Origin of the sequence: Arthrobacter sp., from assembly GCF_031179985.1 — a bacterium.
Taxonomy (GTDB): Bacteria; Actinomycetota; Actinomycetes; order Actinomycetales; family Micrococcaceae; genus Arthrobacter.
On the sequence record NZ_JAPSHJ010000009.1, the window covers coordinates 57,672 to 114,648 of the forward strand.

At 62.2% G+C, this 56,977-nt stretch carries 55 protein-coding genes and 1 tRNA gene (2 of these 56 only partly in view); 41 read left to right on the forward strand and 15 right to left on the reverse strand.

The annotated features are described in order from the left end of the window. The 3 genes from hrpA to RIN13_RS06470 form a co-directional block, all read right to left on the reverse strand. Positions 1 to 978, reverse strand: the 5' end (the start) of a protein-coding gene (gene hrpA, locus RIN13_RS06460) for an ATP-dependent RNA helicase HrpA (protein WP_309106514.1). 3,093 nt of this gene lie to the left of the window's left edge; 978 of the gene's 4,071 nt are visible here — the first part of the coding sequence; the start codon lies at positions 976 to 978; its stop codon lies off the left edge, out of view. 13 nt (positions 979 to 991) lie between these two features. Further along, complete coding sequence (locus tag RIN13_RS06465; protein WP_309106515.1) at positions 992 to 1,993, reverse strand: YafY family protein; 1,002 nt, start codon at positions 1,991 to 1,993, stop codon at positions 992 to 994. Between the two features lie 221 nt (positions 1,994 to 2,214). Beyond that, positions 2,215 to 2,382, reverse strand: a complete 168-nt coding sequence (locus tag RIN13_RS06470) for a hypothetical protein (protein WP_247042798.1) — start codon at positions 2,380 to 2,382, stop codon at positions 2,215 to 2,217. Between the two features lie 92 nt (positions 2,383 to 2,474). On the opposite strand from RIN13_RS06470, the gene RIN13_RS06475 reads away from it, so the two are divergent. After that, positions 2,475 to 3,443: a helix-turn-helix domain-containing protein gene (locus tag RIN13_RS06475; RefSeq protein WP_309106516.1), complete on the forward strand. Its 969-nt coding sequence runs from the start codon at positions 2,475 to 2,477 to the stop codon at positions 3,441 to 3,443. Positions 3,444 to 3,449: 6 nt separating this feature from the next. Here RIN13_RS06475 and RIN13_RS06480 read toward each other — a convergent pair whose 3' ends face one another. The 6 genes from RIN13_RS06480 to RIN13_RS06505 all read right to left on the reverse strand — a co-directional run bounded on the left by RIN13_RS06480 (position 3,450) and on the right by RIN13_RS06505 (position 8,164). After that, positions 3,450 to 3,755 carry a protealysin inhibitor emfourin gene (locus RIN13_RS06480; RefSeq protein ID WP_309106517.1) on the reverse strand — a complete coding sequence of 102 codons (306 nt, stop codon included), beginning with the start codon at positions 3,753 to 3,755 and terminating at the stop codon, positions 3,450 to 3,452. An 83-nt stretch (positions 3,756 to 3,838) separates the two neighbouring features. Beyond that, complete coding sequence (locus tag RIN13_RS06485; protein WP_309106518.1) at positions 3,839 to 4,882, reverse strand: M4 family metallopeptidase; 1,044 nt, start codon at positions 4,880 to 4,882, stop codon at positions 3,839 to 3,841. Between the two features lie 135 nt (positions 4,883 to 5,017). Beyond that, positions 5,018 to 5,090 (reverse strand) — tRNA-Arg (locus tag RIN13_RS06490). Between the two features lie 96 nt (positions 5,091 to 5,186). After that, entirely contained in the window at positions 5,187 to 6,785 is a 1,599-nt protein-coding gene (locus RIN13_RS06495; RefSeq protein ID WP_309106519.1) for an oxidoreductase, read from the reverse strand. After that, entirely contained in the window at positions 6,782 to 7,654 is an 873-nt protein-coding gene (locus RIN13_RS06500) for an FAD:protein FMN transferase (protein WP_309106520.1), read from the reverse strand. The genes RIN13_RS06495 and RIN13_RS06500 overlap by 4 nt, the downstream gene beginning before the upstream one ends. A 42-nt stretch (positions 7,655 to 7,696) precedes the next feature. Beyond that, positions 7,697 to 8,164 carry an FMN-binding protein gene (locus RIN13_RS06505; RefSeq protein ID WP_309106521.1) on the reverse strand — a complete coding sequence of 156 codons (468 nt, stop codon included), beginning with the start codon at positions 8,162 to 8,164 and terminating at the stop codon, positions 7,697 to 7,699. Positions 8,165 to 8,385: 221 nt separating this feature from the next. Between RIN13_RS06505 and argS the strand changes: the two genes are divergently transcribed. The 10 genes from argS to RIN13_RS06555 all read left to right on the forward strand — a co-directional run bounded on the left by argS (position 8,386) and on the right by RIN13_RS06555 (position 21,370). Continuing rightward, positions 8,386 to 10,035, forward strand: coding sequence for an arginine--tRNA ligase (gene argS / locus RIN13_RS06510; RefSeq protein WP_309106522.1), 1,650 nt, complete (start codon positions 8,386 to 8,388; stop codon positions 10,033 to 10,035). Positions 10,036 to 10,040: 5 nt separating this feature from the next. Then, positions 10,041 to 11,573, forward strand: a complete 1,533-nt coding sequence (gene lysA / locus RIN13_RS06515; protein WP_309106523.1) for a diaminopimelate decarboxylase — start codon at positions 10,041 to 10,043, stop codon at positions 11,571 to 11,573. Next, positions 11,566 to 12,882, forward strand: coding sequence for a homoserine dehydrogenase (locus RIN13_RS06520; protein ID WP_309106524.1), 1,317 nt, complete (start codon positions 11,566 to 11,568; stop codon positions 12,880 to 12,882). The genes lysA and RIN13_RS06520 overlap by 8 nt, the downstream gene beginning before the upstream one ends. Next, on the forward strand, positions 12,883 to 13,989 hold the full coding sequence (gene thrC, locus RIN13_RS06525) for a threonine synthase (protein ID WP_309106525.1): 1,107 nt from the start codon (positions 12,883 to 12,885) through the stop codon (positions 13,987 to 13,989). Between the two features lie 11 nt (positions 13,990 to 14,000). Continuing rightward, entirely contained in the window at positions 14,001 to 14,966 is a 966-nt protein-coding gene (gene thrB, locus RIN13_RS06530) for a homoserine kinase (RefSeq protein WP_309106526.1), read from the forward strand. 338 nt (positions 14,967 to 15,304) lie between these two features. Next, positions 15,305 to 17,497, forward strand: a complete 2,193-nt coding sequence (rho, locus tag RIN13_RS06535; RefSeq protein WP_309106527.1) for a transcription termination factor Rho — start codon at positions 15,305 to 15,307, stop codon at positions 17,495 to 17,497. Between the two features lie 191 nt (positions 17,498 to 17,688). Next, positions 17,689 to 18,762, forward strand: a complete 1,074-nt coding sequence (prfA, locus tag RIN13_RS06540) for a peptide chain release factor 1 (protein WP_309106528.1) — start codon at positions 17,689 to 17,691, stop codon at positions 18,760 to 18,762. Between the two features lie 34 nt (positions 18,763 to 18,796). Then, positions 18,797 to 19,660 (forward strand): peptide chain release factor N(5)-glutamine methyltransferase, encoded by an 864-nt coding sequence (gene prmC, locus RIN13_RS06545; RefSeq protein ID WP_309106529.1) that lies wholly within the window; start codon positions 18,797 to 18,799, stop codon positions 19,658 to 19,660. Between the two features lie 4 nt (positions 19,661 to 19,664). Then, the gene (locus RIN13_RS06550; protein WP_309106530.1) at positions 19,665 to 20,603 is read left to right on the forward strand and encodes an L-threonylcarbamoyladenylate synthase; all 939 of its coding nucleotides are present in this window, start codon (positions 19,665 to 19,667) and stop codon (positions 20,601 to 20,603) included. Beyond that, positions 20,600 to 21,370, forward strand: a complete 771-nt coding sequence (locus RIN13_RS06555) for a WecB/TagA/CpsF family glycosyltransferase (RefSeq protein ID WP_309106531.1) — start codon at positions 20,600 to 20,602, stop codon at positions 21,368 to 21,370. The genes RIN13_RS06550 and RIN13_RS06555 overlap by 4 nt, the downstream gene beginning before the upstream one ends. A 17-nt stretch (positions 21,371 to 21,387) precedes the next feature. On the opposite strand, the gene RIN13_RS06560 is transcribed toward RIN13_RS06555, so the two are convergent. Next, positions 21,388 to 22,284, reverse strand: coding sequence for a glycosyltransferase (locus RIN13_RS06560; RefSeq protein WP_309106532.1), 897 nt, complete (start codon positions 22,282 to 22,284; stop codon positions 21,388 to 21,390). Between the two features lie 292 nt (positions 22,285 to 22,576). On the opposite strand from RIN13_RS06560, the gene RIN13_RS06565 reads away from it, so the two are divergent. The 14 genes from RIN13_RS06565 to RIN13_RS06630 all read left to right on the forward strand — a co-directional run bounded on the left by RIN13_RS06565 (position 22,577) and on the right by RIN13_RS06630 (position 36,038). Further along, positions 22,577 to 23,692: an MraY family glycosyltransferase gene (locus RIN13_RS06565; protein WP_309106533.1), complete on the forward strand. Its 1,116-nt coding sequence runs from the start codon at positions 22,577 to 22,579 to the stop codon at positions 23,690 to 23,692. A gap of 98 nt (positions 23,693 to 23,790) precedes the next feature. Continuing rightward, entirely contained in the window at positions 23,791 to 24,276 is a 486-nt protein-coding gene (locus tag RIN13_RS06570) for a hypothetical protein (RefSeq protein WP_309106534.1), read from the forward strand. Further along, positions 24,269 to 24,607, forward strand: a complete 339-nt coding sequence (locus RIN13_RS06575) for a hypothetical protein (RefSeq protein WP_309106535.1) — start codon at positions 24,269 to 24,271, stop codon at positions 24,605 to 24,607. The genes RIN13_RS06570 and RIN13_RS06575 overlap by 8 nt, the downstream gene beginning before the upstream one ends. Positions 24,608 to 24,688: 81 nt before the next feature. Then, positions 24,689 to 25,489 carry a F0F1 ATP synthase subunit A gene (atpB, locus tag RIN13_RS06580; RefSeq protein WP_309106536.1) on the forward strand — a complete coding sequence of 267 codons (801 nt, stop codon included), beginning with the start codon at positions 24,689 to 24,691 and terminating at the stop codon, positions 25,487 to 25,489. 79 nt (positions 25,490 to 25,568) lie between these two features. Next, positions 25,569 to 25,787, forward strand: a complete 219-nt coding sequence (atpE, locus tag RIN13_RS06585; RefSeq protein ID WP_011692451.1) for an ATP synthase F0 subunit C — start codon at positions 25,569 to 25,571, stop codon at positions 25,785 to 25,787. Positions 25,788 to 25,839: 52 nt separating this feature from the next. Next, complete coding sequence (locus tag RIN13_RS06590; RefSeq protein WP_309106537.1) at positions 25,840 to 26,397, forward strand: F0F1 ATP synthase subunit B; 558 nt, start codon at positions 25,840 to 25,842, stop codon at positions 26,395 to 26,397. Then, on the forward strand, positions 26,397 to 27,224 hold the full coding sequence (locus tag RIN13_RS06595) for a F0F1 ATP synthase subunit delta (RefSeq protein ID WP_309106538.1): 828 nt from the start codon (positions 26,397 to 26,399) through the stop codon (positions 27,222 to 27,224). Before RIN13_RS06590 ends, RIN13_RS06595 begins: the two co-directional genes overlap by 1 nt. 86 nt (positions 27,225 to 27,310) lie before the next feature. Further along, positions 27,311 to 28,948: a F0F1 ATP synthase subunit alpha gene (gene atpA / locus RIN13_RS06600; protein WP_309106577.1), complete on the forward strand. Its 1,638-nt coding sequence runs from the start codon at positions 27,311 to 27,313 to the stop codon at positions 28,946 to 28,948. Between the two features lie 76 nt (positions 28,949 to 29,024). Continuing rightward, complete coding sequence (locus RIN13_RS06605) at positions 29,025 to 29,918, forward strand: F0F1 ATP synthase subunit gamma (RefSeq protein WP_309106539.1); 894 nt, start codon at positions 29,025 to 29,027, stop codon at positions 29,916 to 29,918. A gap of 78 nt (positions 29,919 to 29,996) precedes the next feature. Continuing rightward, positions 29,997 to 31,451, forward strand: coding sequence for a F0F1 ATP synthase subunit beta (gene atpD, locus RIN13_RS06610; protein ID WP_309106540.1), 1,455 nt, complete (start codon positions 29,997 to 29,999; stop codon positions 31,449 to 31,451). Position 31,452: 1 nt separating this feature from the next. Further along, positions 31,453 to 31,737: a F0F1 ATP synthase subunit epsilon gene (locus RIN13_RS06615; RefSeq protein ID WP_309106541.1), complete on the forward strand. Its 285-nt coding sequence runs from the start codon at positions 31,453 to 31,455 to the stop codon at positions 31,735 to 31,737. Positions 31,738 to 31,747: 10 nt separating this feature from the next. Next, entirely contained in the window at positions 31,748 to 32,179 is a 432-nt protein-coding gene (locus RIN13_RS06620) for a DUF2550 domain-containing protein (RefSeq protein ID WP_247042891.1), read from the forward strand. Between the two features lie 5 nt (positions 32,180 to 32,184). Next, positions 32,185 to 33,483, forward strand: coding sequence for an alpha/beta hydrolase-fold protein (locus tag RIN13_RS06625; protein WP_309106542.1), 1,299 nt, complete (start codon positions 32,185 to 32,187; stop codon positions 33,481 to 33,483). Beyond that, positions 33,480 to 36,038, forward strand: a complete 2,559-nt coding sequence (locus RIN13_RS06630; protein WP_309106543.1) for a DUF2156 domain-containing protein — start codon at positions 33,480 to 33,482, stop codon at positions 36,036 to 36,038. The genes RIN13_RS06625 and RIN13_RS06630 overlap by 4 nt, the downstream gene beginning before the upstream one ends. Positions 36,039 to 36,219: 181 nt before the next feature. On the opposite strand, the gene RIN13_RS06635 is transcribed toward RIN13_RS06630, so the two are convergent. Both RIN13_RS06635 and nucS read right to left on the reverse strand, forming a co-directional pair. Next, positions 36,220 to 36,423, reverse strand: a complete 204-nt coding sequence (locus tag RIN13_RS06635; RefSeq protein WP_011692441.1) for a cold-shock protein — start codon at positions 36,421 to 36,423, stop codon at positions 36,220 to 36,222. 786 nt (positions 36,424 to 37,209) lie between these two features. Further along, a complete protein-coding gene (gene nucS, locus RIN13_RS06640) occupies positions 37,210 to 37,905 on the reverse strand; it encodes an endonuclease NucS (protein WP_309106578.1) in 696 nt (231 codons plus the stop codon). 154 nt (positions 37,906 to 38,059) lie between these two features. Between nucS and RIN13_RS06645 the strand changes: the two genes are divergently transcribed. Together RIN13_RS06645 and RIN13_RS06650 are read left to right on the forward strand one after the other, a co-directional pair. Further along, a complete protein-coding gene (locus tag RIN13_RS06645; RefSeq protein WP_309106544.1) occupies positions 38,060 to 38,422 on the forward strand; it encodes an ATP/GTP-binding protein in 363 nt (120 codons plus the stop codon). A 53-nt stretch (positions 38,423 to 38,475) separates the two neighbouring features. After that, positions 38,476 to 39,273 (forward strand): alpha/beta hydrolase, encoded by a 798-nt coding sequence (locus RIN13_RS06650; RefSeq protein ID WP_309106545.1) that lies wholly within the window; start codon positions 38,476 to 38,478, stop codon positions 39,271 to 39,273. 43 nt (positions 39,274 to 39,316) lie between these two features. Here the strand turns inward: RIN13_RS06650 and RIN13_RS06655 are convergent, their stop codons facing one another. Next, on the reverse strand, positions 39,317 to 40,609 hold the full coding sequence (locus tag RIN13_RS06655) for an AI-2E family transporter (RefSeq protein WP_375164733.1): 1,293 nt from the start codon (positions 40,607 to 40,609) through the stop codon (positions 39,317 to 39,319). 203 nt (positions 40,610 to 40,812) lie between these two features. Here RIN13_RS06655 and RIN13_RS06660 point away from each other — a divergent pair, with 203 nt between their 5' ends. From RIN13_RS06660 to RIN13_RS06695, 8 genes are all read left to right on the forward strand, one after another. Then, positions 40,813 to 42,609, forward strand: coding sequence for a hypothetical protein (locus RIN13_RS06660; RefSeq protein ID WP_309106546.1), 1,797 nt, complete (start codon positions 40,813 to 40,815; stop codon positions 42,607 to 42,609). Positions 42,610 to 42,657: 48 nt separating this feature from the next. Further along, the gene (locus tag RIN13_RS06665; protein ID WP_309106547.1) at positions 42,658 to 43,662 is read left to right on the forward strand and encodes a tetratricopeptide repeat protein; all 1,005 of its coding nucleotides are present in this window, start codon (positions 42,658 to 42,660) and stop codon (positions 43,660 to 43,662) included. Further along, positions 43,662 to 44,762, forward strand: coding sequence for an NADH:flavin oxidoreductase/NADH oxidase (locus RIN13_RS06670; RefSeq protein WP_309106548.1), 1,101 nt, complete (start codon positions 43,662 to 43,664; stop codon positions 44,760 to 44,762). Before RIN13_RS06665 ends, RIN13_RS06670 begins: the two co-directional genes overlap by 1 nt. A gap of 72 nt (positions 44,763 to 44,834) precedes the next feature. Beyond that, on the forward strand, positions 44,835 to 45,629 hold the full coding sequence (locus RIN13_RS06675) for an ABC transporter ATP-binding protein (RefSeq protein ID WP_309106549.1): 795 nt from the start codon (positions 44,835 to 44,837) through the stop codon (positions 45,627 to 45,629). Beyond that, positions 45,611 to 47,182 (forward strand): transporter, encoded by a 1,572-nt coding sequence (locus RIN13_RS06680; RefSeq protein ID WP_309106550.1) that lies wholly within the window; start codon positions 45,611 to 45,613, stop codon positions 47,180 to 47,182. Before RIN13_RS06675 ends, RIN13_RS06680 begins: the two co-directional genes overlap by 19 nt. 24 nt (positions 47,183 to 47,206) lie before the next feature. After that, a complete protein-coding gene (nagB, locus tag RIN13_RS06685; protein ID WP_309106551.1) occupies positions 47,207 to 47,989 on the forward strand; it encodes a glucosamine-6-phosphate deaminase in 783 nt (260 codons plus the stop codon). A gap of 94 nt (positions 47,990 to 48,083) precedes the next feature. After that, positions 48,084 to 48,413 (forward strand): DUF3039 domain-containing protein, encoded by a 330-nt coding sequence (locus tag RIN13_RS06690; protein WP_247042931.1) that lies wholly within the window; start codon positions 48,084 to 48,086, stop codon positions 48,411 to 48,413. Positions 48,414 to 48,746: 333 nt separating this feature from the next. Continuing rightward, positions 48,747 to 50,525: a DEAD/DEAH box helicase gene (locus tag RIN13_RS06695; RefSeq protein WP_309106552.1), complete on the forward strand. Its 1,779-nt coding sequence runs from the start codon at positions 48,747 to 48,749 to the stop codon at positions 50,523 to 50,525. A 3-nt stretch (positions 50,526 to 50,528) separates the two neighbouring features. Here the strand turns inward: RIN13_RS06695 and RIN13_RS06700 are convergent, their stop codons facing one another. Further along, a complete protein-coding gene (locus tag RIN13_RS06700; RefSeq protein ID WP_309106553.1) occupies positions 50,529 to 51,167 on the reverse strand; it encodes an isochorismatase family protein in 639 nt (212 codons plus the stop codon). Further along, the gene (locus tag RIN13_RS06705) at positions 51,168 to 52,496 is read right to left on the reverse strand and encodes a nicotinate phosphoribosyltransferase (RefSeq protein ID WP_309106554.1); all 1,329 of its coding nucleotides are present in this window, start codon (positions 52,494 to 52,496) and stop codon (positions 51,168 to 51,170) included. It lies immediately after the preceding gene. A gap of 110 nt (positions 52,497 to 52,606) precedes the next feature. On the opposite strand from RIN13_RS06705, the gene clpS reads away from it, so the two are divergent. From clpS to rdgB, 6 genes are all read left to right on the forward strand, one after another. Next, complete coding sequence (gene clpS, locus RIN13_RS06710) at positions 52,607 to 52,975, forward strand: ATP-dependent Clp protease adapter ClpS (RefSeq protein WP_309106555.1); 369 nt, start codon at positions 52,607 to 52,609, stop codon at positions 52,973 to 52,975. Next, positions 52,968 to 53,546, forward strand: coding sequence for a DUF2017 domain-containing protein (locus RIN13_RS06715; RefSeq protein WP_309106556.1), 579 nt, complete (start codon positions 52,968 to 52,970; stop codon positions 53,544 to 53,546). Before clpS ends, RIN13_RS06715 begins: the two co-directional genes overlap by 8 nt. A 143-nt stretch (positions 53,547 to 53,689) precedes the next feature. Continuing rightward, positions 53,690 to 54,718, forward strand: coding sequence for a glutamate racemase (gene murI / locus RIN13_RS06720; RefSeq protein WP_375164734.1), 1,029 nt, complete (start codon positions 53,690 to 53,692; stop codon positions 54,716 to 54,718). Further along, positions 54,715 to 55,512 carry an MBL fold metallo-hydrolase gene (locus RIN13_RS06725; protein ID WP_309106558.1) on the forward strand — a complete coding sequence of 266 codons (798 nt, stop codon included), beginning with the start codon at positions 54,715 to 54,717 and terminating at the stop codon, positions 55,510 to 55,512. Before murI ends, RIN13_RS06725 begins: the two co-directional genes overlap by 4 nt. Positions 55,513 to 55,595: 83 nt before the next feature. Continuing rightward, complete coding sequence (gene rph, locus RIN13_RS06730) at positions 55,596 to 56,354, forward strand: ribonuclease PH (RefSeq protein ID WP_281507014.1); 759 nt, start codon at positions 55,596 to 55,598, stop codon at positions 56,352 to 56,354. Between the two features lie 5 nt (positions 56,355 to 56,359). Continuing rightward, positions 56,360 to 56,977: the 5' portion of an RdgB/HAM1 family non-canonical purine NTP pyrophosphatase gene (gene rdgB / locus RIN13_RS06735; protein WP_375164736.1), read on the forward strand. Its footprint extends 60 nt past the window's final position; 618 of the gene's 678 nt are visible here — the first part of the coding sequence; it begins with the start codon at positions 56,360 to 56,362; its stop codon lies off the right edge, out of view.

Here is a 56,977-nt window from a genome sequence, read left to right on the forward strand (position 1 = left end):
GATGCGTGCCGTCCCGGTATCTATGACGTATTTGATCCCGGGTACCGTCAGGGAAGTCTCGGCGACGTTGGTGGCGAGGACTATCCGCCGTTTGCTGCCGGGATGGAAAACCTTGTGCTGTTCCTGCAGGCTCAGCCTTGCGAACAGCGGGAGAACCTCAGTCCCTGCCAGCCGCCGGTTCCCCTGGATCCTGGCGTTGAGGGCTTCGGCTGCGTCACGAATCTCGCGCTCGCCGGAGAAGAAGATCAGGATGTCGCCGGGCGCCTCTGCAGCCAGCTCATCGACAGCATCGCACACGGCATCCAGGGGATCACGGTCTTCCTCGAGTGCGTCATCCGAGGTGTCTTCTTCCGATTCCCGCCCTGCAGGTTGGGACAAGGGCCGGTAGCGGATTTCGACCGGGAAGGTCCGTCCGGATACCTCGATAATGGGGGAGGGCGCCTGCTCTGTGCCAAAGTGCTTCGCAAAGCGCTCAGGATCAATGGTGGCTGAAGTGATGATGATCTTCAGGTCAGGCCGTTGCGGAAGGATCCTCTTGAGGTAGCCCAGGATGAAGTCGATGTTGAGGCTGCGCTCGTGGGCCTCGTCGATGATGATGGCGTTGTACTTGCGCAACAGTTTGTCCCGCTGGATTTCAGCGAGCAGGATGCCATCGGTCATAAGCTTGACCTTCGTGGACCTGCTCACCTCGCCTGTGAAGCGGACCTGGAAGCCTACCTCCTGGCCTATTTCTACGCCCAGCTCCTCGGCGATGCGCTCAGCAACGGTGCGGGCAGCCAGCCGGCGCGGCTGGGTATGGCCGATCAGTCCGTTCTCCCCGAGTCCCAGCTCAAGGCACATCTTGGGAATCTGCGTGGTTTTTCCGGAGCCCGTTTCGCCGGCGATGATGGTTACCTGATTCGCGGCGATGGCCGCCATCAGATCCTCGCGGCGCTCGGATACCGGCAGCTCGGCGGGGTAGGAGATATGAAAAGTCATGGCTGGAAACAGTCTACTGCTGAGCAGGGAACCGCTCGTTTTCCTCAGACGCCGGAAGTCCGCCAGCTGCCGCCTGGATAAGCCGCTCGGCGACTGCGCGTGCATGGTCCCGGAATTCCGCAGGGGAGAGGATCTCGAAGTCCATGCCCAGGGACGCCAAATGGGCGGCAGGAGTCTCCAGCCTGTCCCAGCCCGCGCGGAGAATGGTCCTGTCCTCTCCTTCTGCGCTCAGGCTTGCCGTGTGCGGGCCCACGAGGGCGGCTACTTCATGGACCGGAGCATGGAGCCGGACCACCACGTCATATTTGTAGGGCGACCGGGTGATGGATTCCTGGACATAGGCGGCAATGTCCTTCGCGGGCAATTGCCGGGGAACAAACCGCTTGCGCTCAGTGGGCATGGAGGAAATCCTGTCGGCGCGGAATGTACGCCAGTCCTCCCTTTCTGTATCCCATGCCACGAAGTACCAGCGGCGCCCGGTGTCCACCAGCCGGTAGGGCTCCACAAGACGGCGGCCGGTGCCGCCGTCGGCCTTTGTGTAGTCAAAGCTCAGTTCGCGGTGGTCCGTGATGGCTGCCGAGATCGCAGTCAGCTGCATGGGATCGACAGGCGCCGCATCGCTGGGAAGGGTGGTGACGGTGTTTTTCAGGGCAGCGAACCGGCGTCGCAGCCGCGAGGGAAGAACCTGCTCGAGCTTGGCCAAGGCACGAACGGACGACTCGCCTATCCCGGCCACCGGGCCGGCAGCGACGGCACCGAGCCCCAGGGCGACAGCCAGAGCCTCGTCGTCGTCCAGCAGGAGGGGAGGCAGTTCGGCGCCGGGACCGAGTTGATATCCGCCCGCGATTCCCGGTGATGCGTGGATCGGATAGCCGAGGGTCCGGAGTTTGCCGATATCGCGCCGGATGGTCCTCTCCGTCACCTGCATCCGCTCGGCCAGGGCGGGTCCAGTCCACTCCCGGCGGATCTGAAGCAGCGAAAGCAGTTGGAGGAGGCGGGCAGAGGTCTGGATCATGACCCCAAATGTACTTCATGTGTAAAACAGTCGAGGACCGAATCCGTCCTCAAGCGGTCATAGGATCCGGTTACTGAGGTGGTCAGCAAACTTCGTGATCCGCAGGGAAACCACATGCTGAGGGCTGGCACTGCGCCTGACCGGTGTTTCCTGGCCTGATTCACGTGGCTGGAATCTTTTGGCCGGGGAGGTCTGGAGCAGGACAGTGGCAGCCCTGTCGGTCAGAAATTGCGGAGTGTGTAGTTGGTGCTTGGCAGGTCCATGGCTTTCCAGTCAGGGTGGGACTGCTCGCGGGGAGTGTGGCCCCTGCCGTCACCCAAAATGCTGGTCAGGGTGGCGGGAAGTACGACGAGGAGAAGGACGATGAGTACAACAGCGATGATTTCCATGACTCAATCCTTCTCCTGGCATGCATCACGGAACAGTGGCAGAAATGCCCAAAAAGCTATAATTCCTGCCAACCTTCTGCCATACTGATGTCATGCTTAAATCGGTGGCGGTAATCGTTGTCCCTCACTTCTCGCTCTTCGAGTTCGGCACGGCCTACGAGGTTTTTGGAATCGACAGATCGGCGCGTGAAGGGGGAGTGCCGGCCTTTGATTTCCGTGTCTGCGCCCCCGAACCCGGAGACATCCCGCTCAAGGGCGGCCTGTCAATGAACGTCACTCTGGGGCTGGAGGCCACGGCCGACGCCGATCTGGTGATTATGACTCCCTACGGCCGGGATGAAGATGTGCACGAAGACGTGCTGGAAGCCTTGCGCGCAGCGCATGCCCGGGGAGCCTGGGTCATGTCCATCTGTTCCGGAGCCTTCGCACTGGCCAGGGCGGGGCTCCTGGATGGTCGCCGCTGCACCACCCACTGGCACTATTCCAACGAGCTTGCCGCCAGATACCCGGACGTGATCGTTGATGAGAATGTGCTGTACGTCCAGGACGGGAACCTTGTGACGAGTGCCGGTACTGCCGCCGGAATCGATGCCAGCCTGCACCTTGTCCGCGTTGAGCTCGGGGCAGGCGTGGCTGCCTCGATTGCACGGGACATGGTGGTTCCTCCGCATCGCGACGGCGGTCAGGCCCAGTTCATCGAACGCCCCATGCCGAGCTGTGGATCGGCTCCCATGGAGGAGTTGCTGCGGTGGATGGTGATGCATTTGGACGAGGAACATACTGTCAATGAGTTGGCCAACCGTCTGCATATGTCGCCCCGGACGTTCGCCCGCCGGTTCCGTTCCGAAACGGGAACCACTCCGGCGGCGTGGCTGAATTCGCAGCGCGTTCTGAGGGCACAGGAATTGCTCGAAGCCACTGACTTGAACATCGATGAGATTGCCCGTGAAGCAGGGTTCGGCCACTCCGTTTTGCTGCGGCACCATTTCGCCAAGGTTCTCGACACGAGCCCGCAGCTGTACCGGAGGACCTTCAGGGGGCAGCTGGCCTCAGCCGTATAGTCCGCCTCAGCGCCTTCCGTCCTTGTTTCGGGCAGCCTCCGCAGCAGCCCGGGTGTTGTCCACAAGAATGCGCCATGGGCCGGTGACAGCCCGCTCCGGAAGCGTGGCCCGGTGCTGTCCGGCGCGGATGGAGTACATGAAGCGGTCGGGCTGGTTGCCGCCGCCATCCTCGTCCCGTCCAGGTATCGCGTCCCAGGGACAGGCTGCGATGAGGGGCTCCCAGCGGCTTTTGTCCGCAGGGGTTACAGCCTTCACGCTCCACTCACGGGTCAGCGCAGCGATGCCGCCGCTGCGCTGGACGGTGATTTTCATGGCCTGGTTCCTGTGCTTCCGGTACTGCCGGACCGCTTTGGGTGCTTCCTTCAGGGGAGTTCACTCTGTGCAGGCGGCGTCTCTTATAGCTTTACCTTGACAGTTTCCCATGCCAGCTTCACGGCGTCATGTTCCTTTGAAGCTGCTCCGAACAGCTCCTCTGCCGAGGCCAGAGTTACCTTGGCGAAGGCCCGGAACGTAGTGTCGGCCTTAAGCGAGCCGCTCGTGAGGGCGTCGTACCAGATGCGGCCAGGCGAGTCCCATGCATAACCGCCCAAACTTGAGGCCACGAGGTAGAACGCCCGGTTTGGTATGCCGGAGTTGATGTGTACTCCGCCGTTGTCGGCGCTGGTCCGTACATAAGAATCCATCGAGTCCGGCTGCGGATCTTTGCCCAGTACGTCATCGTCATATGCCGTTCCCGGAGCTTTCATAGAGCGCAGGGCAGAACCTTCAACCTGGGACGTAAAAAGGCCTTCTCCAATAAGCCAGCTGGCTTCCGCAGCTGTTTGCTGGGCGACGAACTGCTCCACCAGGGCGCCAAAGACGTCAGACAGGGATTCGTTGATCGCTCCGGCCTGGTTACGGTAGGCGAGACCGGCTGAGTGCTGTGTGACTCCGTGAGCCAACTCGTGGCCGATAACGCTGAGGGAAAGAGTGAAGCGCTGAAAGATCTCCCCGTCCCCGTCACCGAAAACCATTTGTGATCCGTCCCAGAAGGCGTTGTCGTACAGCTTTCCGAAGTGAACCGTCGCGTCAAGCGGGAGGCCCTGTGCGTCTATGGAATTGCGTCCGAACACGTCCGCATAGAGCCGGTGCGTATGGCCGAGTCCATCGTAGGCCTCGTCGGCGGCCGGATCACCGGTAGCTGGTTCGCCTTCCTTCCTGACTACATTGCCCGGCAGTATTTCCGCTTCCTGGGCATCGTAAACGGTCCTTTGCGGAGGGCCCGCTTTCACGTGCCGAACACCGGGAGGAAGGCCGGGGGAGGGCTGTGCCCGCGCGGCCTGGACGCTTTTGACGTGAAGCAGCGCTTCCTTGGCCGCCCTCGCCGCCGCCGAGAATTGTGGCGCGTCCTGTGCCGCCACCCGCTTAAGGATGTACGGCGGAATGATCGAACAGTACATGGAATACCCCTTGCCTCTTGACCCGCGCCTCTTGACCCGCTGTCTCCTTGAAATCAGCCTACGAGGGGGCAGCGACTTTTTTGCGGTGGCACAGCAAAAGCCCGCCAATTCGTTGAACTGACGGGCTTTCGGGTGTGCCCTCGATAGGATTCGAACCTACGACCTTCTGCTCCGGAGGCAGACGCTCTATCCCCTGAGCTACGAGGGCATTTCAGGGACCCAGCCTTACCGGCGGGACGTCCTAGAGCTTAGCAGGAACGTAGCCCTGAAGGGAAAACCAGCGCCTCCTGACAGTCGGCGTTCGTCAATAGCCGGCAAAAGAATCAGTACGTACCTTTTTAGCCCCTGCCCGCCGGGCCGCGGAACGCAGGGATCGAACGCTGGCAGGCGAGCCGGAAATGTAGACCTCACGCTCTGAAATGTCCGGCACAAGCTCTTTCAGGGCGGGCCCATCGAGCCGGGCGGAGCGGCCCGGGCCGGCGCCGGCTACTGCCTGCACAGAACCCTCCAAGCGTGAGGCACCGTCCGGCGCAGGGCCAGCGATGGCATTGTGGAACGACCGTGGCGGCGCAGATCCGTCCGAGAGCCGTACGATGACTCGCGCCCCTGACTTTTCCAGCTCGTCGGCGTAGGCGAGTTCGGCGGCGTTCTTGGCGAGGTACAGCAGCACCACATCACGTTCGCGGGCAGCACCGGCATTAAGGTGTGCCAGGAACGGAGTGATACCGATCCCTGCGGCGATCAGCAGTACGGGAACAGAAGGGTCACGCGGCATGACAAAGTCCCCACCCACAGCCGTGGCGGTCACGGTGTCCCCTGGCTCCAAGGAGTGGAGCGCGCGCTTGGCAGCGGAGAGGGGTTCAGCGGTGCCGACGCCGAAGGAAACCTCCGGATCGTCCGGGGAGCTGGTGACGCTGAAGACACGGCGGCGACCCTTCCCATCGGAGCCGCTGTGCGGGAGGTTCAGTTCCATGTATTGACCGGGGGTGAACCTGACGGAGCGTTCCGGACGGAAGGTGAATTCCGTCGTCGTAGGCGTGAGTGGGCGCGAGCCTTGGAAGTGAAGCCGGATACCGCCGCGCTGGCCCGCGAAGAAGGCGACCAGGTTGCCCAACAGCAACGCCAGCTCCGGGGAATTCGCCACAAACCCGAAGTTGTACGGCAAGGCAAAGACAACACCTACGACGGCGGCGAGCCCCAGCTGCTGCCATCGGCGGGGCGGCAAGGTCAGTGGCTCGGTGAGCATAAAACCGACAAAAAACAGTATGGGCCGCTGGGCAAGGGGCTGCCACAGGGCCGCCCCGGCCGACATCCCTGCGCGTAATAGTTCAACCGCCACGATTGAAGTGGAGACGACAACGAACACAAGGCCCATAATCATCTTCCTGGTCCGGTAAAGCACCAGCAGGATGCCCGGAACCAGGAGCAGGAGCATCGAAGGGGTGGCCGCCCACCAGGTCGCAATATTCAGTCCGGTCAGTCCTGTGATGAACGCCCCTGCCGCGGCAGGGTTGAAGATGTGACGGCCCCGCCAGGCGAGGGCAAATTTGGAGGCGGACGCCAGGACACAGGCAAGTGCCACACCTGCCATGTCGAACGTTCTGAACGAGGGCCAGAACAGGAAGTACAGCAGGAGCCCGGTGATCAGGGAGGATTCGGAATGTGGGTGTACCCCGAAGAGGGCGGCCAGGCCGCGGTTGGATGCATAGGTCAGCCCAAGGCACAGGGCCAGGTGCGCCAACATTTCCGGTATGCCGAAGGTCAGCCATCCCAGGACGTTCAGCAGCAGGCTGTACGCCACAAGAATCCCCAAAACCCAGAGCACAAGGCGGTACATCGTCAGGCGGTTGAGGGCAGTGTCCAGACGCGTGGTGACCGGGCTCCGCAAACTGATGGAACTCATGAGAAAAGTACTCCTTCTAAGTCTGCCGAGTATTCTGCGCTTCCGTCCGAGAAGACCTTGAGCCAGGAGAAATCAAAGTCCTCCTCGAGCCGGTCTCCGGGAACAAGGAACAGTGCCGTGGCCAGCGCGTCCGCCACCATGGCAGTAGAAGCCACCGTCCAGGTGGCCACTGTGGTTTGTACCGGAGCGCCGCTCAGTCCGTCCAGAACGTGGTGCAGCCCGTCGCCCCAGCTCCGTCTGTTTGAGGCTGATGCGCACAATGCGCCGGTGCCCAGGCTGATAGTCCCGATGGCACGTTCCGGGTCGTATGGGTGTTCCAGTCCTATCGACACCGGTTGGGGGCCTGAATTGCAGAGGTCACCACTGGCATCGAGGAAGTATTCGTCGAACCCCTGCGCCAAAAGGTCCTTGGCCAGCAGGTCCACCAGTTGCCCCTTACCCGCTGCGCCAATGTCCAGCACAACAGGGGCCGACGTCGACAGGATGGAACCTTCCCATAGCAGAACGTCCTCCCAGCGCGGCGGCGCCACCGGTGATCCCTTCGGATGCAAGGAGTATCCGGCGTCGTAACCAAGGTACTCAAGGCTTCCCCCGATCAGGGGTGTCATCGCGCCGCCGCTGATCCGGTAGAGCTCGTGGTAGAGCCGTCCAAGCTCCGCGGCGTTGTCAGGCATCTCGAAACGGCCGGACTCCCTCGCGGCAGAAGCCACCAGGGAGTCCGGGCGGAAACGGGACCAGGCGGCGTCGTAGTCCTCCACGATGGCCAGAAGCCTGCGTTGCTGCACGTCCGTCAGCTGAATGGGCGTACAGACCTCCCAACGGGTACCTATCCCGTCAAAAGTGAATGCCGCCCAACCCGGATGGGGCACGTGCTCTCCTTTAAGATGTGGAACTGTTGCAGGTGGTAGTGCCTACTTGGCCTGGGACTTGATCTTTTCCACGGCGTCGTTGAACCCGCCGCTGGTCAGGGACGAACCGGCCACCTTGGATACATTGAGTTCATCCAGCTTCTTTCCCACGACCTGCGCCTGGATCCCTCCGGCGAACTCACCTTGGAATTTCCTGGTGTTCGGGTTGGTCGGGTGCTCGGTGATTTTTACGCCTGATACTGTCCCATCCGCCAATGTCAGCTCGACGCCCACAGTCTCGGTGCCGTTGGGTGAGACATAGCTACCGTCGGCGCTGTAGGTCCCGTCCTTGTAGCCGGCGGCCGTCCCGGAGGTTGCCAGTGAGCTCGAGGGGGCGGCGGGCGTGGTGGCGCTTGTAGCTGCGGGAGTACTGGCTGCCGGGGAGGTGGCTGACGGCGCACATCCGGCCACGGTTCCTACCAGGGAGAGGCCGGCGACACCGACGAACAGACTTTTGCGGGCGGTTTTCATACAGGACTCGATTCTCGTTCGGGGACTGTTACGGATGTGACAACGTCAGAATCAGCGTAATGGTTCATCATTTCTTATCGCTGTGAATTTCCTGTGAACGCTCATCCTTCCAAAAAAGAATCCGAAGAGCGGCCCGAACAGCATCCGGGCCCGGGGGTTCGCGACGACTGCTGCCGCAACGCAAATTCCGCTGGATTGCAGGGCACCGGTAGGCTGGATGCGTGACTCCCGAAGAACTCTCCCTCGCCATATCCGCCTGCCTGAAAGACGCCGTCGCGGCCGGCGACCTCGCCCTCGAGGCTTCGGCTGTGCCTGACGAGGTCCGCGTGGAGCGTCCGAAGAACCGTGACCACGGCGATTGGGCCACCAATATCGCCCTGCAACTGTCCAGGCAGGCAGGCATGAATCCCCGCGAGTTCGCTGCCGTACTGAGCACCAGGCTTAAGACCATCGACGGCGTCTCATCGGTGGACATTGCCGGACCCGGATTCCTGAACATCACAGTGGACGCAGCAACTGCCGGCGCTCTGGCGAAGGCAATTGTGGAGGCCGGTCCCGCCTACGGAACCAATACTGCGCTCGCCGGCCACATTGTGAATATGGAGTTTGTCTCCGCGAATCCCACTGGTCCCCTGCATATTGGGCATACAAGGTGGGCTGCTCTTGGTGATGCGATCGCCAGGGTGCTCCGTGCCTCCGGCGCAAAAGTCACGGCCGAGTACTACATCAATGACGCCGGCTCCCAGATGAACGTCTTCGCAGAGTCAGTGCTGGCCCGCCTGCACGGCAGGGAAGTGCCTCAGGGCGGATACCCCGGACAATACATTGCCGACCTCGGCCACCATGTGTTGACCCGGCATCCGGATATCCGTGAACTTACTGACGTTGCCGCGCTGCCTGTCATCCGGGCCGCCGCGTATGAGGCGCAGCTTGAGGACATCAAGCACACGCTGGCGGATTTCGGTGTGGTGTTTGATACCTATTTCTCCGAAAAGGACCTGCACGACGGCGGTGCGATCGAAAGTGCCGTTGCCCGCCTGCGCGAACAGGGCCACGTGTTCGACGACGGCGGGGCAGTCTGGCTGCGCACCACCGACTTCGGTGACGACAAGGACCGGGTCATGATCCGGGCCAACGGGGAGCCCACGTACTTTGCCGCGGACGCCGCGTACTACTTGTCCAAGAAGGACCGCGGCTACGACCAGAAGATTTATCTTCTCGGTGCCGATCACCACGGCTACATCAACCGCCTCAAGGCCATTGCGGCTTGTGCCGGAGATGATCCTGAGGTCAACATTGAGGTACTGATCGGCCAGCTTGTCTCCGTGAATGGAGCCAAGCTGTCCAAGCGTGCAGGCAACATCATCGAGCTCAAGGACCTCATCGACTGGCTGGGCAAAGACGCCGTCAGGTATTCCCTGGCCCGGTTCCCGGCAGATTCCCCGCTGACGCTCGATCCTGAGTTGCTGAAGAAACACAGCAACGAGAACCCCGTCTTCTACGTGCAGTACGCGCATGCCCGTTCACGCGGTACAGCCCGCAACGCCCTGGCAGCCGGCGTGGACCGCATGGCCTTTGACGCTTCCCTGCTGGAGCACGCCACTGAGAACGAACTCCTGTCCTATCTCGGCAGCTATCCCTCAATCGTTGCCAAGGCCGCTGAACTCCGTGAGCCGCACCGGATAGCCCGCCACCTTGAAGTGATCGCCGGCGCCTACCACCGCTGGTATGACGCCTGCCGGGTGGCGCCGCTCGGGGATGAACCCATCACCAACCTCAACCGCACCAGGCTGTGGCTCAACGATGCCACGAGCCAGGTGCTGGCCAACGGACTTGATCTGCTGGGCGTTTCGGCGCCGGAACGGATGTGAGACTCATGAACGCAGTGAATACCAACGCAGTGAATACCAACAGAGTGAATACCAACGCGAGTACGCCTGAGGCCTCGCCGCTGGCTCCTGAGTGGCTGCAGCTGCCTGCAGACCTGAACGTGCTGCATCCACCTATGTGGGCCGGCGGAGTGGAACGCAACGACGACGGCGAGTTGACCATTGACGGCATCCCCGTCAGCCGCCTGCGGGAAGAATTCGGTACGCCCCTGTTTGTGATGAGCGAATCTGATTTCCGTTCACGCGCCCGGGCCTTCAAGGACGCCTTCGATGATGCGTTCGCTGATATCTGCGGGGGAGTCGACGTGTACTACGCGGGCAAGTCTTTCCTCTGCAGCGCCGTGGCCAGCTGGGTCGCTGACGAGGGCCTTCGACTGGATACGTGTTCAGGCGGGGAACTTGCGGTCGCTGCCAAAGCAGGGATTGAGGGCCCTCATCTTGGACTCCATGGCAACAACAAGTCCGATGCCGAAATCAACCGCGCGCTGGACATGAACGTTGGCCGCATCGTGGTGGACAGCCTCGCCGAGCTTGAGCGCGTGGCCAGAATTGCCTCCGATCGCGGCGAGGTGGCCAAGGTGATGCTTCGACTGACTCCGGGAGTGCATGCCCACACCCACGAGTTCATTGCCACCGCCCATGAGGATCAGAAGTTCGGCCTTTCAATGGCGGGCGATTCCACCGACGAGGCCGGTTTGTCTGCTGCGGAGGAAGCCGTGGCCGCTGCCACCAGCTACGCCAGCATTGAACTCCTCGGCGTCCACTGCCACATCGGCTCGCAGATCTTTGAAGCCGATGGTTTCGCCCTTGCGGCGGCTAAGCTTCTGGACTTCCTGGCTGCAATGCAGGTCAAGTACTCGATTGTCCTGCCGGAACTGGATCTGGGGGGAGGGTATGGCATCGCCTACACTCCTGTGGACAGTCCCCGCCCGGCCGCAGAGATCGCACAGGCGATGGCTGCCGTCGTGCGGTCAAAATGTGCCGAACTGAACATCCAGGCCCCGCGGATCTCCATCGAGCCGGGCCGGGCGATCGTGGGCACATCCACGTTCACCCTCTATGAGGTGGGCACATTGAAGACAGTCAGGGTGGACAGCCCCGCTGTTTCCGGTGATTCGGCCGACTCGGGAAGCGCAAACGTTACGCACCCCCGCCGCTATGTGTCAGTGGACGGCGGAATGAGCGATAACGCCCGTCCAGTGCTCTACGACGCCGATTATTCGGCGATCCTCGCCTCCAGGGCCTCCGCAGCGCCACCGCAGCTGTCCCGAGTGGTGGGCAAACATTGCGAGAGCGGCGACATAGTTGTTAGAGATGTATATCTGCCCGAGGACGTGGCAGCCGGTGATCTTCTCGCTGTACCGGGTACCGGCGCCTACTGCTGGGCCCTGTCAAGCAACTACAACTATCTGGCCCGGCCGGGCGTTGTCGCTGTGCGCGACGGATCAACCCGGCTCATTGTCCGCGGGGAAACCGAAGAAGATCTGTTAAACCGTGACATGGGAGTGGCGAATGACTGAAGTGCGAACCCTGAAGGTAGCCCTGCTGGGCTGTGGCAACGTTGGGGCCCAGGTAGCGCGGATTCTCATTGAAGACGCCGAAGCCCTCGCCGCCCGTACCGGCGCGCGCCTGGAACTGTCCGGCATTGCGGTGCGCAACGTCAACGCAAAGCGCGACGTCGAGCTTCCGCAGGAGCTCTTCACCACGGACGCGGACACCCTCGTCAAAGATGCCGATATGGTCATCGAGCTCATGGGCGGCATCGAACCGGCCAGGTCGCTGATCCTCACAGCCATCCAGAACGGCGCCTGTGTGGTGACGGGAAACAAGGCCCTCCTGGCCCAGGACGGTCCCACTCTCTACGAAGAAGCCGACAAGGCCGGCGTCCAGTTGTCCTACGAGGCAGCTGTGGCAGGGGCAATCCCCATCCTCCGCCCCATCCGGGACAGTCTCTCGGGAGACCGCATCACCCGCGTGCTCGGCATTGTCAACGGCACCACCAACTTCATCCTTGACCAGATGGACTCCACCGGCGCCCAGTTCTCGGATGCCCTGGCCGAGGCACAGAAGCTCGGCTATGCCGAAGCCGATCCCACAGCGGATGTCGAAGGGCACGACGCCGCCGCCAAGGCCGCCATCCTTGCCTCATTGTCGTTCCACACACGCTTTGCCCTCGAGAACGTACATTGTGAAGGAATCAGTAACGTCAGCGCTGCGGACATCGCGGCTGCGAAGGATGCCGGTTTCGTCATCAAGCTTCTGGCCATTGCTGAGAAACTCACCGATGCCCACGGCGGGGAAGGCGTCTCCGTCAGGGTTCACCCCACACTTCTTCCGCGGGAGCACCCGCTGGCTGCCGTCCGGGGTGCCTTCAATGCTGTTTTCATTGAAGCGGAAAACGCGGGCGAGCTGATGTTTTATGGTCAGGGAGCCGGCGGAACCCCCACCGCATCAGCAATTCTGGGAGACCTTATTTCTTCAGCCCGCCGCTTGGTCCTTGGCGGCCCTGGCCGCACGGAAACCACCACCGGCCACGTGCCGGCGCTCCCCATCGACGCCGCGCAAACCAGCTACTACATCGGCCTGGACGTTGCAGACCAGCCCGGCGTGTTGGCAAAAATCGCACGCCTCTTCGCAGACCACGGCGTTTCCATCGAAATCATGCGACAGACAATCCACCGCGACGCCGATTCCAACGTGGAAACGGCCGAACTGAGGATAGTCACGCACCGCGCAAGCGAAGCTGCACTGGCAGCAACCGTCGAGGCCGTGAAAGGCCTCGACGTCATCAATTCCGTTACATCCGTACTGCGGGTAGAAGGAGTCTAAGTGGCTCACCAATGGCGCGGAGTAGTCCGCGAATACGCTGATCGTTTGCCTGTCACGGAAGCCACGAAGGTGATCTCCCTTGGTGAGGGCGGCACTCCGCTGGTCCACGCCCGGCAGCTGTCCGAACTTACCGGTTCCACCGTCTACCTCAAGGTGGAAGGCATGAACCCGACAGGTTCCTTCAAGGACCGTGGCATGACCATGGCCATGACGGCAGCGGTCGCAGCCGGGGCCAAGGCAGTGGTGTGCGCATCCACTGGCAACACCTCTGCCTCCGCCGCGGCCTACGCAACTGCGGCAGGACTGAAGTGTGCAGTGCTGGTGCCCGAAGGCAAGATTTCGATGGGCAAGTTGAGCCAGGCCATCGCCCACGGGGCAACGCTGCTCCAGGTGGATGGCAACTTCGATGACTGCCTCGACATCGCCCGCAAGCTGGGTGACTCCTACCCGGTTTTCCTGGTGAACTCCGTCAACCCCGCGAGGATCGAAGGCCAGAAGACCGGTGCTTTCGAAATCGTTGATGCACTCGGTGATGCCCCGGACTTCCATGTACTTCCTGTAGGCAACGCCGGCAACATCAGTGCCTACTGGAAGGGCTATAAAGAGTATTCGGCGCCCTTTGAATCCTTGACTGCAGGTACGCTTCCGGCCGTATCCACCAAAACACCCGTGATGTGGGGTTTCCAGGCTGCCGGTGCAGCACCTTTTGTGGCCGGACATCCGATTACTGAACCAGACACGATTGCCACGGCGATCAGGATCGGCAACCCGGCATCCTGGGATACTGCCGTAGCGGCCCGGGACGAGTCCGGCGGTGTGATTGAAGCCGTCACCGATGAGGAAATCCTGGATGCGCACCGCTGGCTGTCCGCCCGCGAAGGCGTCTTTGTGGAACCGGGTTCAGCAGCCGGTGTTGCAGGCCTGATCAAGAAGCACGCCGCGGGCCAGGTTCCCACCGGCAAGACCATCGTGATCACCGTTACCGGTCATGGCCTCAAGGATCCCCAGTGGGCGCTCAGGACCGAGGACGGCAGCGACGTGCAGCCCGTCAAGGTTTCCAACGACGTCGTGACTGTCGCTTCTGAACTGGGACTGGAAGAAAAGTAGCGTTGGAAACGATGCTTAGGGCAGACGCGGAATCGCCCGCCATTGCTGCCGGACAGCAGGTGACTGTCCGGGTCCCTGCCACCAGCGCTAATCTGGGACCCGGTTACGACAGCCTGGGTTTGGCTCTGTCCTTGTATGACACTCTCACCGTGGAGACTCTGGACACCGGCGAACTTCTCTTCGAATTGGCGGGCGAGGGCTCTGAAACCCTTCCCCGTGACGCGAGCCACCTTGTGGTCAAGGCCATCACTGCCGCTCTCGCACGTCTGGGCTTTCGTCATTCCGGTCTAAGGATCATCGCCAATAACGTCAATCCCCACGGCCGCGGACTGGGCTCATCGGCCTGCGCGGTGGTTGCTGCCGTTGTTGCAGCCAACGCCCTCGTACCGGCGCCTTCGCAGCGGGACCGGGAGTGGATTCTTCAGGTCACCAGTGAGATGGAAGGCCATCCGGACAACGTCGCTCCTGCCCTTTTCGGCGGACTGGCGTTGTCCTGGCAGGACAGTGACAAGTACAGCAGCACCTGCGCCGAGGTGTCGCCGCAGGTGGTGCCCATCGTCGCCGTGCCGGACTACGAGCTCTCGACCGAGGCTGCGCGGGCGTTGCTTCCTGCCTCGATCGGGCATCACGCGGCCGCGATGAACTCGGGGAGGGCGGCCTTGTTGATCCACGCCCTCACGCAGAAGCCGGAATTCCTGCTGGCAGGGACTGAGGATTACCTGCATCAGAGCTATCGGGCCGAGGCAATGCGCCCCAGCGCTGGATTGCTTGGCGCCCTCCGGGCAGCAGGTCACGCCGCAGTTGTCTCCGGTGCAGGACCCACGGTTCTGGTCCTGGCCAACGGGGAAGAAGAAGCCGGCGCCACCCTGGAATTCATCACGAGCTACACGTCGGAGAACACGCCGGATGTCGCCTGGCGTGTGATGAAGCTGGCTGTGGACGTCGAAGGTGCTAAAGTGGACTTGCACCGGCGGTAATTCCGCAGGCAGTAAGCAGGCGGTAAGCAGGCAGTCAGGGACACCCGATGTTGGCCATGTTGCCTGTCTCGCATCTGCTGCTCCGATCTTTTACTGCGCTATATTTTCCGGTGCCACCTGCTTTTGGTCTGTAGCAGGAATCTGCAGGACATCTCTGCACCCCTGACCAGTCCTTCGTTCCGCATATCCGGAACATTCCAGGTGAATCAGTATCCGGCCCTGCTGGCCGAAATCCATCCGGCAAGGCCGAAATCCCGGCTGCAGATCTGAACTGCAGCCCAGATCAATCATCGCGTCCAGCTCCCAGTCTGGACGCCGTCGAGGGGGAAGGATCCTTCGTGACCGAAACCACTGAGCTGTCGCCAGCTGTGGACACATCATCTTCTGCTGCCGCATCAACGGCAGCACCCAAGAGCAGCGGCCTTGCAGGCCTCAAGCTCGCCCAATTGCAGGCTCTCGCCAGCCAATTGGGTATCTCCGGCGGATCCCGCATGCGGAAGGGGGATCTGGTTACGGCCATTTCCGCCCACCGTGCAGGTTCCTCGGCGAGCAAGGCTCCGGCCCGTGCTGCTGAGAAAGTGAGGGACAACTCCGTTGCCTCCTCTGCTCCGGCCCCGGTTGCCGTAACGGAAGCCCCCGCAGCACCAGCTCAGGAAAGCCCTGCCGCGGACACCACGAAAGCACGTGGACGCGGCCGCAGCCGTCGCGCCGGAAGCGACGGTGTGGTCAGCGCACCGGGTGCGGAAGCCCCGGCTCCAGAGGCCGCACCCGTTGAAGCTTCCGTAGCAGCCAAGCAGGCCTCAACAGCTGAAGCGGCCTCCGCGGACGGCGCGACAGAGCGTCGACAGCCACGCACCCGCAACCGCCGCCGTGGAGAAGCAGCCGCTACGGCTACGGCGTCTGAGAACGTCGAAGCCCCGTCCGAGCAGCCTGCCGCTGAGGATCGCGCCGAACAGCGTGCACCTGAGCAGCGTGCACCGGAACAGCGTGGAGAACAACGTGCACCTGAGCAGCGCACTGCTGAGCAGGGCGAATCCGGCGATGCCGGCCAGCGCAACGACCGCCGCGAAAACACCCGTGGCCGTGGCGGCCGCGACACCGGCGATGCCACAGGCACCCGCGAAAACAACCGTCAGGACACGCGTCCTGACACCCGTCGCGATGACAACCGCGACAACGATGATTCTGACGGCGGCAGCCGCAGGAACCGCCGCAACCGCCGTGACCGAAACGATCGGTCGGACAGCCGCGACAGCAGGGACAGCCGCGACAACAACTCCCGTAACGACCGCTTCCGCGACCGTAACGAACGCCGTCGCGGACGCAGCCAGGGACCCGACGTCGACGACGTCGAGGTCACCGAGGACGACGTCCTGCTGCCCGTAGCCGGCATCCTCGACGTCCTGGAGAACTACGCGTTCATCCGCACTTCGGGCTACCTCCCGGGCCCCAACGACGTCTACGTATCCCTCGCCCAGGTCAAGAAGTACAGCCTGCGCAAGGGTGACGCCGTGGTCGGAGCCATCCGTGCCCCGCGTGACGGTGAGGACCGCAGCCAGCAGTCCGCCCGCCAGAAGTTCAACGCCCTGGTGCGCGTCACGTCCGTCAACGGCAAGACTCCGGAAGAGCTCAGGGACCGCGTCGAGTTCGCCAAGCTTGTTCCGCTGTACCCCTCTGAGCGGCTCCGCCTCGAGACAGACCCCAAGAAGATCGGCCCCCGTGTCATCGACCTGGTTGCTCCCATCGGCAAGGGCCAGCGTGGCCTGATTGTCTCACCGCCCAAGGCCGGTAAGACCCTCATCCTGCAGTCGATCGCCAACGCCATCACCACCAACAATCCTGAGGTTCACCTCATGATGGTGCTCGTTGACGAACGTCCCGAAGAAGTCACCGACATGCAGCGCACGGTCAAGGGTGAGGTCATTGCCTCCACCTTCGACCGTCCCGCCGACGACCACACCACTGTGGCTGAACTCTCTATCGAGCGTGCAAAACGCCTGGTCGAAATGGGCATGGATGTTGTTGTGCTCCTCGATTCCATGACACGCCTTGGCCGCGCCTACAACCTGGCAGCACCGGCGTCCGGCCGCATCCTGTCCGGTGGTGTGGACTCTGCCGCGCTCTACCCGCCGAAGCGCTTCTTTGGCGCCGCCCGCAACATCGAAAACGGCGGTTCGCTCACAATCCTGGCAACGGCCCTCGTAGAGACCGGATCCAAGATGGACGAGGTCATCTTCGAAGAGTTCAAGGGCACCGGCAACATGGAGCTCCGGCTGTCCCGCCAACTGGCTGACAAGCGCATCTTCCCAGCCGTGGACGTCAACGCGTCCGGTACCCGTCGTGAAGAGAACCTGCTTTCGCCCGAGGAAGTCAAGATCATGTGGAAGTTGCGTCGCGTCCTCTCGGGACTCGAAACGCAGCAGAGCCTTGAACTGCTGACCAACAAGATCCGGGAGACTCAAAGCAACGTCGAGTTCCTCATGCAGGTTCAGAAGACGACGCTTGGCGCAAAGTCGGATAACGACAAGTAGCTAGGTTTACGCCGCTCAAAACATGCCGGCCCCGCCCCTACGCCGGGTGGCTAACGATCTGCGATCGTCAGCCACCCGGCTTCGGCAGGCCCGAAGCCACTCCCTGGCCGGCATATTTTGAGCGGCTTCTCTGTTTGCCCACCTTCGCTTTCGTGTTATTAGACTTGGAAAAGTCGAAAGAGGTTTTGAGAATGTTTGAGTCCGTACAGGGCCTGTTGGATGAGCATGATGCTATTCAGGCGCAGCTGGGCGATCCTGCTGTTTATGCTGACCCGCGGCTGGCACGGAAGCTGGGGCGGCGGTCTGCCCAGCTGAACGGCATTGTTGAGGCTTACCAGCGTTGGCACTCCATCCAGGACGATCTGGCTGCTGCGAAGGAAATGGCTGGAGAGGATCCTGAGTTCGCGGCTGAGGTGCCTCAGCTTGAGGAAGCCCTGGAATCGGCGGCGGCTAATTTGCGCAGGCTGCTCATTCCCAGGGATCCTGACGATGCCCGCAACGTCATCCTCGAGGTCAAGGGTGGTGAAGGTGGCGATGAAGCCGCCCTGTTTGCCGGTGACCTGCTCCGGATGTACATGCGCTATGCCGAATCCCGTGGCTGGAAGACAGAGCTCATTTCGGCCACGGAATCGGATCTTGGCGGCTACAAGGATGTCCAGATGGCGGTCAAGGGCAACTCCAACGATCCTGCCGAAGGCGTGTATGCCAGGCTCAAGTTCGAGGGCGGCGTCCACCGGGTTCAGCGCGTTCCCGTGACCGAGTCCCAGGGCCGCATCCATACGTCCGCTGCCGGTGTCCTGGTACTGCCTGAAGTTGACGAGCCCGAAGAGCTGGAGATCAGCCCGAACGACCTCAAGATCGATGTTTACCGGTCTTCAGGCCCGGGCGGACAGTCCGTTAACACGACGGACTCCGCTGTTCGCCTCACCCACCTGCCTACGGGAATCGTGGTGGCTATGCAGAACGAGAAATCGCAGCTGCAGAACCGTGAAGCCGGCATGCGTGTCCTCCGTGCCCGCATCCTGGCGCATCAGCAGGAACAGATTGATGCAGAAAATTCCGCCCAGCGGAAGTCGCAGATCCGCACCATGGACCGCTCCGAGCGCATCCGTACCTATAACTATCCCGAGAACCGGATTGCGGATCATCGCACCGGGTATAAGGCGTACAACCTGGATCAGGTGATGAACGGCGATTTGGAGCCGGTCATCCAGTCGGCCATTGAGATGGACGAACAGGCACGCCTCGACGCTATCGGGGAATAACTTGCGCGAGGTCCCGGTGCCGATGGGCCCGGACATGTCCCTCTCGGAAGCCGTCCGTGAAGCGACGGCAATTCTGGCTGCAGCGGGCGTTCCCAGCCCCCGCGTGGATGCCGAGTTGCTGGCTGAGCACCTGCTTGATGTGGGGCTGGGACGGCTTCGCGCCATGCTGCTGGGCGATTCCCGGGCCCCTGAGGGGTATGCCGCGCTGGTAGCCGAGCGCGCGCAGCGTGTTCCGCTCCAGCACATCACCGGCGTTGCACATTTCCGCTACCTCCAGCTCGCTGTCGGGCCGGGAGTCTTTGTCCCCCGCCCTGAAACGGAATCGGTGGTTCAGTTGGTGATCGACCGCCTTCAGGGGATCGAGCGGCCCAAGGTGGTTGATCTGGGCACAGGTTCCGGCGCAATTGCCGGATCGATTGCCCACGAAGTCCCGGGCGCTGAAGTTGTTGCCGTCGAATTCAGCGAGTTCGCGCACGCCTGGGCGCAGAAGAATCTTGCCCCGCTTGGTGTTGAGCTCGTCAGGGGAGACCTGCGGGATGCCCTGCCGGATCGCAGCGGAACGTTCGACGTCGTCGTCTCCAACCCGCCGTACATCCCCTCGGAAGCCATCCCGAACGAACCTGAAGTAGCCCTTCATGATCCGCCGGAGGCACTGTACGGCGGGGGAGCAGACGGCATGGAACTTCCGACGGCGGCCGCTGCCTCTGCCGCACGGCTTTTGGCTCCGGGCGGATACTTTGTCATGGAGCATGCAGAGATCCAATCCGGTTGGATCGCCACCATGCTGAAAAGGACCGGGCTCTGGTCAGAGATCACAGCCCACCGTGACCTTAACGGCAAGGAAAGGGCTACGAGCGCAGTCCTGGCGGAATCGCAGCCGCCGCTGATGAAAGAATAGGGCCGTGACCACAACCTACAACTGCACCGCATCTACTGAGCGCTACGAAGGACTGCAGCACGCCCAGCGTGCGATCCGGGAGAACAAATGCGTGGTGCTGCCCACTGACACCGTTTACGGGATTGCGGCTGATGCCTTTTCGCCGCAGGCCGTGACCATGCTCCTCGTATCCAAGGGCCGCGGCCGGCAGATGCCCCCGCCCGTCCTTATCCCCCGGCTCAACGCCCTGGACGGCCTGGCAACGGATGTTCCCGCCGAGGCACGGAAGCTGGCCGAGGCGTTCTGGCCCGGAGGGCTAACGTTGATCCTCCATGCCCAGCCGTCGCTTGACTGGGATCTCGGAGACACCAAAGGCACCGTGGCGCTGCGGATTCCCGCGGATGAACTTGCCAGGGATCTGCTTAACCTGACCGGGCCCTTGGCGGTGTCGTCGGCGAACAGGACCGGCCAGCCTGCAGCCCGCACAGCCGGAGAGGCGCGGGAGCAGTTGGCGGAGTCAGTAGAGGTCTACCTCGAGGACGGCCTTCGCCCTGAGGGAGCGTCCGACGCCGTGCCGTCCACGATCGTTGATGCAACGTCGCTGCCGCTGCGGGTGGTGCGGGACGGAGCCGTCAGTCTGGAGCGGTTGCGCGAGGTTGTGCCCGGAGTCCTGGGTTTGGGGGAGGAAGCCCCGGAACAGGAGGCTCCTGAGGCAGAGACGCCTGGGTCGGAGTCACCTGCAGCGGAGGCTCCGCAGCTTGCGAGCCCTGAGATTCCTGAAGCGGAGGCGCCTGGGACGGAGTCGCCTGAAGGCGGGCCGTCCGAAGCGGAGGCCACCCCTGAGACCGAAACTGTAGCAGCAGAAGACCCTGAAACTGCGAGTCCGGAAGCCACCCGAAAGACTGAGTCCGAACCGGCAGGGAAGCAGGGGAGCGCGCCGCCAAGCGGACGCGACGACCGATGAACCTTGTCCGCGAGCAGATCCCGGTGCTGGGCGTTGACGCTACCCCGCTGACCGTCGGTGAGCTGATTGACGTCCTTGCCGCCTTCATCGACGACGGAACAACCCGGACCGTCGTCGGGCACAATCTGCACAGCGTCACGCTGACGCTTTCTGACTCCTGGTTCCGGGAGCTGTACGAGCGCAGCGATGTGGTGCTCCTGGACGGTGCTCCGCTCCTTTGGCTGTGGGGCAGAGGCCGGAAACCGCGTCCGGAGTCCGACGCCTCCCTTATGGCTTACCGGCTGGGCTCCACCGACTGGATTCCTGCACTGGGGACTGTTCCCGGGCTGGAACGCATTGCGGTACTGGGGGCAGGGCAGCAGGCCAACGATGGTGCAGTCGCCAGGCTCAAGACCCTTATTCCCGGTGCAAAGGTGGTTGGCATGCCCGGGGAGGCGTGGAACACCGCCAAAGAGGACGACGCCGTCGCCTGGCTTCAGGCGTTCCGGCCGCAAATGGTTCTTGTGGGCCTGGGGATGCCGTTGCAGGAGGCAGTGCTGCAACGCACCCTGGAGGCCTTGCCGCCGGCCGTGTACTGCACTGTGGGCGGAGCCATTGAACAGTTGGCCGGTATCCAGAGGCTCGCGCCGCGGTGGCTTGGCCGGATGGGCCTGGAGTGGGCGTGGCGGCTGATGCTCCACCCCCGTCGTGTGGCTTACCGGGTCTTCGGTGAACCCTGGGTGCTGCTGGCGCTTCTTCTCCGCCGGAGGCTGGGCCTCCGGCGTTAAAGGCTCTGTGCCTGCGGCTAGAAGTTCTGATCCTCCAGCCTGGCGAATCCCTTGGCACGCAAGCCCATGGAGAACGCACGGAACCAGTCCCTCAGACCCCGGAGGTCACCCCGGCTCAGGAAATAGCCCAGGTAGCCGCCGACGTCGGCAACGAGGGACTTAACCCTGAAGTACCGCCTGATGAGGTAGCCGCGGTTGCGGTAGTAGTAGTAGCGCTTGAAAGCGCCCTCGGGAACGATGACGTGCCAGCGGGGGCCAAAGACATGCTGCGTCTCAGAAAACGCATGCGGGTGAGTGATGCTTGCTGTTGTTACGGTGCCGAAGCGGATCCCGGCTTTTCGCAGCCTGATGGTGAAATCCACCTCGTCACCGCGAATGAACAGTCTGATATCGGGCAGCCCGACCTTGAAGAACACGTCCGAGCGGATCAAGGCACCGTTGAAAAAGTGTCCGTCATTCGGGATGAAGCCGATCTTTTCAACTTCAGCGCGGCTGTGGGTCACCTTGCCGTCGAGGCGGAAGAAAAAGGAGAGCCAGTCCGGCTCACCCGGAGCCATCACCAGCGGGACCACGGCTTCGAGGTCACGTGACTCTGCCTCCTGGATCAGCGTGGCGAGGCATTCGGCGTCGCCCGGCTCGGCGTCGTCGTCCATCATCCAGATCCAGCGGGCACCGCTGGCCATGGCCTTCAGTACCGCGAGGGAAAATCCACCGGCGCCGCCAAGGTTGGCCTCTGAGCGGATGTAATCAACGTTTTTATGCGACTCGGCTACGCCCCTGGCCGGTACCGTGCCGCTGTCAACAAGGCAGATGCTCTTGACCGGTGCGGTCTGGCTGTTGATCGCGTTCAGAAGTACTGCGAGTTCCCCGGGTCGGTCAAACGTTACTGCGGCTACTGCAACCGACGAGGGCATCGCGGTTTCCTTTCGTCACGGCGTGGCGCTTAGGGCGTCACTCGGCCGTGTGACGCGAGCCATGCAGCCGTTGGCATTAGTATCTTGAATAGAGTCCACTGTATTACAGCCCTAAGTGGCATGACGCACCGCCTGCGCAGGCATGGCAACGGAGAACTTCCATTAATCAAGAATCAGACCTACATCCATTGAGCCCGCGAAACCCAGGATGCCCTGCTGTGGCGCGCCCTCGGGCCGTGGAGTCGTCATCGCCTGCGGACGCCCGCTTGGCGCTGCAGTCTGGAGCCGCCTCGTGATCATGTACTTGCTGATGGGGCTTACCGCTGCCATAGTGTCGTACTCCGTGACGTGGGGGGCGCGGTTCGTTGGCAATCGCCTCGAGCTGTTCATGCCCATCAGGAGCCGGGACACGCACTCGCATCAGGTTTCCAGGCTCGGCGGTGTAGGCATCTTTGCGGGTTGCCTGGTTGCCCTCATCGTTGCCAGTCAATCCTTCTTCGTCAAGGACATCTTCCGAAACAATGACGCCCCCTGGGGAGTCATCGCCGGGGCCATAGTCATTGTCTTCGTGGGAGTTGCCGATGACCTCCTTGACCTGCGCTGGTGGATCAAGCTCATCGGCCAAAGCGCCGCGGCGCTTGTGGTGGCCATCTGGGGCGTCCGTATGACGGTGATTCCGTTTATCTCCGACCAACCCATCCATGTCGGTTCCGAGCTCGTCACCATTATCCTGACGGCCGGATTGATCGTGACTACCATGAACGCCTTCAACTTCATCGACGGCCTCGACGGCCTGGCCGCCGGAGTGGCCATCATCGGCGGGGCAGCCTTCTTCCTGACTGCCTACTGGGTTCACCGGAACAACCCGCAGGCTGACAACTCGGACCTCGCTACGCTCCTCACCGCGGTGCTCGTAGGAAGCTGCATCGGCTTCCTGCCCCATAACTGGTTCCCGTCCAAAATCTTCATGGGAGACTCCGGTGCCATGCTGATCGGACTCCTTATGGCATCGGCAGGCATCGTGGCAACAGGCCAGATCACCTCGGGGCTGTACGACCGGGCGAACGGTATCCCCACCATCATTCCCATCCTTCTTCCGTTCGCGGTGCTCTTCCTTCCGCTGCTGGACCTCGGCCTGGCGGTGGTGAGACGGACGGCCCTGGGGCGTTCGCCCTGGTCGGCTGACCGCGGCCATCTCCACCACAGGCTGATGGATATCGGTTATTCTCACCGCACTACGGTTCTGCTGATGTACGTCTGGACCTGCATTCTTGCCTTTGGAGGACTGGCTTTCGCTGTGTTCCCGTGGCAGATCGTCCTTGCCGTTGACCTGTTCCTCACACTGGGAATGGCTGTCGTCACGGCCTGGCCGTACTTGAGCCGTCGCGGTAATGGTTCGTCCGCGTAACAGTGGTTCAGTAATAATTTCTATCTCGTGTAGAATTTAGGGGCAGCCAAAGCTGCCACTCCGCCCCGCCGCCAGCAGGCACCGACGATTGGGATCTGATGACCTCCAACGCCGAGCATGGACGTTCGTCCGGCACTGCGGCCGTCGGCGTCTCCGGCCCCGCCAGCTCCTTGTGGCTTGGCTTGTTGGTGCTGAGTTCTGTCGCGGCTGGTGCAGCCGTTCTTGTCACAAGCCTGATTGCCCTCGCCTTCAACGGCTCCAACGCGCTGCTCTCGAGCAGTTTCGGCGGAGCGTTGGTCATGTTCTTTTTTGCCATCAGCCTTTTGATCGGCCACTTTGTCGGCCGGACCAATCCATCGGGTGCTGTAGGGCTTTTCGTAGCCACATACTTCGTCAAGGTGGTCGGCTTTGCTGTCGTCCTCTTTGTAGTCGGAGAGCCCGAATGGCTGCACGAACGCTGGTTCCTGATCGGCGCTGTCGTGGCCGTGGTGATCTGGCAAGGCGCAGAAATCCGTGGCTTCAGCAAGGCACGCTTGCAAATCTACAATGACCCCACATCCACCAAAGGCGGCAGTGATGACTAGTCGCAAACCAGGACGCAAAGTCCGCCCCACAGCTCCCCGCACGGGTACCGGCGCTCCCGGTGTATCAGCCGACGGCCGCGACGGCGGATACAACGCTGGAATTGCCGTATTCAGCTACATCATTGGCGGAATCATCGTCTGGAGTTTGATAGGGTGGGGTCTGGATAATCTGTGGGGAACCCGCTGGATTGTGCTCGCTGGCGCTCTGCTTGGAGCCGCGGGAGGGTTCTATCTTTCCCATATGCATGGCCTTACCAGTTCACGAAAAACTACTGGGCAGAGCAATGCTTCCAGCGGCCCGTCCGATGATGGGGACAGTAATGCCAAATAATTTCACAACGGGGGACGCGGATACGAATTTCGCCGGACCCCTACCAACGCCCAATGACGGACACTGCAGAGAGGAAACGCGTTGATCGCGCTTGCGCTCCCGGCCCAAGATTCAGGAGAGTTCACTCCTCCTGGAATTAACGAAATGCATCTGCCGGCAATCCTGCCGTGGGGTGCGGCAGACGGATTCTCCAAGCAGATGCTGCTGGTTCTGTTGTCTGTAGTCATCATTGCCACCTTCTTCGTGCTTGCCGCCCGCAAGCAGCAGTTGGTTCCCGGCAAGCTTCAGTTCGCTGGCGAAATGGCCTACGGCTTCGTCCGCAACAGCATCGCCAAGGACATCATTGGCGGCAAAGACTTCATGAAGTACGTGCCGCTGTTGTTCAGCCTCTTCTTCTTCATCCTCGTGAACAACATCTACGGCGCCATCCCGCTGTTCCAGTTGCCCACGTTCTCGCACGTCGGCGGCGCTTACGTCCTCGCAGGCATTGTTTACGTCACCTGGATTGCCATCGGCATCAAGAAGAACGGCATCAGGTACTTCAAGCTGGCAACCGTTCCGTCAGGTGTTCCGTTCTACATCCTGCCCATCGTTGTCCCGATCGAGATCATCTCGAACTTCGTGGTCCGCCCGGTGACGCACAGCCTCCGTCTTTTTGCCACCATGCTTGCCGGCCACCTCATCGTGATGATTGCCGGCTACGGCATCGAGTTCCTCGTGATGCAGGAAAACATCCTGCTCCAGGGCACCTCCGTGCTTGTGCTGGCAGGTGCGATCGCCATGTACATGCTCGAGGCGCTGATCATGGTGCTGCAGGCTTACGTCTTTACGCTGCTGACCGCGATCTACATCGAAGGCGCGCTGCACGCCGACAGCCACTAGGCACCCACAAACTTCCCCTCGCGGGGATGAAGCAACCCAAACAACCTGCCACACGGGTGGCATCTTGAAAGGAAGAAAAATGGAAGGCTCCATCAACGGCTCCCTCAACCTCATCGGCTACGGTCTCTCCGCAATCGGCGGTGGTATCGGTGTTGGTCTCGTGTTCGCCGCTTACATCAACGGTGTGGCACGTCAGCCGGAAGCCCAGCGCGTTCTCCAGCCGATCGCATTCCTCGGCCTCGCGCTGACTGAAGCCCTCGCCATCCTCGGCCTGGTCTTCGCCTTCGTCCTGAGCTAGTCCTCAGAACGAAGCGACAATTCAGAACCGAGAAGATAAGGACGGGTGAAATATGAATCAGCTGATCATCTCAGCCGCCACTGAAGGCGGCGCGGCAGCCAACCCGCTGGTGCCCAACCTGTGGGAAATGTTCGTCGTTCTCGTTGGCTTTGCACTCCTCATGTTCATCGTGGTCAAGTTTGTTGTCCCGATGTTCGAGAAGACGTTTGCAGAGCGCGCCGAGGCGATCGAAGGTGGCATCGCCAAGGCTGAAAAGGCCCAGGCTGAAGCTTCTGCCGCACTCGAAGAGTACAAGCAGCAGCTCACCGACGCCCGTGCCGAAGCTAACCGCATCCGCGAAGAAGCCCGCGCAGAAGGTGCCCAGATCCTTGCTGATCTGAAGGAAAAGGCTGCTGCCGAGTCTGCACGCATCACCGCTCAGGCTCACACGCAGATCGAATCAGAGCGCCAGGCGGCTGTTGTCGCCTTGCGTTCCGAGGTTGGCACGCTGGCCACGACTCTCGCCGGACGCATCGTGGGCGAAGCCCTCGATGACGACCAGCGGGCCGCCCGTGTGGTTGACCGCTTCCTGGCAGAACTGGAGAGCCAGAACGCAGGTGCAGCTAAGTAATGGCAGGTGTATCGAGCGAATCGCTGACCAAGGCTCTGGCTGCGTTGGAAGCCAAGCTTCCTTCGGCTTCGCTGCAGTTGGCTAAAGAACTCTTCGGCATTTTGGGAACGGTAGACACGTCGGCTGGCTTGCGGCGTGCGCTTACCGACCCCTCCCGTAACGGCGAAGAAAAGGCGGCGCTGGTCCGGCAGCTTTTCAGCGGCAAAGTATCCGCTGATGCTGTCGAAATCGTGAGCGGACTGGTCAGCTCACGCTGGGCGTCGGCACGCGATATTGGCGATGCACTCGAGACCCTTGCCGCTTCGGTGGTTATCGCCGTTGCTGAAAACAAGTCGGCCGTCTCTGCCTCAGGGATCACCGGGCTGGAAGAGTTGGAGAATGATCTTTTCTCCTTCAACCAGGCCGTTGCCTCCAACCATGAGGTTCAGCGTGCTCTGTCCGAGCCGCAAGCAAGCGCTGCAGCGAAGGTAGCTTTGGCCGAAAAGCTTGTTCCTGGAGCAGGCGAGGAAGCAAAGGTCCTGATCGGGCAGGCTGTATCGCAGCCGCGCGGCATCAAGCCCACCCGGCTTGTGGCACGCTTTGCGGAGTTGGCAGCCAAACGCCAGCAGCGTTGGATCGCAACGGTGAGCGTTACCCGTCCACTGACGGAAACGCAGGCCAGCAGGCTTCAGGCGGGGCTCAACGCTCTTTACGGGCGCGAGCTCAAGGTCAACATTAGTGTTGACCCGACCCTCATTGGCGGTATCCGGATCCAGGTGGGCGATGAAGTTGTTGACGCTTCTGTTGTCACCCGTTTGGGTCAGTTGCACCGCCAGCTCGCCGGCTAAACCGGACAAAGCACAAACCTTACTGATAGAAACCCCGGTCATCGTGAGCAACGATGATCACGAAAACAGGAGAGCAGGGACTGCAGATGGCCGAATTGACCATCAACGCCGACGACGTCCGTAATGCGCTGAACGAGTTCGCGGCGTCCTACGAACCCGGAAACGCAGAGCGCGTAGAGGTCGGCCGCGTGACCACCGCAAGTGACGGCATCGCCCGTGTTGAGGGCCTTCCCTCGGTCATGGCGAACGAGCTGCTTCGCTTCGAAGACGGCACTCTGGGCCTCGCCCAGAACCTCGACGTCCGCGAGATCGGTGTCATTGTCCTCGGTGACTTCACCGGGATTGAAGAAGGCCAGGAAGTTCACCGTACTGGACAGGTTCTGTCTGTCCCCGTTGGCGACGCCTTCCTTGGCCGTGTTGTCGACCCGCTGGGCGTCCCCATCGACGACCTCGGCGACATCAAGGCTGAGACCACCCGCGCCCTGGAACTCCAGGCCCCGGGCGTCACACAGCGCAAGTCTGTGCACGAGCCGATGCAGACCGGCCTGAAGGCCATCGACGCCATGATTCCGATCGGCCGTGGCCAGCGTCAGCTGATCATTGGTGACCGCCAGACAGGCAAGTCGGCAATCGCCATTGACACGATCATCAACCAGAAGGCCAACTGGGCTTCGGGAGATGTGACCAAGCAGGTTCGCTGCATCTACGTCGCTATCGGCCAGAAGGCATCGACCATTGCTGCCATCCGCCAGACCCTCGAGGACAATGGCGCGCTGGAGTACACCACCATCGTGGCGTCCCCGGCTTCGGACCCCGCAGGCTTCAAGTACCTGGCACCGTATGCAGGTTCTGCCATCGGCCAGCACTGGATGTACGGCGGCAAGCACGTGCTTATCGTGTTTGATGACCTGTCCAAGCAGGCTGAGGCTTACCGTGCAGTTTCGCTGCTGCTCCGCCGTCCGCCGGGACGCGAAGCCTACCCGGGCGACGTCTTCTACTTGCACTCCCGCCTTCTGGAGCGTTGTGCCAAGCTCTCTGATGAGCTCGGTGCCGGCTCCATGACCGGACTTCCCCTGATCGAGACGAAGGCAAACGACGTCTCGGCCTACATTCCGACCAACGTAATTTCCATTACTGACGGTCAGATCTTCCTCCAGTCGGATCTCTTCAACGCCAACCAGCGTCCTGCTGTTGACGTGGGTGTATCTGTGTCCCGCGTTGGCGGTGCCGCGCAGGTCAAGTCCATGAAGAAGGTCTCCGGTACTTTGAAGCTGGACCTGGCTCAGTACCGGGACATGCAGGCTTTCGCCATGTTCGCCTCGGACCTCGACGCTGCTTCCCGCCAGCAGCTGACCCGTGGTGCGCGCCTGATGGAGCTGCTCAAGCAGGGCCAGTACGCGCCGTTCCCGGTAGAGGACCAGGTTGTCTCCATTTGGGCAGGCACCAACGGCTACCTCGACGACGTTCCCGTGGAAGACATCAACCGCTTTGAGTCAGGCTTCCTGGAGCACCTCAAGCACCGGTCCTCCATCCTGACCACGCTTGCACAGACCAACGTCCTCGACGACGACACCGCTGCCGCGCTGAAGACCGCAATTGTGGACTTCAAGCAGGGCTTCTTCGGGGAGGGCGACAACCACTTGGTCGGCGCCGGCCACGAGGAGCACTCGGCTATCGATGAAGCTCAGGTCGACCAGGAAAAAATCGTCAGGCAGAAGCGCTAGTTTCGCTGGCAGGGACTGCCGGGACCCCTCGCGGTTCCGGCAGTCCCGGCCATCGGGATCTTAGGAAAGGATAAGTATGGGAGCCCAGATCCGGGTCTACCGCCAGAAGATCAGCTCGACGACGTCGATGCGCAAGATCTTCAAGGCGATGGAACTGATCGCTACCTCGCGCATCGGCAAGGCCCGCGCACGCGTAGCAGCTTCACTGCCTTACGCGAACGCGATCACCCGCGCTGTTTCTGCTGTCGCAAGCCAGAGCGAAATCGACCACCCGTTGACCACCGAGCCGGAGCAGATCCGCCGCGCAGCAGTCCTGGTAATTACCTCGGACCGTGGCCTGGCAGGTTCATACTCGGCGAGTGTGCTCAAGCAGGCGGAGGGGCTTAACGAACTGCTTCACGCCGAAGGCAAGGAAGTCAAGACGTACCTCGTCGGCCGTAAGGCACAGGCGTACTTCGAGTTCCGAAACCGCGAATATGCCCGCGTTTGGACCGGCGGCACTGATGCGCCTGAGTTCGAAACTGCACGTGAGGTTGGCGAGGCACTGCTTGCGGACTTCGCTACGGAATATGAAGAGGGAGGCGTGGACGAGATCCACGTTGTTTACACCCGCTTCAAGTCCATGGTGACGCAGGAACCCACCGTCGTTCGTCTGCTTCCGCTTGAAGTTGTTGAAGAGCAGGCCGCGTCGGAATCGGAACTCCTGCCGCTTTACGAGTTTGAGCCGGAAACCGAGCGGGTACTTGACGCTTTGCTGCCGCGCTACATCGAATCGCGCCTCTTCGCCGCAATGTTGCAGGCTGCTGCCTCTGAGCTTGCTGCCCGCCAGCGGGCTATGAAGTCTGCCGGCGACAACGCCACAGACCTCATCAAGAAGTACACGCGTCTGCGCAACACCGCCCGCCAGGCTGAGATTACGCAGGAGCTTTCAGAGATTGTGGCCGGCGCCGACGCGCTCAACGCGTCTTAGCCGCCACACCCTCCGTTCCAGCTGTACCTGCACAACAAATAAACTTAACCACGCCATCTACTGAGTGAAGTGAGAGAGATGACTGCCACTGCTACCGAACACGTAGCCGCAACGTCCGGTGCCACCGGCCGTATTGCACGTGTTATTGGCCCGGTTGTCGACGTCGAATTCCCGGCTGACGCAATCCCCTCGATTTACAACGCCCTCACCGCCGAGATTACCCTCAACGGTGAGACCCGCCCCATCACGTTCGAGACCTCCCAGCACCTTGGCGATAACCTCGTTCGCGCCATTGCCCTGCAGGCAACCGACGGACTCGTCCGCGGCACGTCTGTGGTTGACAGCGGCGCTCCGATTTCAGTTCCCGTCGGCGACGGCGTCAAGGGACACATCTTCAACGTTCTGGGCCAGCCCCTGGACATTGCTGAGTCCGAACTGGAGACCACGGAACGCTGGCCGATCCACCGCAAGGCGCCGTCGTTCGCTTCGCTTGAAGGCCAGACCGAAATGCTGGAAACCGGCATCAAGGTCATCGACCTCCTCACCCCGTACATCAAGGGTGGAAAGATCGGCCTCTTCGGTGGCGCCGGGGTGGGCAAGACCGTGCTGATCCAGGAAATGATCACCCGTGTTGCCCGTAACTTCGGTGGTACTTCCGTTTTCGCCGGCGTCGGCGAGCGTACGCGTGAAGGAAACGACCTCTGGGTTGAAATGGAAGAGGCAGGCGTCCTCAAGGACACCGCCCTTGTATTCGGCCAGATGGACGAACCGCCGGGAACGCGACTCCGCGTTGCACTGTCTGCCCTGACCATGGCGGAGTACTTCCGCGATGTTCAGAAGCAGGACGTGTTGCTCTTCATCGACAACATCTTCCGCTTCACCCAGGCAGGCTCCGAGGTTTCCACCCTCCTCGGCCGCATGCCGTCGGCTGTGGGCTACCAGCCCAACCTGGCTGACGAGATGGGCCTCCTGCAGGAGCGCATCACGTCCACCAAGGGCCACTCCATCACCTCGATGCAGGCCATCTACGTTCCCGCAGATGACTACACCGACCCGGCACCGGCCACCACGTTCGCACACCTGGATGCAACCACGGAACTTTCCCGTGAAATTGCTTCCCGTGGTCTGTACCCGGCTGTTGACCCGCTGACGTCAACGTCGCGAATCCTGGACGCCCAGTACATCGGCAAGGACCACTACAACACGGCTGTCCGTGTGAAGCAGATCCTGCAGAAGAACAAGGAACTCCAGGACATCATCGCCATCCTCGGCGTTGATGAACTGTCTGAAGAAGACAAGATCGTCGTGTCGCGTGCACGCCGTATCCAGCAGTTCCTCTCGCAGAACACCTACACCGCCAAGCAGTTCACGGGCGTCGAAGGCTCAACGGTTTCCATCAAGGACACCATCGAGGGCTTCACCGCTATCTGCGACGGCGAGCTGGACCACATCGCAGAGCAGGCGTTCTTCAACGTCGGTGGCCTGGATGATGTCGAGCGCCAGTGGGCCAAGATCCAGGAACAGACCAAGTAATATGGCTGAGCTTGAGGTTGAGATTGTCGCAGCGGACCACTTCGTGTGGTCCGGAGCGGCCAAGATGGTCAAGGCCCGCACCAGTGATGGTGAAATCGGAATCCTGCCCGGCCACTCGCCCCTGCTGGCGATTCTGGCCGAAGGTGAACTGGCGATCCAGCCTGTTTCCGGTGACCGTATTGCTGTAGTTGTTGACGGAGGTTTCTTCTCGGTCGACAACAACAGGGTGGTTATTGTTGCTGACAACGCCCAACTGGGTGACGCGGCTATTGCGGGGATCCGCTAGCAATACCTTGATGGACGCTCTTGGTTATCCGTTCATCGCATTGGCAACTGTCTTTTTGTTGCTGATTTTTACACTGTGCCTTTTCGGGGTGCGCCGCCATAATTTGCGGCGCGCCCTGGGCACCGTGGACGCCTCCATTTGCACGGCTGGTAACAGCTGGCAGATGGGGGTTTGCCGTTATCAGGACAATGATCTCGAGTGGTTCCGCCTCGTGTCCCTCAGCGTCCGACCCAAGCACACTTTCCGCCGCAGTTCGCTTGAGCTGCTTGGCCGACGCAAGCCCACCGAGGCTGAGCTGATCAAGGTGCTCCCCGATTCGGTCATTGTGGAACTGCGTTATGAAGGCCAGGAAGTCTTGCTGGCCATGAAGTTTGATGCCTATACCGGATTGTCGTCCTGGCTCGAAGCCGGACCGGTTATCGGTGTAGGCACCTGGCGTTAGCCCCCGTGGACTTCCTCTCTGACATCCACCTCACGTCCGGACCGGTCGTCTGGTTCGCCTGGCTCGCGGGGATCACGGGGCTGGGCTACCTCCTCTGGCGTCGGGAGTCCCGCTGGCCCGTGAAAGTCCTGATCAGCATCGCGGCTGCAGCCGGGGCTGTAGTGTCTGTTCACTGGTTGCTTCTGTATGTTTTTGCCGTCTTTCCCGAACCTCTCCCCTCGGAGGTGCTGGCGTGGTCGGTGCCCGCTGTCGCCGCCTTAGTGCTGTTCCTGGCCCGGCTTCCGCGCTCCGCCTGGCGGGCACGGACCCTTTCAACTTTGTCGATGCTGGCTGTGGTGCTCCTGACAGCAGTGCAGATCAACGCGTACTTCGGGCTGAACCGAACCGTCAGTGACTTTTTGGGTACGGCTGTAGCGCGGGTCCCGCCTTTGGAACCGGCCCTGATGGCCCGTGATGGCGGTCCGCCGCTCCGGGACCTCGCCACCTGGAGGCCCCATGGGGAACCTGCCGACGGCGGGGTGTTGAGGACCGCGCACATTCCGGCTCCTGCTTCCGGCTTCACGGCCCGTGACGCCTACATATACCTGCCCCCTGCCTACCTTGACCCGCAGCGCCCCGTTTTGCCTGTGCTGGTCCTGTACGCCGGTCAGCCGGGAGGTCCGGCTGATTGGCTTACCGGCGGAATGCTGCGCGCACACATGGACCGGTTCGCCGCACAACACCACGGCATAGCACCTGTTGTTGTGGTGGTGGATCCGAACGGATCAGCCAACGGCAACACCCTCTGTATGGACAGCAGGATAGCGAAAGTAGACACCTACCTGTCCCAGGACGTGCCGAACTGGATTACTCAAAACCTCGATGTCGGGAAGGACCACCGCAACTGGGCGGCCGGCGGATTCTCTTTCGGTGGAACCTGCGCCCTGCAAATGGTCACGCGGCACCCGGACGTCTTCAATTCCGCCCTTTCTTTTTCCGGCGAAAGGGAACCTGCTCTCGCGAAGGAGAGGCAGAAAACAGTAGAAGCAGCGTTTGACGGAGATGTGGCTGCCTTCGACGCGCAGACTCCCTTGAACATTATGGGCAAGCAGCGCTTTGATGCCAACGCGATTTTTCTGGGAGCAGGAGCGGGTGATCAGGAGTTCGTCTCCTACCTGGAGGAATTGTCCGCCGCGGCACAGAAGGCGGGATTCGCCGTCGACACCAAAGTTGTGGCGAACACGGGGCATTCCTGGGAGGCAACCGCGGGAAGTCTTCCCCAGGCCCTGGACTTTATGGCCCTGCGCTGGGGGATCCCGTCATGACGTCAACCACCCAGGAGGCCCACGGCGGCAGCAGTGCAGGAAAGGGCCTGGTTGCCGGCACCAGGAGAGCGGCCGCCGCCCATTTCAAAGCGATCCCGTTCACTTTGGCTGTCCTCGGTGCTTTCCTGCTGACCGGGCTGGGGACGGGAAGTGTACTCTCAGGCCCGCCCGAGTGGTCACTGGACATAGCCAGTGTGACAGCTTCAGGTTTGAAGGCGGGCCATTGGTGGTGCATGTTCACCTCCCTGTTTTTTGCCACGAATCCAGTAGCCTACGGGCTGGCCGCGCTCATGATCCTGATGTTGCTGGGCCTTGCGGAGCGCAATCTGGGCACGAAACTGGCAGCCGCTTTCTTTGCCGCCGGACAGTTCGCCGCTGTGACTCTCTTTTTGCTGGTCACACAGCTGGCCCGCTTTGCCGGTGATGCCTGGCTGGGAGCTATGGTCGATGTTCGCTTGATCGGCCCGTACGCCGCGGTCATGGCCGCCGCCCTCGCTGCCAGCGGGCGACTGCCGACACTTTGGCAACGGCGCCTGCGCACGGCCGTGCTCTCGGTGTCGTTGTTGCTGGTCCTTTACATCGGTCATGCCGAGACGGTTGTGGGACTACTCGGGGCCCTCGTGGGGATCGCCGCAGGATGGTGGATCCAGAGTGATCAGGGAAGGCCACGGCGGCACCGTTCGACAGGCCGTGAGACCCGCAATCTCCTCGCGTTGACCGTGGCAATTTTTGCCGTGGGGCCAATCCTGACAGCTGCCGCGCGCAGCCCCAGCGGTCCTTTGGCCCTGCTGCGGGATGTGGTGCTGAATCCGCTGCCCACGCTGAACCAGCTGGAGGTAAGTTGCGGCGGGACTGTGGACGTCAGTTGCCTTGAGGTCGGCAGGCACGGCTTTGCGGGGCCGCTGGGCTTGGCCTTGGCCGTTGTGCCCGTGATTCTCCTGCTGATCTGCGCTGACGGAATGCGGCGCGGACGCAGGCTCGCCCTTCGGATAGCGTTGACTGTCCAGCTGGGTGTTACGGCGCTGTCGGCAGTGTACCTGTCACTGTTCGCACGGATGCCGCACTACGCTTCCCGTCCCCACACACCGGTGATGAGTTCGGGATTTGTCCACGTCCTGCCGCTCGTTGTTGTTCCGCTCCTGCTGGCGGCAGTGTTGTGGGCGAACCGGCGACAGTTCCGGGTAGAGTCGACGTCCCGTGCGCGGCGCAGCGTCAGCGCGCTGGTGGGTGGGTCATGGTGTGTCCTGGCGGGATCGTATGCGGCGGTCTGGTTCGCGGCAGGCGGGATGGAGCGCGACGGCGGCCTCGGCGGGCTGGGATCGGAGTTGGCGCGGCAGTTCCTGCCCGTGCCGATCCCCAGCCTTTACCACCGCGTCTTTGACGGCCGTAACGCCTTGGAGGGGTTCCTGTTTGCCTATTCCGGACCCGTCTTCTGGCTGGTGGCGTTATCGGCTGTATGGCTTGTCCTCCTCCGCCGGCATCATCCGAAGGACACCGCCGAAGAAGACAGGGAAGCAGCCTTGAATCTGATCCGGCAGGGCGGCGATTCGTTGTCTTGGATGGCATCGTGGGAGCCCAACAGATACTGGTTTACCGGAAACCGCGACGGCGCTGTAGCTTACCAACAGCACGGCAGCGTGGCACTGACCCTGGGCGGACCGCTGGGCCTTGCCCGCCATGGAAAGCAGACGGCCGCGGGCTTTTTGGGTTTCTGCACCGAGCAGGCCTTGATCCCTTGCTTCTACTCCTGCACTGGTGAACTGTGGCCGCTGTTGCGTGAGCGGGGATTCAAGAGGGTGGTGGTGGCGCAGGAAACGCGGCTTGCCATCCGGGACCTTGAATTCAAGGGTAAGGAGTGGCAGAACGTCAGGACGGCCCTGAACCGGGCAGCCAAGACCGGGGTCAAGGCAGTGTGGGGAACCTACGGAAGCCTCCCGGCGGCCTTGCGATCGCAACTCATCGAAGTGTCCGAGGAGTGGGCTGCCCAAAAATCGGTTCCGGAAATGGGGTTCACGCTTGGCGGCATTGATGAGTTGATGGATGACCAAGTGCTGTGTTGCCTCGCGGTGGACGCCGAGGGCCTGGTCCATGGAGTGACCAGCTGGCTTCCGGTGTTCGACGGCGGCACCCGGACGAGCTGGACGCTGGACTTTATGCGGCGGCGCACTGACAGCTTCCCCGGAGTCATGGAGTTCCTCATCGCCTCCGCCGTTTTGGAGCTCCGTTCCTCGGTGGAGGTGATATCCCTTTCAGGTTCCCCACTGGCCCAGGAAGCCCAGGGGTTGCCTCCTCGCCAAGAACAGGACCACCTGGCCGATCGTTCAGAGGGGTTGGCGGCGATCCTGGATGTTGTGGGAGGGGCCCTGGAACCGGTCTACGGGTTCCGTTCCCTCGCGACTTTCAAGTCCCGCTTTAAGCCCGAGTACCGGACCCTCTATCTGTACTACCAGGACCCACTTCAGCTGCCTGCCATTGGCCGTGCGCTCAGCCGGGCCTACCTTCCTGGACTCTCGGTACGGCAGAGTGCACGGTTGCTTCGTACGCTGGTTACGTGAAACTCATCAGCGCGATATTTTCAGGATCTGTAAAACATTTGTGACGGAACAAGACAAAAGCCCTGTCCTGCAAATGAATGAACTGGATAAAGCTCCGGACGCAATGATGGTCCCCGGCATGATTGCCGGGGACCATCTTTGTCCGGTTACGCCGCTGTAGTCAGCGGAGTGAGCGGTGGGACTAGACCAGCGTTACGCCGGTAGCCTGGGGACCCTTGGCGCCCTGACCGATCTCGAACTGAACGCGCTGGTTCTCATCGAGGGTCTTGAAGCCACCGGTCTGGATCTCAGAATAGTGAACGAAGACATCGCCATCGGAGTCATCCGGGGTGATGAAGCCGAAGCCCTTTTCAGCGTTGAACCACTTGACGGTTCCCTGTGCCATTTATTTCTCCTCATTGTGGAACTTTATATAAGACCGGCACACTTCGTGCTGGACTTGGGTCACTCCGCGAGAAGAATCCTGGCTTGCAACCCGGAACCGGGTTTCAGCTGCAGAAGCTTCGCGCTCGCAACATGTCTTGCGAGCATGAAAAACACCTACACAAAGACTGATATAAGAATTTCACGCGAGTCGCTTCAGGTCAACGGTCAAAACGTGCAAATACGTAAAATTTGGGTGAAAGACACTCGAACTTCAACCGCGTTAGCGATGCCGCGGGGAACTGCCCGGACCAGCACTGGCGTGCTGCTCCAAGCCACACGGCTTTACGCATGACTTTGACTGCGGTGAGCCTGGGGTTTGTAACGAGGAGATCGGCGGGAAGGCCCCGTCTCAACCCGCCCACTTCGTCCGACAGCCCGGGCCACATGAGCGCACGAGCGAGGCGGCTGCCGTGTCGTGGTCGCAGTCGGTATGGCCCAGGGACGGGCGGACCCCATGGGATCCCGGCCACCAGGCCTTCTTCACAGATGCCGGGAAAAGAGGCAGATTCCGCGGAGCAGATCCTCTCGGGATGCAGTGAACAGGCTGGCTGGAACGGTGGTGGTGCCCGCACCATGAATAAAGTCGAGGGCAGGCCGAATGGCATGTTCGTCTGCGCCGGGGAAGTCGCCGCCTGCCGTTCCATGGCAGTGGAGGTCCAAGAGGCCCGGAAGGAGCAAGGAACCAGGCCGCGTGCCCGTCCCATGCTGCCGCCCGGCAGTGGCTGTGACGGGGGACAGCCTGATTTTAGAAGAGGCGTGACTCGCTATCGTCAACACCGCGCATGGCGTCGTAGTCGAGGGTGACGCAGTCGATGCCGCGGTCATTGGCCAGGACCTTGGCCTGCGGCTTGATCTGTTGGGCTGCAAAGATGCCCCGGACAGGGGCCAGCAACGGATCCCTGTTGAGCAACTCAAGATACCGCGTCAATTGTTCAACGCCATCGATGTCGCCGCGTCGCTTCAGTTCAATGGCCACGGTGGCGCCGTTTGCGTCCCTGGCGAGGATGTCCACCGGCCCGATAGCGGTGAAGTACTCGCGGCGGATGAGGGAAAAACCGGAACCAAGCGTTTCGATCTGCTCGGCCAGCAGCCTCTGCAGGTCAGCTTCAACACCGTCCTTGATCAGGCCGGGGTCCAGACCCAGATCATGGGAAGTGTCATGGAGATGCTCATGGATGTTGATGATCAGGCGGTCATCGGTTTTGGCCGACTGAACTGTCCACTGTTCCGTGACCCCTACCTCCAGCTCGACTTCGTCGGGGGAAGAGATTCTGAGTACCGCAGGAGGGCTCATCCAGTTCAACGGCTTGTAGGATCCGCCGTCGGAATGAACCAGCACGGAACCGTCAGCCTTTACCAGCAACAGCCTGGTGGCAAGGGGAAGGTGGGCTTTGAGTCTTCCGACGTAATCAACTGAACAACGGGCTATGACGAGGCGCACCCCGTACACATTACCGGGTGGCAGCTGTTCTGCCGTCAGCGTAGGAAGGGCACGGCGGGTGGGTCGGGTGGGGGCGGTGCCTACGGACCACAGCACGGTCTGATGGGCGGGACTGTCTCAGCGGGCGGGCTTCGAATTGGGGCAGAATGAAAGCATGCCCCGCTCCAACCGTCCCCGCCGCCCCGCCTCAGGAAAACCGGGGCAGGGAAAAGCAGGTCCGGGAAGACCTGGCCGGCCAGGGGGCGGCGAAGCTCCTGAACTGGATCTTGAACGGGCGCGCTCAGGCTTTACCCGGCGCGAAAGTGCGCCTGACGGTGAATGGATGGTGCGGCCTATGACCGCAAAGAGGGCTGAGAAGGCCTACATCTGCCCGGGATGCTCCACAGCAGTGCTTCCCGGGATCGCGCATTTGGTCGTCTGGCAGGACGACCACCTGTTCGGAGCGGCCGCCGGGCTCGCTGAGCGGAGGCACTGGCACACGAACTGCTGGACTTCCCGCAGCTACCGCCACCGCTGAAACAGCCGGCGCTGAACCTGCCCCCGCCAGAGAGGGTGGCTAAGCTGATAGGCATGACTTTTGACCCGGCGTCGTACGCATTCTCCCCGTCCCCAGGCCCTGCCGCGATCCGGGCCTCCACCGTACTTCCTGCACTGCGCGAAAACGTGGAAATCACTACCGGCGACGGGCACGTGCTGGTGGGGGAGCTTGCCGTGCCGGAGTCGGGAGAGATCAGGGCCACGCTGATCACCCTCCATCCGCTGCCCACGCATGGCGGCTTTATGGATTCCCACGTGTACCGCAAGGCTTCCTACCGTTTGCCTGCGCTCGCGGGGATCGCAGTCCTGCGGTTCAACACCCGCGGAACGTCATCCCCCCGGGGGACGAGCCAGGGGAAATTCGAGGAGGGGATCGGTGAACGCCATGACGTGGAAGCAGCCGTACGCTTCGCTGTCGAACGCCGGCTGCCCAACCGCTGGCTCGTCGGGTGGTCCTTCGGCACAGAACTCGCCCTGATGTACGGTGCAGTGGAACCAGTCGCGTCACAGGTGGAAGGCGCAATTCTTTTATCGCCCCCGCTGCACCGGGCCACCGACGTGCACCTGAAGGAGTGGGCGGCCTCCGGCAAACCCCTAAAAGTCTTGGTTCCCGAACATGACGACTACCTGCAGCCGGCAGCAGGGTCTGAACGGTTCAGGCTGGTTCCGCAGGCAAAGGTTGTAGGAGTCGACGGCGCTAAGCATCTGTGGGTGGGGGAGAAGTACGCTGCGCGGGCTCTTAACGAAATCGTGGCGGAAGTGATCGGGGAAGACGCAGCGTCGGAGCTGCCACAGGAGTGGAGCGGGCCAATGGCCACGGCGGCCCCATAGTGCCGGTTGCCCAGGGCTTGCTGCGCTTAGTGTTTGCCGTTCCCTAATGCTTGTCCTGGCGGACGATGAAGATCTCGCGCACCAGCAGCATGATGGCCGCCGCAGTCGGAATGGCGATCAGGGCGCCCAGGACGCCCAGCAGGCTGCCGCCGGCGATGACTGAGATAACGGCAACGGCGCCCGGCACGGCAACGGCCTTCTGCATGATCCGCGGGGAGATGAAGTAAGCCTCGAACTGCAGGTAGGCGAAGTAGCAGATCGCGTAGCCGAGCGCGGTTTGCCAACCGGCGGTGAGTGCTATCAGTGTTACCAGAATTCCGGCGATCAGCCCGCCCACCAGGGGAATGAAGGCGAGCAGGGCCACCACAAACGTCAGCAGTACTGCGAACGGAATGCCAAGCACCGACATCACGATGAAGGCAAACGTCGCGTTGAGTCCGGCAACCGCGGCCTGGCCGATGACATAGTTTCCCACGGACCCCGTGATTTCCTCCGAGAGTGCTTCAACCCTGGCGCGGCGCGACCGTGGAGCCAGCCGATAGGCCCACTTCTTCATGTTCGGAAGGGCCGCCAGGAAGTAGAGGCTCAATACGAGGACAATCAGGGTGCCAAACAGGCCGTTGGCAACGGTGGATCCGAAGCCAAGGACTCCGCCGAAAATGCCGCTCATTGCTGTGGGATCATTGACGAACTTTTCCAGTTCCTCGGTGATCCGGTCCCTTACGCCAAACTGGTCATCGAGCGTGCGGAACAGATCGGAATTGATGAAGTCACGGACCCAGCCGGGCGCCTGCTCAACAATCTCAGTGACCTGCTCGACGATGGTGGGGATCAGGGTGGCGAAAAAACCGGCAACGGCCGAGGCCAGGACGGCAACCGAAACGAGGATACCCACAGGCCGCGGCAACTTGCGGCCCTCAAGCCAGCGCACCACCGGATCGAGACCCAGGGCGATGAAAAGCGCCGCCACAATCCAGAGCAGCAGCTGCGTGGTGTTGGAGCCAATCCAGTAGACCAGCAAAGCCATCCCCACGCCAACGGTCCCCATGAAGCCCACATAGACCGGATGCTGGGCAGAGATACGTGGACCGGGAGCGCCGAACCGCTCAGCGTCCTCCCCGCTCAGCTGTTCGTCATCGATGTGCTCGGGGGGCATTTCGAACCGCACGCGCGGCTGGGCTCCCGGCAGTGGCTGGCGCAGCCGCCGGAGGACCGATCCGACGAAAGCGGCCCGGGGCGGGTTCTTTGCAGGCCGTTCCACCGTAACAGGTTCCGGGGCAACGGATCCTTGAAGATCTTCCTGTCCTGAGGGGGACGAATCCGTGTGTTCAGTCACAGCTTTTTAGTGCCCTTTTCCGTGCATGTTTCTATGCGTTACACCGCCTTCGGCGCCGGTGTGATGATCATCGCAAACACTATCAGCAGGCCCATTCCGGCCCGGGTGAAGCGCCGGGGAGGGGCGCCGATTCAACGTCGTACCCAACCCTAAACTCAGAGATTGGTAACAAAACGGTTACTATTGAAAGCAAACCCCCGCTGATGATAGGTGATTCTTTGCGTTTCAAGACTGCAGTTGCATTAGTGCTGCTCGGCCTCCTGGTGTTGCTGGCCGGGATCGGACAGAAGACAATCTGGGCCCCGGCCGAGACCGTAACAGCCACGGCGCCCTCCGACTCCGCTGCCGCGCCCCTGACCGTCATAGACCAAAAGCTGCGCACACACGGCGGAGGAACGGTCAAGATCAGCGTCAAGGGCGAAGGCAGCTTCCTGCTGGCCACGGGCCGCCCCGATGACGTCAGCGCATGGGTCGGAAAAACCGCCCACAACACTGTCTCGGGCGTGTCCGAGGACAGCAAGTCACTGCAGGTGACACACACTGACGGTGAAGCCACGTCACCGACGCCCGCCGGTTCGGATCTCTGGGTTTCCACGGAGAACGCCAGTGGCGACCTCAACTACACGTGGAATGCACCTGCCGACGGCGAATGGAGCCTGTTGCTCGCTTCGGACGGAACCAAGCCGGCGCCGTCGTCCATTTCCATGACGTTCGACAACGACACCTCGACTCCCTGGGCAGTGCCCTTTATGGTTCTGGGTGGACTGATCGTTCTGGCGGGCCTTGCCTTGCTGATGTTCAAGCCCAAGGGCGGCAGGAACAGCCGCACAGGTGGGACGGGCGGCATTGACAGCGCGTCCCCGGACCGCGACTCCACGTCTGCAGGTCGCGGAAGCGCCTCTGGCTCAACCGCCGTCAACTCAACCCGGGTCAACTCCACCAACTTCACACGTATGAGCGGTCTTCGCCGGATGGGCCTGGCCCGCGGCGGATTCATCGTTGCCGCTCTCACTGCCACCGCCGTAGCGGGAAGCGGTGTTGCCGCCCAAGCCACGACTCCGGCTCCGTCGCCCTCCGCAGCTTCTTCCGCCCCGGCTGAGCCGGAGGCAGGAGAGGAAGCCCCCGTTCTGTTGGACGCCCAGCTCCGCCGGATCCTGGAGCAGGTAGCCAGCACCGTAGACACAGGCGACGCCGCGAAGGATGTTGAAAAGCTCAGGGCGAGGGTCGCCGGAACCGAACTGGATGTTCGTGGGCAGAATTACAAGATCCGGTCGCAGGTGGGATCGTATGAGGCCCGCATGCCCGTACGTGCCACGAAACAGCTCACGGCAGTTGTCCCCGGCAAGAGCGATTGGCCTCGGTCAGTACTCGCCGTGACGCAGGGCGACGGCAACGTGGTCCCGCAGCTCCTCACGCTCGTGCAAGCAGGCCCGCGGGAAAACTACAAGCTGGTGCTTACCACACCGCTGCAGCCGGGAACCACGCTCCCGGCCATCGGGACTGAGGGCAGCGAATCGTTGGCCGCCGGTGACAAGTCAGGCCTCCTCTACAGCGGCGAGGAAGCTCTCGCAGGCCTGGGCGACCGACTCGCCAAGGACGACTCCACGTTCAAGGACAAGCTTGTTGAAGGCCAGTCTTCGCCGTACATCGCCGACACTCTCGCCTACCAGGCAGACGCGGTGAAGTCGGGACCGAACGGCAATTTCGCCTTCACCCACAAGGTTGACCCGAAGCAGACAGTTGTCTTCCGGACGGCTGACGGCGGCGCCCTGGTACTGGGCCGGCTCGACTTCGCCTTTGACGGAACGCCCAAGGCTTCCGGGGACAAGCTGACCATCGGGGATGACGCTGCAGTCCTGGCCGGCGGCAAGGAAACTACATCAGGCATGGTCCTGAACTTTGCCGAGTCTGTTGCCGTGTACGTGCCCCCCACAGGTTCCAAGGACCCCATGAAGCTGGTAGCGGCCACCCGTGGACTCATCGGGGCCAGCTTCAAGTAACATCCCGGGTTGACGCCCGCAACGGCCGGAGTGGCTAGAGTGGAAGCTATGAGTTCGCCAGCTTCCCGCCCTGTCCCTCCGGCCGCTGCCAGTCAGCTGAACCTTCGCGGCGCCGTCGATCTTTCCGCCCTGAAGCAGCGCGCTGCCTCAGGATCGCCGTCAGGTCCGCCCGCTGCCCAAAGTTCCACACCCGGCTCTGCCGGGGGAGCCGAGCGTCCCGCCGGCGGACGCCCGCTTCGTGTGGCCGCGACGGAAGCGAATTTCCAGGAACTTGTTGAGCTTTCCACCCAGGTGCCGGTTGTTTTCGCACTCTGGGCGGGATATTCGCCGGGTTCTGAAGCCATGCTTGACGTCCTGGAACAGATCATCAACGCCTATGACGGCCGGCTGGTCCTGGGAACAGCCGATATTGAGGCGTTCCCGCAGCTTGCCCAGGCCTTCCAGGTTCAGGCCGTCCCCACCGCGGTTGCAGTGGTGAAGGGCCAACCCGTACCGCTTTTCCAGGGTGGCGCTGATGAACAGCAGGTACGAAGCCTGCTGGACGAGCTGCTGAAGGTTGCAGCGGCCAACGGGGTAAGCGGTAGGATCGGCGGTTCCGAAGAACCAGCCGCGGAACCTGAGCCAGCCCCGCTTCCGCCCTTGCACCAGGAAGCGTTCGACGCCATCGAGGCCGGCGACTATGCTGCCGCGGCCGCCGCCTACCGGAAGGCACTGGCAGAAATGCCCTCAGACCAGGAGGCCAAGGCCGGGCTGGCGCAGGTTGAGTTGATGGGACGTTTGCAGGCGCTGTCGGTTCCCGAGGGTGAGTCGCTGCGCAAGCTCGCCGCGGACGAGCCGGACAATCTTGAGGCACAGTTGGCGGTTGCTGATCTGGATCTTGCCGGCGGGCACATTGAGGATGCGCTGAACCGCCTGGTTTCGTTTATCGGCAGGAACTTCGGACCTGAACGCGAGACGGCCAGGGTGCGGCTGCTTGAACTCTTTGAAGTTGTAGGCCCCTCGGATGAGCGGGTGGCCAAAGCCCGGCAAGGACTCGCCAGGGTTCTTTTCTGATGGGCTCCGTCCTCTTCACGCCTCTGACATTGCGTTCGATGACGCTGCAGCACCGGGGGTGGGTCTCACCCATGTGCCAATACAGCTGCGGGGCGGAAACCGGCGAAGGGGTGCCCAACGACTGGCACCTGATGCATCTGGGCTCCTTCGCGACAGGGGGCGCAGCCTTGATTCTCACGGAAGCTGCTGCGGTAAACCCCATCGGCAGGATCAGTCCGCTCGATGCGGGCCTCTACAACGATGAGCAGGCCTCGGCGTGGGAGCGGATCATCCGGTTTGTGCACCGGCATGGCGCAGCTGATGCCAAGATCGGAGTGCAGCTGGCCCACGCCGGACGCAAGGGCTCCACCTACTGGCCCTTTTCCGGACAGAACGGCTCAGTGCAGGAGTCCGACGGCGGTTGGGCCACTGTCGGGCCAGGAACCGGCGCCTTTGACGGCTACGCTCCTCCGTCTGCAATGACTGAAGCTGACATTGAAGGTGTCATCAGGGATTTCGCCGCGGCCGCGGTCCGGGCGGTGGAAGCAGGCTTCGATACCGTGGAGATTCACGGTGCCCACGGCTACCTGCTCCATGAATTTCAAAGTCCCCTGGTAAACGACAGGACCGACGCCTGGGGCGGCAGCGAGGACGGCAGGAACCGGCTGATGCTCGCGGTCATCGATGCCGTTCGGGACGTTATCCCCGATTCGATGCCTTTGCTGCTGCGGATTTCCGCCTCCGACTGGGCAGAGGGTGGAGTGGAGGTGGATCACGCTGTGCGCCTGGCCCGCCAGGCAGGCGAGCGGGGTGTTGACCTCGTCGACGTCTCAAGCGGCGGCGCTGTGGCGCATCAAAAGATCCAGGCGGGACCGGGATATCAAACCGGTTTTTCCTCCCGGATCCGGCACGAGGCTGACGTTGCCACGGGAACCGTGGGACTTTTGACGTCCGCCGGCCAGGCAGAACACGCTGTAGCTACCGGACAGGCGGACGGGATTTTCATTGCCCGCGCTGCACTACGTGATCCCCACTGGTGGCTTAGGGCTGCCTTCGAGCTGGGGCACGACATTTCCTGGCCACCTCAGTACGAGCGCGCCAGGCCACGTCACTCTTTCTGACGATTGCTCATCCCGCAGGATTCCTCCTTTCGGACGAGTCCTGTGGAGGCAGGCGGCGGATAGTGTGGAATCATGACTCTTCCTCTGCCGGACCAGCCAAGCCTGCCGCCATCCGTACCGGCGCTGTCCCTGCGGGGGATAGCGAAAAGGTTCGGAGGCAAGATTGCCGTCGACGGAATCAGCCTTGATGTTCCCTCGGGTTCCTTTTTCGGGATAGTCGGTCCCAACGGGGCGGGTAAGACCACCATGTTGTCGATGGCCACGGGACTCCTGCGCCCGGACTTCGGAACTGCCCTGGTGCAGGGCATGGACGTGTGGGCACATCCGCTGGAGGCAAAGAGGCTCATGGGAATACTGCCGGACGGAGTGCGCCTGTTCGACAGGCTTACCGGGGAACAGCTGGTCACATACGCCGGCCTCCTGCGGGGGATGGATCGGGCTGTGGTCTCTTTGCGTGTCCGGGAGCTGCTGGAAGCCTTGGACCTCACCCAGGATGCAGGAACACTGGTGGTGGACTATTCGGCAGGTATGACGAAGAAGATAGCCCTCGCCTCGGCCTTGATTCACGCGCCCCGCGTTCTTGTGCTGGATGAGCCTTTTGAATCCGTGGACCCCATCTCGGCTGCCAACATACGTGACATCCTTGACCGCTACGTCGCTTCCGGCGGGACCGTGATTGTGTCAAGCCACGTGATGGACCTCGTGCAGCGTATGTGTGACCATGTGGCCGTGGTTGCGGCGGGCCGGCTGCTTGCCGCCGGCACTGTTGATGAAGTGCGTGCCGGAGCCAGCCTGGAAGACCGTTTCGTCCAACTGGTGGGCGGCCGCAGCAAGACGGAGGGGCTGGAATGGTTGCGCACCTTCTAAGGCTCAAGCTGACACTGCTCCGCAACAGTTTCCGGCGCAGCCCGTGGCAACTTATTGGCCTTGCCATCGGCGGTTTGTACGCCTTGGGGATCGCCGGAATCTGCGCCGTCGCCCTGATCCTGCTGCGCTCAGCAGAGGTGGAGCTGGCACAGACATTCGTGGTTCTGGGTGGAGCGGCCGCTGTCGTGGGGTGGGCCGTTTTCCCGGTCGTGGCTTCCGCCGTCGACATGACACTGGATCCGGCACGATTCACCACCTTCAGCGTGCCTATGCCCAGACTGCTGGCCGGACTCGCTCTTGGCGGCTTGATCGGCATTCCTGGCCTGGCCACAGCTATCGTCGCGCTTTCCACGGTAGGAACCTGGTGGCGTGGCCCGGTGGGGCCAATGGCTGCTCTGGCCGGCGCGGTCCTGGGGGTCCTCACCTGCATTGTGCTTTCCCGGGTGGTTACTACGGCAACCGCCGGCCTTGCCTCTTCCCGCCGGTTCAAGGACGCCAGTTCCCTTGTCTTTATGATTCCACTGATCCTGCTCGGCCCGCTCGCGGCTGTAGTCACCAGGGGAATCGCCGAGTCTGCGGATTTTCTCCCTGGCTTCGCCCGTACGCTGTCATGGACGCCGTTGGGGGCGGCCTGGTCACTCGGCGGTGATGTCTCAGCGGGAAACCCCGGCGCGGCAGTCCTGAAACTCCTCATCGCATTGGCGACGCTTGGCGGCCTGACGTGGTGTTGGAAGGTCCTTCTGGAGCGTGCGTTGGTCTCACCGCCTTATGCCGGGAGTTCACGGCGCAAGGGCGGGCATCTTGGCCTGTTCTCCTTCTTTCCGGCCACCCCCGCGGGAGCGGTCACCGCACGTGCGTTGACCTATTGGCTCAGGGATCCGCGCTACTCGGGATCGCTGGTAGTCATTCCCCTATTACCGGTCCTGATGTACTTCCAAGGAAGCCAGACCGGCGACTATGGCGTCCTTACGGTGATCGGCCCCCTGACCGCCTTCATGCTGGCCTGGGCGATCTCTGCCGACGTCTCCTACGACAACACCGCCTTCGCGCTGCATCTGGCCAGCGGTGTACGCGGGCTTGATGACCGGCTGGGCCGGGCGACGGCGTGCCTCGTGTTCGCCTTGCCGGTCACGGTAGCGTTCAGCATATTTCCCTTCATGGTCACCCAGGACTGGATCAGGCTGCCTGGTGTTGTTGGCTTTTCGCTGGGAATCCTGCTGACAGGGCTCGGGCTGGCTTCTGTAGTGTCGGCGAGATACACCGTTGCGGTTCCCCTGCCGGGTGACAGCCCGTTCAAGAAGCCGCCGGGAAATGTGGCGCAGACCCTGGGGGTCCAGTTCGGAGGTATGGGTGTGCTGCTTTTGCTCGTGTCTCCGGAAGGCGTGTTGCTCCTGTTGGAGATTGTCACAGGGGACCCGCTGTTCGGCTGGATAAACTTGGCTGTAGGTCCGCTCCTGGGCCTTGTGATGTTCGGGACCGGGGTCCGGCTCGGGGGCAAGTGGCTCGACACCCGCGGTCCGGAACTGCTCGCGCAACTTTCCGTCAACCGGTAGCAGAAAACAGAAAGCTGGCAGATTTTGGAAGTTGTAATCCTGTCCGGGACTGCACGCATGGCAGCTGTGGCAGCTGATGCCATTGAAGCGCTGCTCCTGCGGAAGCCTGATGCGGTCCTGGGGCTGGCTACCGGCTCCTCGCCTTTGCCCATCTATGACGAGTTGGCACGGCGGCATGACCGGAACGGACTGGATTTCAGCAAGGCCCGCGGGTTCGCCCTGGATGAGTACGTTGGCCTGGAACCGGGCCATGAGCAGTCCTACCGCGAAGTCATCCGGCGTGAATTTACGGACAGGGTGAACATCTCTGAGAGCAACGTGCACACTCCTGATGGTGCGGCAGAGGACATCCCGGCGGCATGTGAGGCCTATGAAAATGCGATCAAGGAGGCCGGGGGAGTTGACCTGCAGATACTGGGGGTGGGGACAGACGGCCACATCGGATTCAACGAGCCCGGATCGTCCCTAGCCTCCAGGACGAGGATCAAGACGCTCATTGAGCAGACACGGCGCGACAATGCGCGCTTTTTTGGCAGCGTGAATGATGTTCCCCACCATGTCATCACGCAGGGCCTTGGCACGATTATGGAAGCGCGGCATGTGATTCTGGTGGCATCGGGGGCTCAAAAGGCGCAGGCGGTCCATAACTTCGTCGAGGGCCCGGTGTCTGCTATCTGTGCCGCATCGGTCCTGCAGATGCATCCGCACGCCACCATCCTCGTTGATGAAGCCGCAGCATCCTCCCTCAAACTTGCCGACTACTACCGCCACAGTTACGACAACAAGCCTGCCTGGCAGGGTTTATAGCCTCGAGGGCTGCAGGACTGCCACTGACGGCGAGGGACCGTTCCGCCGCCGGCCACCGATACCGGTCGCGTTACTGTCTGCTCCGGACGCTAAGATGGATGGCATGACAAGCACGACGGATCCCTTCGAAAACGACCCGATGCGCGAGCTCTCCGGAGCCGGGGGCTCCACCGCCACCATTGAGCGCGAAGAACTCCGCCAGGAAGTGGAACCGGGCGACCGGGAGCGGTTCTCGCACTACGTCCGCAAGGAAAAGATCATGGAGTCCGCCCTGTCCGGCGAACCCGTGATCGCACTTTGCGGCAAGGTGTGGACCCCAGGCCGCGATCCCCAGAAGTTCCCGGTCTGCCCCATGTGCAAAGAGGTCTACGACGGCCTTCGTCCCGGCAACGACGGCGGCAAGGGCTCGGGCGACAAGAAGTAGAAGCGCGTGCAGAAGGGCCGGATCTCGTCCAGGCCATTGCTCTGGAACTGAGCAGGCCAACTCATTGACGCACTGCTGAGAGGCTACGGCCGCATCTACGTCTGAGACGCGGGTGACTGTCGAAGCCCAGCTGGACCCGGTCTGATTCCCGGCACTTAATTCCCTGCGCCTGGCCTGTCATCCCACTGTGCCCGTCGGGCGATTGCTACCTTTGATACGGGAGAACTGTCCGCAGTTCTCTTCCGACCCGGTCCATCCGGAACAGATTGGTGTTTTTGTGATTTTTTGTGTTGCGCTGACAATAGGTACCCTCCCGGGGAACGTGGGCGCAGCATGACCGAGACGCTCTTTGGTGGACCCACACTGCCTCCCGCTTACCCGGAGCGGGCCGCGTGGGGAACCGCACAGAAACTCAGGGCCTGGCAGCAGGAAGCCCTCGACAGGTATTTCACGGCACAGCCCAAGGACTTCCTTGCTGTAGCAACCCCGGGTGCTGGAAAAACCACTTTCGCGCTCCGTGTCGCCTCGATGCTTATAGAGTCCGGTGCTGTGAACCGCGTGACCATCGTGGCCCCAACCGATCACCTCAAACGGCAGTGGGCTGACGCCGCAGCCAAGGTGGGGATCGCGATTGACCCTAACTTCAAGAACGCCGACGGCCAGCACGGCCGGGGGTTCATCGGCGTTGCCGTCACCTACGCCCAGGTTGCCAGTAAACCCATGCTGCACCGGGCAAAAACGGAAGCGGCCCGCACACTGGTGATCCTTGACGAGATCCACCACGGCGGCGAGGCGCTCTCCTGGGGCGACGGCCTGCGGGAGGCTTTTGATCCAGCAGCACGCCGTTTGTCGCTCACAGGTACCCCCTTCCGCTCCGACACTTCCCCTATTCCCTTTGTGGAGTACGCCGAAGACCGGGACGGCATCCGCCGCTCCAAAGCGGACTATACATACGGCTACGGAAACGCTCTCCGCGACCACGTGGTCCGCCCGGTCATGTTCATGGCCTACTCGGGACAGATGCGGTGGCGTACCAGTGCTGGTGAAGAAATGGCGGCTTCCCTGGGTGAAGCCGCCGTCACCAAGGACGTCACCTCCCAGGCCTGGCGGACGGCGTTAAATCCGGCAGGGGAATGGATTCCGGCCGTGCTGGCGGGGGCAGATAAGCGGCTTAGCGAAGTCCGACGTACAGTGCCCGACGCCGGTGGCCTGGTCATCGCGACGGATCACGAGGACGCAAGGGCCTACGCAGGCCAGTTGAAGAAGATTACCGGTGAATCGCCCACTGTGATCCTTTCCGATGACGCGAAGGCCTCGAGCAAGATCGAGGAATTCACGGCAAGTGACAAGCGGTGGATGGTCGCCGTGCGGATGGTCTCTGAAGGCGTAGACGTTCCACGGCTCTCAGTGGGCGTCTACGCAACATCCACGTCCACCCCGCTGTTTTTTGCCCAGGCTGTGGGAAGGTTTGTCCGCGCGCGGAAGCGCGGAGAAACGGCGTCGGTATTCCTGCCATCTGTCCCCCAACTGATGGCGCTTGCCAACTCGATGGAGGCCGAACGCGACCATGCGCTGGACCGCCCGGAGAAGGAGGACGGCGATGGCCTTTTTAACCCGGAAGATTCGCTGATTGATGAGGCGAACCGCGAGGAGAAGGCCTCAGATTCGCTGACCAAGGGCAAGTTCGAGGCGCTGGATTCCCAGGCCTCCTTTGACCGGGTGCTGTTCGACGGCGGCGAGTTCGGTACCGGGGGCGAAGTCGGTTCTGAGGACGAGATGGACTTCCTGGGCATTCCGGGGCTTTTGGATGCCGAGCAGGTGGGTACGCTGCTGAGGCAGCGCCAGCATGAACAGCAGAGCCGCAAGAAGCTGAGGTCACCGGAGGCCACCGCTCCCGCCGCAGCTGTTCCGGACCACCGCATGCTGATGGATCTGCGGAACGAGTTGGCCAAGAACGTTGCTGCATGGTCTGCCCGGACGGGTACACCGCACGGCGTTGTCCACACCAAACTGCGAACAGTGTGCGGCGGGCCTCCCGTGGCGCAGGCCAACGAAGAGCAGCTTCAGAGCCGCCTTCGCAAACTGCAGGATTGGTTTATCGGACGAAAGTAGCTCTTAGGCGAGATCCACGCCGCCCAGTTCCATTTCAGCGTAGGCATCGTCGAGGTCAGGAGCGATCCCGGCTGTCAGTTCACGCATCACGGTGACCGAGTAGCCTGCCTGGACAGCATCAAGGGCCGTCGCCATCACGCAGTAGTCAGTGGCGAGCCCTACGACGACGACATCCTCCACGTCATGGCTCTGCAGCCAGTCGTCCAGTCCGATGGCGTCCTCGTCCGCCGCGAATGCTTCCGCGTCTTCAACCAGGGGTGCTCCTCCGGGCTTCCGTTCACCCGTAGGAACAGCGTCCTCCGGTGCCAGCACACCCTCGAAGCCCGAGTAGGCGGCGGTGTATTGGCCCTTTTGGAAGTAGGCGTCGATGTATTCTGTGTCGAGGTCCGGGTGCAGTTCTGCACCGCGGGTTCCAGCCACACAATGCGGGGGCCAGGTGTCAACGAAATCAGGCTGTTCGGCGAAATGGTCCCCGGGCTGGATGTGCCAGTCCTGCGTGGCCACGACGTGGTCGAACTGGTTGTGATGGGTGTCCACATATTCGCTGATGGCGGCTGCAACGTCTGCGCCGCCCTTCACCGGAAGGGACCCTCCTTCGCAGAAGTCATTTTGTACATCAACAATGATCAGGGCACGGGACATTCAGTCCTCCTCGTAAACAGTAGGGATGGCGGGTTCGCCACGCTGCAGGCGGTTGACCACAGCGGGCAGCTCTGCCATTGAATCCATATGCCGTTGGCGGGCCCGGACAACACCCTCGGGCCCCGTCCAGCCGGGCAGGAGCTCGCCGTTCTTAATGAACTGCTGGAGGAGCATCCGGTCATTTCCGTCGTCCTCGGGGTGGTGGCCGACTCCCAGGATTTCCTGCGAGGCGATGCCTTGCTCGTTCAGCCGGCGCAGCGCGTATTTCCGTCCGCCCCTGCTCGCCTTGTTCTTGGCGGCCTTGGCCACTGACACGAAGTCGCCGTTGTCGTCTGTCCGGCTCACCAGTTTGTAGACCATGCTTGCGGTCGGAGCGCCCGAACCTGTGACCAAAGAGGTCCCGACGCCGTAGGAATCGACGGGTGCGGACTGCAGCGCTGCGATGGCGTACTCGTCCAGGTCAGACGTAACGACAATTTTTGTGTTGTGGTTGCCGAGGTCGTCCAGGAGCTGCCTGACCCACTGGGCCTGCGCTATCAGGTCGCCGGAGTCCAGGCGGACGGCGCCCAAGGAGGGCCCCGCAAGCTCAACGGCGGTCCTGACGCCGGCCTCGACGTCGTACGTATCCACGAGCAGCGAGGTGCCGGGGCCCATCGAGGCGATCTGCGCCTCGAACGCTTGCCGCTCCGAGTCATGGAGCAGGGTGAACGAATGGGCGGCGGTGCCGACCGTTTTTATTCCGTACCTGAGGCCTGCCTCCAGGTTTGAGGTGCTGGCGAAGCCGGCGACGACGGCGGCACGGGCGGCCGCTGCTGCGGATTCCTCCTGGGTGCGGCGGGAACCCATTTCGATGCATGGACGGTTTCCGGCAGCCGTCACCATTCGGGAGGCCGCAGAAGCAATGGCGCTGTCATGGTTCAGCACTGACAGGACATAGGTTTCAAGAATGCAGGCTTCAGCGAAGGTAGCTTCGACGATCAGGATGGGGGAGTAGGGAAAGTACGCTTCGCCCTCCGCATAACCCCAGACGTCCCCAGAGAACCTGTACGTGGACAGATACTCCAGCGTCTCCTCGTTCACGATCTGGTTGCGGCGCAGGAAATCGAGTTCAGCGGGCCCGAAGCGAAAGTCCGCTATGCCCTCAAGCAGCCGTCCTGTACCGGCAACAATGCCGTAACGGCGGCCGTCGGGAAGGCGCCGGGCGAAGGCCTCAAAAACGCATTTCCGCTGTGCGGCGCCGGAGTGCAGCGCGGCCTGGAGCATGGTCAGCTCGTAATGGTCGGTGTACAAGGACGTCCGGGGATGGTCCCGGCCAGCAGGGGTACTCACAAATTCACTCTAGTCCCCACCGGCTCCCTCGTCTCGCTTCGCTTCGCCGCGGGGCCCGCGCCAGCGTGGGCCCATCCGGCGCGGGCCCAGCATCCCCATAGAATGGACAGATGACCCTCAGCGTTGCGCTCGGCCCCGATACGAGGGAGAGCACCCAGACCGGAACAGTGGTGTCAGCCGATTCCCTGACCGCCCCGGACGTCCCCTGGAACCTCGTGATCTGGAACGATCCGGTGAACCTGATGAGCTACGTCAGCTTCGTTTTCCGGAGCTACTTCGGATATTCGGAGACGAAGGCGGACAAGCTCATGATGGAAGTCCACAAGAAGGGCCGCTCCATCGTGGCCCACGGCAGCAAGGAGCAGGTGGAGCAGCATGCCGTCGCAATGCACGGCTATGGGCTCTGGGCCACGGTGGAGAAGGCCACCAGCGGCGGCAAGGACGGCACCTCCGGCAAGGGCAAGGGAAAACGTGGCTAAGGCATTCAAATACGGGCTCAAGGGAATCACGGGCTACCTCGAACCGGCCGAACGGGAACTGCTGCGGGGCCTTTTCGCTGACGTGGTTGCCATGCTGGAGCCTGAGGAGCGGGAGAACCAGGACCCGCTCTCTGCTCTGATAGGACTCGACATGGAGGTGAAGGAACCCACGGACAGAGCGGTCCGGCGGCTCCTTCCCAACGTCATGAAGGACGACGGCGCCGCGTCACTGGAGTTCCGGCAACTCACCGAACGCTCGCTCCGTGAAGGCAAGATCGGCGCCCTGCGGGCTGCCTCGCTGGGCCTGGACAAAGACGATCTGACCCTGACGGAGACTGACGCCAGGCATTGGTCTACAGCGCTCAATGACGTTCGGCTGGTGTTGGCTGAGCGCTTGGACATCCAGGATGAAGCCGACGCCGAACATGTCCATCTGATGCAGGACTGGTCCCAGGCTGAAGACGTGGAAAGTTACCTGGCACTCGTCTACAACTTCACCACGTGGCTTCAGGAGTCGCTGGTACAGGCGATGGTGCACTCGCTGGACACCCAACCCGGCACGCGGCGTTGATCACGGGCAGAGGTCTCCCCACACTCCGCAGGATTGTCCGGCCTTCCTGTCTCCATGCCGACGATTAGTGTGACCCAACAGACATGAGCCAAGGGACACATCTAATGGCCGGAGCCAGTGGGAAGCCCTATCCTCGAATAATCATGACTTCAGCATCGAGCATGGATCCGGCAGCGGGAGCTGTATCGGAATCCCAGACAAGCAGCACCTCATCCACTGCTTCGGCCAGCGATATGGGGTCCCGGCCAATAGGTGTCTTCGATTCGGGCGTCGGGGGACTGACCGTTGCCCGGTCCATCATTGACCAGTTGCCCAACGAATCCATTCTTTACGTCGGCGATACAGCCAACGGCCCGTACGGCCCGCTGCCCATCGCGGAAGTGCGCGCCAATGCCCTGGGCGTGATGGACGAACTGGTGGATTCCGGGGTCAAGCTGCTGACCATCGCCTGCAACTCGGCGTCGGCCGCTGTGCTTCGGGATGCACGCGAACGGTACACAGCCCGTTACGGCATCCCTGTCATCGAAGTCATCCAGCCGGCAGTCCGGCGGGCGGTGGCGGCAACGCGGAGCGGGCGGATCGGCGTCATCGGAACCTCGGCAACAATCGGGTCACGCGCCTACGACGACACTTTCGCAGCAGCTCCGGATCTGGAGATCACGTCGGTGGCCTGTCCTGCCTTCGTCAGCTACGTGGAGGCCGGAATTACAACAGGTCCGGAGCTGCTGGCTGTCGCGCGGGAATACCTGGACCCGCTGAAGTCCGCAGGCGTGGACACTGTGGTCCTGGGCTGTACACACTACCCTCTGCTTACCGGCGTCATTTCCTTCGTGATGGGCGACGACGTCACCCTCGTCTCCAGCGCCGAAGAAACCGCCAAGGACGTCTACCGTGCGTTGGCCACCCGCGGCCTGGAGCGGACATCCGTGAGCCCGCCCGAGCACCACTTCATCGCCACAGGCGATGCTGAGCAGTTCGAATCCCTTGCCAGGCGTTTCCTCGGCCCCGAGGTGCTGAGCGTGCAGCATGTAGCCCATGTAGCTGCGCAATACCCCACCGGCAGCCTGGCCCGGATCACTCCGGAAATGATTGCCGCCGCGCGCTCGGGGGGAGTTCGTCCCCGAACCTCCAATTTTGTGGAAAACTCCATTGCAGGAGGTTCCGCGACGTGAAGCTGACCATAGTGGGCTGTACAGGGTCCTTTCCGGGCCCGGGATCGCCGGCGTCGTGCTACCTCCTGACTGCCCACGACGGCGAGCGGACGTGGAAAATAGTCCTGGACCTCGGCAGCGGCGCCCTTGGCGCGATTCAGCGCTACACGGATCTGGAAGACATCGACGCCATCTTCCTGACCCACCTGCACCCGGACCACTGCATGGATCTGTGCGGGCTCCATGTCGCAGTGCGGTGGAAGCCGGGCGGTTGGGGCCGGGACCGGATTCCGGTGTGGGGGCCGGCTGCGACGGCGGACAGGATGGCTACGGCTTACGGGCTGGAGCTCAATCCGGGCATGCACGAGGAATTCGACTTCAGCAACTGGGCTGAACGCCAACCCGTTGCCCTGGGACCCTTCACTGTTACCCCGTTCGCCGTCAACCATCCGGTCGAAGAAGCGTATGCCTTGCGGGTGGAGGTGACGGAACCGTCCCGCGAAGGGGTTCCTGTAACACGGGTCCTGACCTACTCCGGAGATACTGATTCGTGCAGCGGGCTGGAAGAAGCTGCAAAGGACGCGGATCTTTTCCTTTGCGAGGCCGCGTTTGAGGAAGGACGGGACGACGCCGTCAAGGATGTGCACCTGACGGGAAAGCGTGCCGGAGAGGCAGCTGCTGCGGCTGGTGCCCGCCGTCTGTTGCTGACACACATTCCGGTGTGGACGTCGCAGACCACCGTCATGGCGGAGGCACGTCCGGTGTTTTCGGGAGACGTGGCCGTGGCCGTGGCTGGGGTGCACTACACGGTCTGAGGTCTCCCGCCTGAGCCGGTCGAGCCAGTCGGATGGGCTTTTCACGGGCGAGCCATGCCATTGTGAGTGGATAAGCTAGGGGCATGACTTCTGAAGCACTGACCACCCCTGTTATCCGCGCCGACGGCCGCACCCCTGACCAACTCCGCCCCATCAGCATCACCCGCGGCTGGTCCAAGCAGGCTGAGGGTTCTGCGCTGATCGAGTTCGGAAACACCAGGGTCCTGTGCACCGCATCGCTGACTGAAGGCGTGCCCCGCTGGCTCAAGGGCGAGGGCCGCGGCTGGGTAACTGCTGAGTACGCCATGCTGCCCCGGGCAACGAACACCCGCTCTGACCGGGAGTCCGTCAAGGGCAAAATCGGCGGACGCACCCATGAAATTTCCCGCCTGATCGGCCGCTCGCTCCGGTCCATCATTGACACCAAAGCACTCGGTGAAAACACGATCGTGCTGGACTGTGACGTTCTCCAGGCCGACGGCGGTACCCGCACCGCTGCCATCACTGGCGCCTACGTTGCCCTGGCCGAGGCCATCCGCTTCGCCCGCGAGAACAAAATCATCTCCCGCAATGCCCAACCTCTGATCGATACCATCGCGGCTGTGTCAGTGGGGATCATCGACGGGATCCCGATGCTGGACCTGCCGTACGTTGAGGACGTGCGCGCCGAGACGGACATGAATGTTGTGGTCACCGGCTCCGGCAAGTTCGTGGAGGTCCAGGGAACCGCTGAAGGAGCGCCCTTTGACCGTGACGAGCTGAACAAGCTGCTGGACCTTGCCCTCCTCGGAACCGGGCAACTGGCAGTGATCCAGCGCGAAACCCTCGCGGAAGCCCCGTGACCGAAATCGCCGGAACGCACGCCCCCCTCCTTGTCCTGGCGACCCATAACAAGGGAAAACTCCGGGAGCTGCGCGAACTCCTGCGCGGTCAGGTCCCCGGGCTCGACGTCGATACCCAGGTCATCGATGCCTCCGCCGCAGGTGCGCCGGATGTCCCTGAGACCGGGGTGACCTTCGCCGAGAACTCCCTCCTCAAGGCACGGGCTGTGGCGGATGCGACAGGACTCCTGGCCATTGCCGACGACTCAGGACTGGCAGTTGATGTCCTGGGCGGCGCACCGGGGATTTTCTCGGCCCGCTGGTGTGGCCGGCACGGCGACGATGCAGCCAACCTGGAGTTGCTGCTCGCCCAGCTCTCCGATGTACCTGACAGCCATCGTGGAGCAGCCTTCGTCTGCGCGGCAGCCTTGGCAGTCCCCTCCAACCCGGGGACAGAGGCTTCCGGTGCCGTCGATCAGGGCCCGGAGGGTAGACAGATGGTGGAATACGGCCAGCTTGAAGGGACGTTGCTGCGTGAACCCCGCGGCGACGGCGGCTTCGGCTACGATCCGATTCTGCAGCCGATCGGCTATGACCGCAGCTGCGCGGAGTTGAGCGCGGAGGAAAAGAACGCGATCAGTCAC

What these genes read in the sequence shown, in the direction of transcription:
- RIN13_RS06620 (WP_247042891.1), top strand. Translation starts at nt 31,748, where the DNA reads ATGGACGCTCTTGGTTATCCGTTCATCGCATTGGCAACTGTCTTTTTG.
- RIN13_RS06470 (WP_247042798.1), bottom strand. Translation starts at nt 2,382, where the DNA reads ATGGAAATCATCGCTGTTGTACTCATCGTCCTTCTCCTCGTCGTACTT.
- RIN13_RS06520 (WP_309106524.1), top strand. Translation starts at nt 11,566, where the DNA reads ATGACTGAAGTGCGAACCCTGAAGGTAGCCCTGCTGGGCTGTGGCAAC.
- RIN13_RS06505 (WP_309106521.1), bottom strand. Translation starts at nt 8,164, where the DNA reads ATGAAAACCGCCCGCAAAAGTCTGTTCGTCGGTGTCGCCGGCCTCTCC.
- RIN13_RS06630 (WP_309106543.1), top strand. Translation starts at nt 33,480, where the DNA reads ATGACGTCAACCACCCAGGAGGCCCACGGCGGCAGCAGTGCAGGAAAG.
- RIN13_RS06570 (WP_309106534.1), top strand. Translation starts at nt 23,791, where the DNA reads ATGACCTCCAACGCCGAGCATGGACGTTCGTCCGGCACTGCGGCCGTC.
- RIN13_RS06495 (WP_309106519.1), bottom strand. Translation starts at nt 6,785, where the DNA reads ATGAGTTCCATCAGTTTGCGGAGCCCGGTCACCACGCGTCTGGACACT.
- RIN13_RS06660 (WP_309106546.1), top strand. Translation starts at nt 40,813, where the DNA reads ATGATAGGTGATTCTTTGCGTTTCAAGACTGCAGTTGCATTAGTGCTG.
- RIN13_RS06695 (WP_309106552.1), top strand. Translation starts at nt 48,747, where the DNA reads ATGACCGAGACGCTCTTTGGTGGACCCACACTGCCTCCCGCTTACCCG.
- RIN13_RS06615 (WP_309106541.1), top strand. Translation starts at nt 31,453, where the DNA reads ATGGCTGAGCTTGAGGTTGAGATTGTCGCAGCGGACCACTTCGTGTGG.
- rph (WP_281507014.1), top strand. Translation starts at nt 55,596, where the DNA reads ATGACTTCTGAAGCACTGACCACCCCTGTTATCCGCGCCGACGGCCGC.
- RIN13_RS06680 (WP_309106550.1), top strand. Translation starts at nt 45,611, where the DNA reads ATGGTTGCGCACCTTCTAAGGCTCAAGCTGACACTGCTCCGCAACAGT.
- RIN13_RS06560 (WP_309106532.1), bottom strand. Translation starts at nt 22,284, where the DNA reads ATGCCCTCGTCGGTTGCAGTAGCCGCAGTAACGTTTGACCGACCCGGG.
- RIN13_RS06590 (WP_309106537.1), top strand. Translation starts at nt 25,840, where the DNA reads ATGAATCAGCTGATCATCTCAGCCGCCACTGAAGGCGGCGCGGCAGCC.
- RIN13_RS06665 (WP_309106547.1), top strand. Translation starts at nt 42,658, where the DNA reads ATGAGTTCGCCAGCTTCCCGCCCTGTCCCTCCGGCCGCTGCCAGTCAG.
- lysA (WP_309106523.1), top strand. Translation starts at nt 10,041, where the DNA reads ATGAACGCAGTGAATACCAACGCAGTGAATACCAACAGAGTGAATACC.
- murI (WP_375164734.1), top strand. Translation starts at nt 53,690, where the DNA reads ATGACTTCAGCATCGAGCATGGATCCGGCAGCGGGAGCTGTATCGGAA.
- prmC (WP_309106529.1), top strand. Translation starts at nt 18,797, where the DNA reads ATGTCCCTCTCGGAAGCCGTCCGTGAAGCGACGGCAATTCTGGCTGCA.
- RIN13_RS06645 (WP_309106544.1), top strand. Translation starts at nt 38,060, where the DNA reads ATGCCCCGCTCCAACCGTCCCCGCCGCCCCGCCTCAGGAAAACCGGGG.
- RIN13_RS06465 (WP_309106515.1), bottom strand. Translation starts at nt 1,993, where the DNA reads ATGATCCAGACCTCTGCCCGCCTCCTCCAACTGCTTTCGCTGCTTCAG.
- thrB (WP_309106526.1), top strand. Translation starts at nt 14,001, where the DNA reads ATGCTTAGGGCAGACGCGGAATCGCCCGCCATTGCTGCCGGACAGCAG.
- prfA (WP_309106528.1), top strand. Translation starts at nt 17,689, where the DNA reads ATGTTTGAGTCCGTACAGGGCCTGTTGGATGAGCATGATGCTATTCAG.
- RIN13_RS06605 (WP_309106539.1), top strand. Translation starts at nt 29,025, where the DNA reads ATGGGAGCCCAGATCCGGGTCTACCGCCAGAAGATCAGCTCGACGACG.
- RIN13_RS06670 (WP_309106548.1), top strand. Translation starts at nt 43,662, where the DNA reads ATGGGCTCCGTCCTCTTCACGCCTCTGACATTGCGTTCGATGACGCTG.
- atpD (WP_309106540.1), top strand. Translation starts at nt 29,997, where the DNA reads ATGACTGCCACTGCTACCGAACACGTAGCCGCAACGTCCGGTGCCACC.
- RIN13_RS06675 (WP_309106549.1), top strand. Translation starts at nt 44,835, where the DNA reads ATGACTCTTCCTCTGCCGGACCAGCCAAGCCTGCCGCCATCCGTACCG.
- RIN13_RS06485 (WP_309106518.1), bottom strand. Translation starts at nt 4,882, where the DNA reads ATGTACTGTTCGATCATTCCGCCGTACATCCTTAAGCGGGTGGCGGCA.
- clpS (WP_309106555.1), top strand. Translation starts at nt 52,607, where the DNA reads ATGACCCTCAGCGTTGCGCTCGGCCCCGATACGAGGGAGAGCACCCAG.
- RIN13_RS06635 (WP_011692441.1), bottom strand. Translation starts at nt 36,423, where the DNA reads ATGGCACAGGGAACCGTCAAGTGGTTCAACGCTGAAAAGGGCTTCGGC.
- RIN13_RS06595 (WP_309106538.1), top strand. Translation starts at nt 26,397, where the DNA reads ATGGCAGGTGTATCGAGCGAATCGCTGACCAAGGCTCTGGCTGCGTTG.
- atpA (WP_309106577.1), top strand. Translation starts at nt 27,311, where the DNA reads ATGGCCGAATTGACCATCAACGCCGACGACGTCCGTAATGCGCTGAAC.
- RIN13_RS06575 (WP_309106535.1), top strand. Translation starts at nt 24,269, where the DNA reads ATGACTAGTCGCAAACCAGGACGCAAAGTCCGCCCCACAGCTCCCCGC.
- RIN13_RS06480 (WP_309106517.1), bottom strand. Translation starts at nt 3,755, where the DNA reads ATGAAAATCACCGTCCAGCGCAGCGGCGGCATCGCTGCGCTGACCCGT.
- RIN13_RS06700 (WP_309106553.1), bottom strand. Translation starts at nt 51,167, where the DNA reads ATGTCCCGTGCCCTGATCATTGTTGATGTACAAAATGACTTCTGCGAA.
- RIN13_RS06650 (WP_309106545.1), top strand. Translation starts at nt 38,476, where the DNA reads ATGACTTTTGACCCGGCGTCGTACGCATTCTCCCCGTCCCCAGGCCCT.
- RIN13_RS06690 (WP_247042931.1), top strand. Translation starts at nt 48,084, where the DNA reads ATGGATGGCATGACAAGCACGACGGATCCCTTCGAAAACGACCCGATG.
- RIN13_RS06555 (WP_309106531.1), top strand. Translation starts at nt 20,600, where the DNA reads ATGAACCTTGTCCGCGAGCAGATCCCGGTGCTGGGCGTTGACGCTACC.
- atpE (WP_011692451.1), top strand. Translation starts at nt 25,569, where the DNA reads ATGGAAGGCTCCATCAACGGCTCCCTCAACCTCATCGGCTACGGTCTC.
- RIN13_RS06475 (WP_309106516.1), top strand. Translation starts at nt 2,475, where the DNA reads ATGCTTAAATCGGTGGCGGTAATCGTTGTCCCTCACTTCTCGCTCTTC.